Source organism: Streptomyces sp. NPDC033131 (assembly GCF_055578365.1).
Genome location: NZ_JBVIPA010000007.1, coordinates 55,060 through 110,877, shown reverse-complemented (window position 1 = coordinate 110,877; position 55,818 = coordinate 55,060). Strand labels below are relative to the sequence as shown.

Here is a 55,818-nt window from a genome sequence, read left to right as displayed (position 1 = left end):
GTGGAGGACGGTGATCAGCGCGGCCGTGCGCTCGTCGGGGTCCTGGCCCTCGGCGAGGACGGAGGTCAGCCGTCCGCGCAGCGCTGCCGGCTCCGACGGGTCTGTGACCGGGTGTTTCACCGATCCGAACACGCCGAGCACCCGCCGCCCCTGCTCCCGCACGAGCTCCTTCTCCAGGAGCCCCTGGTACGCCGCGTCGAGCGCCGCCTCCCGCACTGCCAGCAGCCACTCCCGGGGCGTCTCCTCGGGGTGGTTCCGCTTGTGCTCGTCCATGGCCGCAGCCGCCGGGCTCACCGGTGTTCCGGGAAGCTCCAGCTCCAGCAGGGCGGCGGCCGAGGCCGCCAGGGACACCCGCAGCGGCGCCTCGCGCAGCTCGCCGGTCTTTTCGTCCAGCGCGAGCAGCACGATCTGCTCGCCGATGGTCAGATTCGTGGTCATAGAATCCCCCGTTGCTTTTTCACATAGAGGTCGACGAAAGGAGTCAGAGGGAGTTCCCGATGGCAGAGGTAGGCATTTCGCCTTCCCTCCGCGGTGCCGTTCACACCCCTGGACTCACAGGTGGCGGCGGAGCCGAAGAAGCCCTCTCGGGCGAAGCCCTCGGGCGGCGCGGCGAAGGTCTGCGCGGCGGAAGCCTGCGGGGCGCCCAGGGCGAACGGGACAGCGAGCATCCCGCCCACCGCCGCCATCCGTATTGGTCTGTACATTTCAATCCCTCTGCCTTGTGACGCCAGGGCAGGATCACTGCGGCGTCATCGAGCGGGGAACTGGTCTTCCCTGACCGGTGAGTTTCACGACCCGACCGGCCACCCCACCGACACAAAAGCCCGGTGTGGGGCTGCCTGTGGGTGCTCGGCGGGGCGCTCAGGCGCCAAGTTACGCGCGTAGCGCTCCCATGGTCAACGCCCGCCGGCATGACACGGGCCACGATCAACAGGCCGTCAAGCGCCTTGCGCCACACTTTCCCGAATGACCACTCAGGGGCGTTTATGCAGGTCAAGGCTGTTATGCGGCTTACGTGAGTGTCCCACTTCGATGTAGTTCGCCTAGTCGTCGACACGGTGATCGAGGACGAGGTCACCGTCACCGGCCCGAACAAGGTCACGTCGTACGACTACGCGGGCGCCGCCTGGGCCTTCGACGACAGCGAGCTGGTCAAGACCAAGAAGAAGACCTGGAACCAGTGGCGCGGCTTCCGCTCGGTCACCATGAAGACGGGTGAGGCGGGCAGCAAGCAGCTCCGCACGGAGACCACCCACCTCCAGGGCATGGACGGCGACCGGGAGAAGGAGTCCGGCGGCACCAAGTCCGTGACGGTTACCGCCTCCGACGGCACGAAGACCCGTGACGACGCCCGCCACCAGGGCTTCGTCGTGGAACAGCGGAGCTTCAACGGCGGCGCCGAGGCGACCGGTTCGGTCAGCACGCCCTGGAAGTCCGAGCCCACGGCGACGGACGGTCACCGCCTGCCGGCCATCCTGCCGTGACCGTGTCACGGATGATTGTCCTGCTAGCCCTCTGGGCAGCTGGGTTTGCGCGCTCGGGGCGCTCTTTCTGGCGGCTCTTCAGCAATTCCGCTGGTGGACAGCCGGTGGACAGACGCCTTTGGACAGCGCATCACGGGGTCACACGGGTCAACTGCCGCATAGGCTCTGACCAGGAAAAGACGTCACCACGCAGCACGACGGAACACCACGCAACACGATTCCTCATGGTCTCGTAATGCGTAGGTCTCGGGTTCGAATCCCGAAGGCGGCTCTGTGGAAGCCTCAGGACTCACTCGCCGTGACCTGGGGCTTTTGCTTCTGGGGGATCTGGTGGTGCTCTTCTGCGGGTGCGTCGCGTTTTGGTCGTCACCTCACGACGCAGCTCATGGCCGCCCATAGCAGGGGCGAATGCTCGATGCGGTTGTTGGTGCGCCAGTGGTTCAGTTGTTCTCGTTGCCAGAGGCCCAGCCGGTGCACGGGGTCGTGGTGTTCGTGGGCGGTGTCGACGGCGATGATCGCCTCCGACAGGGGGCGTAGGGACTCGGCCAGGCCGGCCAGCCGGTGGTAGGCGAAGCTGGTGGGGAGTACCCAGCGGGTGGCGGTGACCAGTTCGGCGCCGTTGTGAATCATCGCTGACGCCAGGCCGAACGATTCGGTGAACCGGAGGTCGCCGCCGCTCTCGCAGGCGATCAACGCGACACGGCGCGGTGCGGGCCACAGGCGCGAACCCGGCACGCCGTCCGCCTCGAGGGTGAGGGTGCCGAGCAGGAGGTCCTTGGCCGACAGCGGCCGATGTGTGCGGACCGGCTCGGTGAAGCCGGTGGTCCCGGGGCCGCAGCACAGGTGGAGGGTCGCGTCCTCGCTCTGCCCGCTTTCGGCCGGTGCCCGGCTCACGTGCCCGACGTACATGAGCCGGCGTGCGCCTTCCCGGAGCACGCGGCTCAGCCAGTCGCGGTCCAGGTCGGTGCGGCGGAAGGCCTCGGCCGCGGTGGGGAGGGGCGGCGCGACGCGGCCCGTGTCGAGGTGGCGCTGTACCAGGGAGAGCAGTGCGGGGTCCGAGCCGGGCGGTCCCAGGACCGAACCGAGCGGGGAGTCGGCCCGGAATCCGGGGACCCGGGGGTCGAGGACGAGAACGACGGCTGCCCTGTCGGCGTCGGCGTCGGGTGCCGGGCGGGCTTCAGCGGCCGGCGGTCGTAGTGACACGGGTGCGGTGGTCACGACGTCCGCGAGGTCGACGAGCCGGGTGTCGTCGGCCTGGCCGTCGACCGCGAGCAGTTCCCAGGGGACCTGAGCGACCCGTGGCGACGGCTGGATCCGGACCAGCGGGCGGGCGCCGCCCGCGGACACGTGCCGGATCTGTTGGGTCAGACCCGTCGGCCACAACGCCTCGGCCAGTCGGCTCGCGAGATGGTGTTCGGTTCGGTGATCGGCCATCGCTCCCGATGTGAGCGCGCTTCGCATCCCCGCGCCGGGGCCGGTGCCGGTGCCGGGGCGGGTGCCGGTGTCGTCGCCGTCGCCGTCGCCAGCGCCCGGCAGCGCGGCGGTCAGCGCGCGGACCGCTTCGTCGACCTCGTTCCCGGGCGCGTGCCCGGTGCCGAAGCCCTGAGCTCCGCTCGTCCATCTCCAGGCCATGAACAGGTCGCCCGCGTCGGCCAGTCGGACCTGGACGACGGGACGGGGTGTCAGAGCGTCGGTCACCAGGACGGCACCCTTTCCTCGCTCACGACCCGTCGGTGGTAACGGGACTCGGCAGCTTCGACGTATTCCTGCAGTGCGGTGCGGTCGTGGTCCGGCGACATCAGCACCTTGGGGGGTCGGGTGACGCGGAGGTGGTCCCTGAGCCCGTACGTCTTCATCGCGGGATCCGGGAAGATCGCCGTACCGGAAACGGGAGCCGGAGCGGGAGCGGGAGCGGGAGCCGGGGGCGGGATGCGGTCCAGCGCCAATGGAGCGCCCGCGCAGCGGAATTCCACCAGTTCGAAGAGCAGCCCCTGGTCCTGGCGGCGTAGGGCGAGGCGGAAGGCCAACTGCATGGCCTCCCGAGCCAGTTCCAGCCACTGGCTGCGGGCGTGGCCGGTGGCGAAGTCGTATCGTGCCGCTTCCAGTGCCAGTGCGGCGGGAAGCGCGAGTGCGAGAGCGGCGTCGACCGCCGCCCTCTCGTGAGCCCCGTGATCCGACCGGATCAGGCGGTCCTCGATGCTCGACGCGACCATGAAGTCCGCCTGGGCGCAGCGCTCATAGACCTCTTGTGCCTCGTACACCTCGCGCGCGCCTTCGGTGAGCCGTTGCATCTCGGGGATGTCGCCCCGGATGTAGGCCTGTTGGGCGGCCAGCAGCATGGTGTCCGCGGCCGCGATCGACGCACCGGCCTGTTCGAAGCGGGCGAGGCTCGCCGTCATCAGGTCGTCCGCCCCGGCGGCGTCACCGCGCAGGGCGGCGAGAAAGCCACGGGCCTGCTCGCAGACCGCCAGATCGCCGAATTGCCGCTGTCGCTCGAAGACGGAGGATGCCTCGGCGTACATGCGCTCCGCGCGGTCGAGGTCGCCGCGGCGCATCGCAACGTACGCCCGCTGCGCGATCAGCTGCTGCTGTTCACCGGTTTCGCCCAGTGCCCGGAAGCCGTCATCGGCGCGGGCGAGGTAGTCCTCGGCGAGGCCGAACCGGCCGGTCGAGGCGCAGATCACTGCCAGGCCGGTGAGCAGGTGGGGCACGGTCGGTACGGTGACGGGCGTGGCGGACACCACGGCCGAGGCCAGCTCTTCGGCCCTGCCCCACTCGCTACGGGACATCAGCAACTGAACCCGGTTGTTGCCCAGTTCGGCGGCGCGGGTGCCGTCGCCGCCTTCGAATTCGGACATCCAGGCAGTCGCCTCGTCCAGGCAGGCCTGCGCCTGGTCCAGGTTCCCGGTGCGGCGCGACAGGTCGGCCTTGCCGATCAGTACTTTCAGCACGTCGTCCAGGAACAGTTGGCGACCGAGCGGTCCCATCGGCACGGATTCGATCTCGCGCAGCAGGTCGAGGGCCCGCTCCATGGCGGTCGCCGCCCCGGCCAGGTCCGTGGCCGTGAGCTGGACAATCCCGAGGTTGGCCAGCAGGTGTGCTCGCAGGAAACGCACGTCGGGGGAGTCCTCGAAGGACTCGGCCGCGGTGAGCAGTTGCTCGTAGGCTGCCTGCGCGCCGGCGTGATCCGCGATCCGCAGGCAGTGCTCGGCGGTGGCGAGGCCGGTGTCGAACGGTTCTCCGAACAGCGGGACCGCCGCTACCTCGTCCTCTCCCTCTCGTCGGCCTTCGTCTTCGTCCGGCATCGGCTAGAAGTCCTCTCCGGTGCTCGCGGAGGCGGCGATCTCGGCGAGGAACGGGCCGAACGAGCCCATGGGTGAGCTCCGCGGCGCGGGTTCAGTCCCGTTCGCCAGGCGCCGCCGGACCAGGGCGCGGATCGCGTCGCGGTCGGCGCGGCCGTCGGTGGGGACGTCGGCACCGGGGTCGAAGCCGGGGTCGAAACCGGGCAGCAGGACGTGTACGTCGATGTGCGGCTGCCCTGCGGCCGGTGCGTCCAGGTCCGCCCGGCCGGTCCATACGTCGTCCCGCCTGGCCAGCGGGATACGGTCCGCCGTGCCGTCGTCCACACGAACCTCCGCCACGAGGGGCACCCCGGCAGTGGGCGCCGCGGCGTCGGCGAGGACCTCGACCTCGATCTGGCGTCGCGCACCGACCGCCCGGGCGATCCAGGTCACCGCGGTCTCGGCCGCGTCGACGAGACCTGGCGGGTAGCGGCGCCAGTCGTTGACGCCTGCTCCCCGGGCGATGACCCGGCCGTTCGTGACGGGCGCGGTGCCTGCCGTGAGGGCGTAACCGCCTGGTCCGCCTGGTCCGCCTGCTCCTGCGAACAACGAACCCGGCTCGACCGGCGTGTCGGCCGGCCGGTCCTCGTCGAGGGTGGACCGGAGGCGGCGCAGTGCCGTCCCGTCCAGTCCGGCGTTGTCCGCCGCGGCGTCGATCAGACGCAGGACGCTCTCAAGGAACCGTGCGGTATCGCCGTGCGCCGGTAGCGCACGCCACCACTGGATCAGTGGGTCGAGTGCCGCCTGGTGTTCGACGATCAGCTGGGCCGTGCAGTCGTCGGGTTGATCGCCGGGCGAGTCGAACAACTGCTGGCACTGGTGGGTGAGTGCGGCCAGCTCCATCCCGAGCAGGTCCTGTTCGAGCGCGGGTATCCCGTCCGGATACGACGCCGGCCACCACCTGGCCGCCCAGTGCCCGAAGGCGAGCCGGGCGGCGCTGCCCGCGAGCGCGGTGGTGTTCACCGCCGCCCGGACGTGGTCCAACTGCCCCGTGGCACACGCCTGCACGGCGGTCGCGGTGCGCTCGCCGAAGACCGCCCACAGCCACTGCTGGGCGCGGCCCACGTCATGGACGTACGCCGTCGGCAGGCCCGGGTCGTCGGCGACCGGCCAGATGAGAACCGCGCCCGCGACGTCGAGCACGGCCTGGGCGAAGGCGGGGCGGTGTCCGCCGGGCGGCGCGGCGGCGATCCGGATCGCGCCGTCGTCGGACCGTGTGACGTCGACCTCGACCTCGACCTCGCCGTCGACGTTGGCTTCGCCCTCGCCCTCGCCCTCGACGTTGGCCTCGCCCTCGTCCCTCGCCATCACGCGCTCCTCGGCTCGGCCGTCTGCGGGCCGGCGTACGACGTGGCTTGGGAAGGCACCGCTGAGCCGGTGGCCGACAGTGCGCGCAGCGCCGACCGGACGCGGGCTCGGTGGTCCATCATCACCGAGCGGCTCACGCCGTCGAGCACGGCCCAGACGGACGCCACGTCGTCGAGCGGGGCGTCGCGGACGTCCCGCCCGTGCAGCCGCACCCACAGGCGCCGCATGTAGGCGGCCCACGGCGTACGGAGGTCGTCGGCGAGCGCGGCCAGCGGACCGCCGTCGGGGTCCGGAGAGGTCGTCATCCTGCGCGCGCGAAGGACCGACGCCTCTCGCTGCCAACGGCCGTTGACGGCGCGGTGCGCCGCTGTCTGCGGCAGCACGGACCCGCCGCTGCCCAGCGGGTCGAGACCGACGGCGAGCCGACCGCCGAGGACGACGGTGACGCGCAGGCTCTCGTCGGACAGGCCGAGCGGAGCGCAGCTGCGAGTGACCTCCCGCCGTACCAGTTCCGGCACCGCCGGCAGGTGTTCGCGCCGGGTCGACGCCTGCAGCACCACGAAGATCCGCTCGAACACCGTACGGTCCAGCGGAGCCGGGAGCGTGGCGGTCGATGCGCTACGGCCGACCGCCGGACGCGGTGGAACGTGGCGGGCGGTCAGGTTCAGGTGTGGAGGCAGCTCGTCGCGCCCCCAGATACCGCGGACCCCGCTCGGATACGCCCACAAGGCGCGGCCGATCAGGCTGCCGTACGCGCCGTCGACCATCGCCGCGAAGGCCGGCGACTCCCTCTCGGGGCCGGGACCGCAACAGGCGTCGAGAACTTCGGCCGCCGCGGTGAGCACCGCATCCGCTTCGCCGACGGGGGCCGGTCGACGGCTTCCCCAGGCCGAGGCCAGCTCGCCGTCGAGCCGTGCGTACCGGGCCGCGTCGGCGAGGTGGTCCTTCAGTGCTTCCACCGTGCGTCCGCGGGCCGCGTCCGCGACCTCCTCGAGTGCCGCCCTGGCCACTGCATCCGCATCCGCATTCGCATCGGCCGAGGGTGCTCCGTGCTCGGTGGCCAGTTCGAAGCAGAGCTGGAAGTACAGGTCCTGCGGGTTGCCCGCCACGATGCCCAGCGCGCGCCGGGTCTTCTTGAGCAGCGTGAACCACCGTGCCGTCGCCTCAAGTCCGGTGCCTGCTTCCCGGATCAGCGTCTCCAGGCGGGCGGCCTCGCGCGGGCCGAGGAAGTCCGCCGCGAGGTCCGGATGCAGCGACGGCCTGATCACCAGCGGCAGCACGATCAGCTTCACGGTCCGGGTCAGCGGCGCGCCACCCGGGCCGCTCAGCGATTCCAGACCCGGACCCAGGGCGCGCCAGGCCCGGTCGATGACCATGGCTCGCGGAGCCTGTCCGCCGGTCGGCCTGCTCGGAGACGGCATGCGCCCAAGATTACGGCGCCTCCAAATCGTGGGCTCCGTCGAGGGATTGGCCCGGATGAACCTGGGATCGGTAGGTGGCGGCTCCCGCCTAGCGTCCATCTCGGCGGGCGAGCCTGGCGTCCATGGCGTCGGGCCACCCCGCCGCCGCCGCTCCGGTCCGCCCGTTCGGGTCTGAGCAGGTCTGTCTGAGCACCACACCTCGTCAAAGGAGGAACGTCATGGGAATCTTCGGAAAGCGCAAGAGCCGTGAGGAGAAGGCCGCCGAGATCGCGAACCAGATCGCCGACGGCAAGGGTTTCTACGGCCGGGCCACGAGGGCGTTCGTCAGCCGTGAGGATTTCGACAGGATCCAGCAGTCGGTCGGCTCCTACCAGGCCGGCGTCACTGCCCAGCAGCTGCTCGCCATGGGGGCACCGACCACTCCCGCTGCCGTCGTGTCGATCAGCGACACCGGCAAGCTGGTCAATTTCGACCCCGTGGTGGACATGGTCGTGCAGCCGGCCGGGGTCACCGACCAGGTCACGCTCCAGACGGTCGTGTCGAAACTGCGGATCCCCCGGGCCGGCGACCAGGTGCTGCTGCTCTCCGACCCCGCGCGGCCGGGCGGTTACCTGTATGCCGGGATGGCGTGATGACGGGTTCCGCCCGGCCGGGACGGCGTACGCGGGGCGGCGACCGCTCCGGGGCGCCTCACATGCCGGCGTTCGGTGTCAGCCGGTTCGGCGGCCTCGCCGCAAAGGCTGGGGAAGGCCCTGCTCGACGGCCTTCGGCCGGTCTTGCGCGACGGCTTCCCGCCGGCCCTGCGCGACGGCCTCCCGCCGGCCGTCCGGACGGGAGACGATCACCCGCATGACGATCACCGAGAGCCCGCGGCCCACCCACGGTGGCCCGGTCGCCCTCGCGCGCGGGTTCCTGACCGGTGGCGTGAGCGGGGTGTCCATGGCCGCATTGGTGACCGGCATCGTCATGGAGAATGTGCCGCTGATCCTCGCGGGCCTGGGTCTGCCCGTGGTCTACGGAGTGCTCTTCTTCGTGGCCGGCGTGCCTCGGCGGGCCCGTGAGGCGGCCGTCGTGCCCCGCACGGCTCTCGCGATGATCGAGAACCTGCAGGCCACCGGCGCCGAACTCTCGGCCGACGTACCGATCCGGTTCGACCTCACGGTCGCACCGGAGGACGCGCCGGCGTACCGCGTCGACATCACCCAGGGCATCAACCTGGTCGACGTCCCCGCATACCGGGCGCGCGGCGTCCTGGTGGTCGAGTACCCGCCGGACCGGCCGTGGCAGGTACGGATCGTCGAGCGGCCGGCACCGGAATGGGAACGCCGGGCGGCAGAGGCCCGCCTCGACTCCGCGCCCGAGTCGGCCTCGGTCCAACCGCCGCCGGAGGGCCGCGCGTTCGGCGTCGCCGTCCTCGTCGGACTCGTCCTCGGCGTGGCCGCCGTGACCCTGCTGTTCCGCGCGGAACTGTTCAGCCCGGAGTCCGCCACGCGGCCGCCCGGCACCGCGAAGCCCTCCGTCTCGTCGACGTCGTCGACGTCGTCCACCACGGTCACGTCGTCTGCCGGGCTGGCCACGGTCGCCCTCGGCCCGGGCCAGTCGCTGCTCGACAAGGGGGAACTGGGCCGGTCCGTCGACGCCCTGACCCAGGGCAAGGACGCGCGTCCGGTGCTCTCCGTCGTCGTCCAGGAAAGCCTGCTGTCGGTGGTGTTCGCCCCCACCGGCACCCCGGTCCCCACGTTCGACCTGGCCTCGGTGCCGTACGAGCGCATCCCCGCGCTGGTCGAGGAGGCCAGGACCACTCTTGGTGTCCCCTCCCCGCAGTCCTGGCAGGTCACCGTCGACCACCTCACCGGCGCCCTTGTCGTCCGGGTCGCCGTGACCGGGCCCGACGGCATGGCCTCGCTCGACGCGGACGACAAGGGAAAGGTGATCCGGCGCAGCCCGGCACGCTGACCGAAGAGACGTTCCGGCGGCCGCGGAGTCATCCGGCCCACGAAGGCGGCAAGGCAGCAAGGCAGCAAGGCGGCAAGGCGGCAAAGGCGTTGAGCAGGGGGACCGCCCCCGTCTACCAGGGCCGCCTCGAAGCCCGTGTCAGGCCGCCCCGAAGCCCGTCAGGCGCCGATCCTGGCGGCGATGACGGGTGCGAGACGGTCGGCGATGACCCGGTGGCCCTGGTCGTTGGGTGCACCGAGTCGGTGAGGTGGCCCGAGCCCAGCCAGCCGGTGGTGTCGACGAACGAGACCCGCGAGTCGCCGCCCTGGACCGCCGCGCCGACAGCGGCCTCGGTCTGCGGGACGTACCGTCCGCGGAAGGTCTCTGTCGCGTGAAGGACTGGGGGCCGCGGCCGACGCCATTCGGCCCATTAAGCATTCCTATGCATTTCTCAATTTGTTCGTCGATTTCAGTGATATTACTCGCATGAACCGTAAATTGATTTCACGCTTGCGTAATGTGCCGACGACAGAAACAGGCGATTCCGTGCAAGCGAGAACCGCAGAATAGGCATCATCCCCTCACAGGAGTTGGCCCCTCGATGACGCTGAACATTCCTGATGCGCCGCTACGGCGCACCATGTCGGTGTGGATCACGGCGGTAGCGGCTGTGGTAATCGCTGCCGTCGTCCTCGTTCTGACGCCGACACGCGCAAATGCCATTGCCACCCCCGTGCCCATGGGCACGACGCTGGCCACTTACGGAGTACTGGGTGGTGCGACGGTCACCAACACCGGCCCCACGGTGGTCGAAGGTCTCAACGTCGGTGTGAGTCCCGGTACCGCCATCACCGGGTTCCCGCCCGGCATCGTGACCCCGCCCGGGACTCTGCACGCTGCCGATGCCCACGCGGGCCAGGCCAAGATCGAGCTGACCACCGCGTACAACCAGGCCGCCGGACAGGCGCTGACGGACGCGGTGTACAACGACGCTCCCCACGAGTTCGGTGGCCAGACGCTGACGCCGGGCCTCTACAGGGCGAACAGCAGCGCACAGATCACCGGCACACTCACCCTGGACGCCCAGGGCGACCCCAATGCCGTCTTCGTCTTCCAGATCGGTTCGACTCTGACGACGGCAGCCGACAACAGCACGGTGAGTCTCGTCAACGGCGCCTCGCCGTGCAATGTGTTCTGGCAGGTGGGCAGTTCGGCCACGCTCGGTACCAGCACCTCGTTCGTGGGCACCATCCTGGCCAACACATCGATCAGCGCCACCACGGGGGCGATCATCAACGGCCGACTGCTGGCCGACGCGGGCGGAACCGGTAACGGCGCCGTGACGCTGGACACGAACCGGATCTTCCTCGGACCGTGTGCGGCCGGGGGCACCGGTGGCACCACCGGTGGCCTGATCACGGGTGGCGTGATCGCCGGTGCCACCACGGGTGGCACCACAGGCACCACGGAGGGCACCACGGTGGGCGCCATCGGCGGCGTGCCGACGGGTGGCGGAACCAGCGGCGTCCTGGGTGGTCTTCTCGGCGGCGTCCTCACCACGGGCGGAACCACCGGAGGCGCCCCGGGCGGCCTGATCGCCGGTGCCACCACGGGTGGCGCCACGGGCCTCCCCACCGGTGGCGCGATCGGCGGTGCGAACGGGGGTGCGAACGGTGGCAACGGCCACGATCACGGCGGGAAGCCCGACGACCACGACCAGGGCGGGAAGCCCGACGACCACGATCACGGCGGGAAGCCCGACGACCACGATCACGGCGGGAAGCCCGGCGGGCAGGGCCATGGTGCAAAGCCCGACGGCCACGATCACGGCGGGAAGCCCGGCGGGCACGCCCAGGGCGAGAAGCCTGACGAGCACGGTCAGGGCGGGAACCCCGACGGGCACGACGGGAAGCCCGGCATGCCCGAGGGCTACAGCAGTGATCAGGAAGAGCACCACAAGCAGTCTGCCTAGCTCCATCTGAGTGAGCAGAACGAGCGGCGCGCGGCGGATCGATTGATGTCGATTCCGTCGCGCGCCGTTGGTGAAATCCCGGGAGAAGCGATGAGAGAAGCCAGGGTCAGCGCTGAGCCGACAGAACAAAGAGAGCCGGTTGAGGAAACCTCCGGGCATCAAGGGCTGCCTGAGAAGCCTTCGCCCCTTCTCCTGAAGGTGGGCATTCCCTTCAAGGCGGGCATTCTCCTGAAGACCGGAACGAGTGCCGCCGTGACCCTGTGCCTGGCGACGACCCTGGTCCATGTTCTCCTCGTGTTCTTGCACGTGGCGCCGGCCAATCCCCTTTCGCAGCAATACAGTCGGCAGGTCAATGCGTGGGTCTTCCCCCTGTTCGAGCAGAACTGGCGGCTCTTCGCGCCGGATCCCGAGTCGGTCAACCGGCAGGTGTCGGCGAGGACCTTGCACACCACCCCGGACGGCAGGGTGCGGGTGAGCGGCTGGTTCGATCTGAGCGCCGTAGACAACTCGGCGGTGGAACACCATGCCTTCCCGAGTCACACGGCACAGAACACGCTGCGGCGGGCGTGGAGTTCGTACCTCGAAACCCACGGTGCCGACGACCGGCCTCGCTCGGAGCGGGCGTTGATGATCCAGAAGTACCTGACCAACATCGCGGCAGATCGCATCGCCGCCCACCGGGGCGGAACCTTCGAGTCCGTCCAGTTGCGGGTGATCACGGTGCCCATCGCCGCGCCTGCCGGGCCGGCCGCGCCCGGCGGGGCAGGCCCGGCCGCCGCGCCGAAGCATGCCGAAACGCGGTATCTGCCCTGGTGGAAGGTGGCCTCCCATGGAAACTGAGCAGACGCGCGCACCACACCGGATCGGTGAGCTTCTCACCGTCCTGACGGAGCGGCCGGTCTCCCTCTACGCCGCGGCGGTCCTGCGCATCGGATACGGGCTTCTCTACCTCCTCTTCCTGTTGCGCGAGTTCCCGCACCGTGACGAGATCTGGGGCCCCGGGTCACCGTGGACGCCCGAACTGACCCGGCAGTTGTTCGACCAGACGGGGTGGGCCAGCATCCTGACCCTGTCCGAGAGCCGGGTGTACTTCGAGGCCTGTTACGTGCTGGCCCTCGTCACGTCCGCGCTGTTCATGCTGGGCTGGCGGACCAGAGCGGTGTCCGTGCTCTTCGCCGTCGTGGTGGCCTCGTTCCACGCCAGGGCGATCTTCATGACCGACGGAGGAGACAACCTCATCCTCCTCATGGCCCTGTACCTCGTCTTCACCGCGTGCGGCAGGCACTGGTCGCTGGACGCGCGCAGAGCCCGCCTCCGAGCCTCCGCGGACACCACGTCACGCACGCCGCCGGTTCAGGAGGCGAACGAACTCCGCCGGTCCCGACGGACGTTGACGGCGGTACTCCACAACTGCGCCATGTTCGTCATCGCGGCCCAGGTCTGCTTCCTCTACGGGTCCGCGGGTCTCTACAAGGTGCAGGGCGGCTCCTGGGGCAACGGGACCGCCCTCCACTACGTCCTGAACCTCGACCTGTTCCGGCCCTGGCCCGAGCTCTCCCTCATGGTGGACGAGCACGACGTACTGATCAGCATCGCCTGCTACCTGACCGTGCTGTTGCAGGTCGCCTTCCCGTTCGTCCTGTTCGGCCGGCTCAAGTACCCGGTCCTGACCATGCTGTTGGGCATGCACGTGGGAATCGCCGTCCTCATGGGCCTGCCCCTCTTCTCCGGCGCGATGATCATCGCGGACGCCGTGTTCCTGCCGGACCGCTTCTACCGGTTGCTGGGACGGCTGTTGCGGCGCACGATCGGGCGGGCGGACGTCGGGAAGGTGACCGGTCCGACCCGCGGAGGACCGGCACTCGTGCCATCGCAGATCGCGCCCGCACCGCGTGACGCGGACGTCACCGGACGTTGACGCGCCACAGCGCCGCACGGAAGGTCGACTCCGGCGCCTCAGCGCCGGAGTCGTCGTCGTGAATGGACCCGGTGCCGCGCGCGTACTTAAAAAGTCCCTACAGTGAACGGCTAGCATCGCGACCGCGATCGCGATGGGCGTGGCGGGATGGGGTGAGGGCGTGCGGGAACCGAGGATCGGTGTCGCCGTGGTGACCATGGGCAACCGGCCCGCCGACGTGGACGCGCTGCTGGAGTCCGTGGCCAAGCAGGATCTCGCACCGGCACGCATCGTGATCGTCGGCAACGGCTGCCGGCTGCCCGAGTTCGCCGCGCGGCTGTCCCTGCCCGGCGAGGTCACCACCATCGACGTCGAGGAGAACCTCGGCTGCCCCGGCGGACGGAACGTGGCGCTGGCGCGGCTGCGGGAGTCCGGGGACGTCGACGTCGTCGTGGAACTCGACGACGACGGACTCCTCGTCGACGCCGACGTGCTGCGCCGCGTGGCGCAACTGTTCGCCGCCGACCCGCGCCTCGGCATCGTCGGCTTCCGTATCGCCGACGAGAACGGGGAGACTCAGCAGCGGCACGTCCCCCGAGTCGGCTCCGCCGATCCGATGCGCGGCGGATACGTCACCGGGTTCCTCGGCGGCGGACACGCCTTCCGCATGGAGATGCTCGCGGAGATCGGCGACTGGCCCGCCGAGTTCTTCTTCGCCCACGAGGAGACCGACCTGGCCTGGCGGGCCGCTGACGGCGGCTGGCGGATCCTGTACGCCCCCGAGCTGCTGCTCCAGCACCCGAAGACCTCGCCCGCCCGGCACGCCATCTACTACCGGGTGAACGCCCGCAACCGCGTGTGGCTGGTCCGCCGCCGGCTGCCACTCGCGCTGATCCCCGTCCACCTGGGCGTGTGGACGCTGCTCACGCTGCTGCGGGTGCGGTCCGTGGCCGGACTGCGCGCCTGGTTCGGCGGCTTCGTGGAAGGCGTACGGGAACCCGCCGGCGAACGGCGGCCCATGCGCTGGCGTACGGTCTGGCAGCTCAGCCGACTGGGACGACCGCCGGTCATCTGACACGGACCGGACGCCGTCGCGGTTCGGGGCGCGACACGCGGCGCCGACCGAGGCCGGTCACCGCCTGATGCCGCGCTCGCCGAGCGCCACGACTGCCTGGGCCCGCGCTCGTCGAGGCTTGGCGCTGCCTGGGCCCGTCTTCCGCCGGGGCCGTCGCCGTCGAGGCCTGTCGCCTGGCCCCGCCTCCACCGAGACCGGGCGACCGCCAGGGCCCGTCGCCCCGCCTCCACCGAGACCGGGCGACCGCCAGGGCCCGTCTCCGCCTGAGCCCGCGACTGTCGAGTGCCGCGACGGTCGAGCGCCGAGCTGAGGCTCCGCCACCTTCTAGGCACGTCTCCGCACTGGGCCCGTCACCGCCGAGGCCCGGCGCCGCCTGGCCCGCGATCGCTGAGCGCCGCGACCACCGGGGCCCGTCACCGGCGGGGCCCGTCACCGGCGGGGCCCGTCGCTTGGGCCCGCCTCTACCGAGACCGGCGACCGCCACGGACCCGTCTCCGCCTGAGCCCGCCTCCACCGAGACCGGCGACCGCCAGGGCCCGTCTCCGCCTGTGCCCGCGACCGTCGCGACTGTCGAGCACCCCTGTGCCCGCGACCGTCGCGACTGTCGAGCGCCGAGCTCGCTGAGGCCCCGCCACTGGCCCCCGCCCCCACCAACACCCGCCGATCACTTCGCGTCCGCATAACACTCCACCACCGCCGTGGTGAACGGAAACCGCACCGGCGTTTCGCCGAAGGTCAGCCGACCTGCGAGGTCCGATGCCTCTCGGATCGCCGTCACGACCTTCTCGGCCTCGTCCTCGGGACAGTGCACGATGACCTCGTCGTGCTGGAAGAAGACCAGCTCGGCCGCCATGTTCGCGCAGGCCTGCCGCAGTGCGGCGAGCAGGAGCAGCGTCCAGTCGGCGGCGCTGCCCTGGACGACGAAGTTGCGGGCGAACCGGCCGCGGGCGCGGGCGTTGCTGGAGGCGTACCCGGGCACCCACTGCCGGTCCTCGGACTCGTCCTCGGCGAGGGGGATGCCGGCCTCTTCGGAGGCGTCGTCGCCCGTTCTGACCGCGGGTGGGCAGGTCCGGCCGAGCCAGGTGCGTACGAGCCGCCCCTCCTCGCCGGCGCGGGCGGCGTCGTCGACGTAGGCGACCGCGCGCGGGAAGCGTCGTCTGAGGGCGGCGAGGTTCTTGAGGCCGTCGCCGGAGGTCTGGCCGTAGACCGCGCCGAGCACGGCGAGTTTGGCCTGGGCGCGGTCGCCGGAGAAGGCGCGTTCGGAGACGGACTGGTACAGGTCGCTCTCCCGGCCGGCCACCTCCATCAGACCGGGGTCGCGGGAGATCGCCGCGAGGACGCGTGGCTCCATCTGGTCGGCGTCGGCGACGACGAGCCGCCAGCCGGGGTCGGCGACCACGGCCCGGCGGATGACCTTAGGGATCTGGAGCGCGCCCCCGCCGTTGGTCACCCAGCGGCCGGTGACCGTCCCGCCGGCCTGGAACTCGGGCCGGAAGCGGCCCTCGCGCACCCAGTCCTGCAGCCAGGACCAGCCGTGCGCGACCCAGATGCGGTACAGCTTCTTGTACTCGATCAGCGGTTTCACGGCCGGATGGTCGACCGTCTCGATCTCCCAGCGCCGGGTCGACTTCAGCTTGATGCCGTCCTGTGCGAACGCCTTGACGACGTCGGCGGGCAGGTCGGGGCGGACCCGGCGCCCGAAGGCGGCGGACACCTCGTCGGCGAGTTCGGCCAGGTGGCGGGGCTCACCACCGCCCGCGTACCGGTCGCCGAGCAGTTCGTGCAGCACCCGGCGGTGCACCTCGGCGCTCCAGGGCAGTCCGGCCCGGTTCATCTCGGTGGCCACCAGCATCCCCGCCGACTCGGCCGCCGTCAGCAGCCGCATCCGGTCCGGGTGCGCGGTGGCGTCGTGCCGGCGCTGCTGGTCGGCGTACACCTCGACGAGCTCCGTGAGAGGCAGGTGCACGGACTGCGGCTCGAAGAGGGGCGACTGGGAGCCCGGTTCGGCGGACCGCTGCGGTGGATCCGGCGGGACCGGCCCGCCGCGCAGCCGGGCCAGGGCGGCGGCCGCCGAGCGCGGCTCGCCGGAGCGCCCCTCGTGGCCGAGCAGCAGCGTCTCGGCGTCCTCGACGTCGTAGCACCGCTCCACTCGCACCCCCGTGGCGAGCAGACGCGGATACGTCTCGGCCGTCGACCGCCACACCCAGCGCGGGACGTCCGGCAGGCCCCGTACCGCCTCGGCGGGGTCCGCCGCCCGTCGCACCGGCCCGGCGAGCAGCCCGCCCGGGCCGAGGGGGGCGATCTCCACGCCACCGTCCTCGGCCGGTGCGAGAGCCCACCGGTCGGTCATGACTGCGAGTGTGGCAGCAGGGTCTGACAACGGCCTCCGACCTGCTCGGATCCCGTCCGCCCCTGCTCAGTCACCGCGTCCGACCCGGCTCATTCCTCCCCGCCGGGCTTCGCCGTGATGTTGGCGAGTGCGGCGGTGATGTTCTCCTCCACCGCCGCCTTGGTGATGCCGAGGCCGGACAGCACGCCCCGGCCGTTCTCGAACTCCAGCAGGGCCAGCAGGATGTGCTCGGTGCCGATGTAGTTGTGGCCGAGGCGGAGGGCCTCGCGGAAGGTGAGCTCCAGGACCTTCTTGGCGTCGGAGCCGTACGGGACGAGTTCCGGGACCTCCTCGGCCGCGGGCGGGAGTGCGGCGGTGGCGGCCTGGCGTACGGCGTCCAGGAGGACGTCCTGCGCGGTGATCGCCTTGGCGGCCAGGCCCTCCGGTTCGGCGAGCAGGCCGAGGATCAGGTGCTCGGGGCGGCCCTCGGCGTTGCGGGCCGCGAGGGCCTCGTTGTGGGCGGCCATCACCACGTTGCGGGCCCGTGGGGTGTAGCGGCCGAAGCCCTGGCTGGGATCGAGGTCCGCCGTCTCCTTGGGCACGAACCGCTTCTGAGCCGCCTGCCGGGTCACCCCCATGCTCTTGCCGATGTCCGTCCAGGACGCGCCCGAGCGCCGGGCCTGGTCCACGAAGTGGCCGATCAGGTGGTCGGCCACCTCGCCGAGGTGGTCGGCGGCGATCACCGCGTCCTGGAGCTGGTCGAGCGCGTCCGTGTGGACCTTCTTGATGGCCGCGATCAGGTCGTCGAGGCGTACGGATGACGTGATGTCGGGGTTCGTCGTCATGTGTCAACCGTAGGTTGACAGTGGAGGGGTGTCAACCTCGGGTTGACACTATCTCGGTGTCGCCACGAGCCGGACCGCCAGCCCCGCGAAGACCGTCCCGGAGAGGACGTTCAGCCCTCGGTTCAGCCGCGCGCTGCGGCGCAAGGCCGAGGCCAGTCGCCCCGAGAGCAGGCCCACGAAGCCGTCCCACAGGAAGCCCATCACCACGATCGTGCAGCCGAGCAGCAGGAACTGGCCCTGGACGTGCCCCAGCGACGGATCCACGAACTGCGGCAGGAACGCCACGTTGAAGAGGATCACCTTGGGGTTGAGCAGATTGGTCACCGCGCCCTGCCAGAAGGCCCGCCGCAGCCCCGCACCGGCCCCGGCGGCGACCCCCTCCGCGCCCGGCACCGACCGGTCCCGGAACGCCTTCACCGCCAGGTGGAGCAGGTAGGCCGCGCCCACCCAGCGCAGCACGTGGTAGAGCGTCGGCAACGTCAGGAAGAGCGCCGACAGACCGAGCGCCGCGGCCACCGTGTGCACGAGCATGGCGCATGCCACGCCGAACGCGGCCATCACCCCGGCCGCGGGTCCGCCCCGGCCGCCCATCGCCACGATGAACATCATGTCGGGACCGGGCGTCACGCAGAGCGCGAACGCGGCGACCAGGAAGGCCGCGTAGAGAGACATGTCCACCATGCGGCCATGCTCGAAGCCCGGACGCACGGCGGCGATCGAGTTTCGGGGGGTGAGACGATCGCCCGGTGACCAGCACAGTCGAACGCGCCTTCCAGGCCGCCCTCTACTCCGACTCCGACTCCGCCCTCGACACCGGCGCCTCCCTCCTCGCGGCCGACCCCGCGGCGGACGCCGAACTCGACCGGCGGGGCCAGGAGTTCGCGGCGACGGCCTGGCGGCGCGGCTGGCAGCCCGCCGACGTCGTACGGATCGTGCGGCGCGAGCTGGGCGACGTGCACGCGCGCGTGCTGTCCGCGCTGATCCGCTCCCAGGCGTCGTACGACCGCCCCCGCGGCCCTCGCTGGAGCGCCCAGCTCGACGAACTGGCCGCCGAGGCCGCCGAGGCGCCGTCCCGCACGGACCGCTTCTCCTACGCCACCACCGTCCTGGAGCTGTACCGCCTCCTGCTGAGCCTGCCCGGCATCGAGCCCCTGGAGGAGCCCGCCGCCCGGCACCACCCCACATCCGACTCCCGCATGCTCACCCGTATCCGCGCCCTCCTCGCCAAGGCGGAGGCGACCGGCTTCCCGGAGGAGGCCGAAGCGCTCAGCGCCAAGGCGCAGGAGCTGATGGCCCGGCACAGCGTGGACGAGGCGCTGCTCGCGGCCGGGGCGCCCGCGGCCGACGCGCCGGGCGCCTGCCGGATCGGTGTCGAGCCGCCGTACGAGCAGGCCAAGGCGGTGCTGCTGGACGCGGTCGCCGCGGCCAACCACTGCCGGGCCGTGTGGAACGAACCCCTCGGCTTCTCCACCGTCGTCGGCTTCGAACCGGACCTGGAGGTGACCGAACTGCTCTACACCTCGCTGCTGGTCCAGGCCCAGTCCGCCATGGCGAAGGCGGAGGCGGCACAGCGCGCGGGCGGCCGCAGGCGGACCAAGACCTTCCGGCAGTCCTTCCTCGCGGCCTACGCCCACCGCGTCGGCACCCGCCTGGCCGCGGCGGCCGAGACGCAGGTGAGCGACGACCTGCTCCCGGTCCTCGCCACCCGCGAGATAGCGGTCACCGGCCGCCTCGACCGGATGTTCCCGGAGACCACCACCACCCGGCTGCGCGGCGTCAGCGACGAGGCGGGCTGGACGGAGGGCTCGCAGGCGGCCGACCGGGCGCAGGTGCGGGCGCGCCGGCCGCTCGGCTGAGCCGGCCGCGCGCCCGCTGACCTGGTCAGTCGCCGACCTGCTGGAACCCGCTCACCGAGGCGTCGAGCTCGCCCCCGTCGCTCTTGAACGCGACATCCCCGTACGACCAGGGGAAGCCGTGCGTGGCCGTGGTCCCGGGCAGGCTGAACTTCCCGGTCTTCGCGGCCAGGCTCTTCGCCCCGCCCGACCCGGCCCGGACGTAGGTGATGGTGAAGGACAGGGCCTGGTCCTTCGCGAGGGTCAGCTTCTGGGAGGCGTCGGCGGCCGGGTCCGCGGGGACCTTCGTCGAGGTGTCACCCGCGGAGAGGTCGACGGCGGGGAGGCCGTCGAGGGTGCACTCGGCGCCGCTGTTGGTGATCGTGACGGGAACGCTGCCGGTGTCCCCGGCGGCGGGGGCGGCGTTGGCGGGCCCGACCTCGACGGCCACTTCGTCGATCGTGCAGGCGGTTTTGCCCTGGGTGGTCTTCGTGTCGTCGTCGCTGCCGCTGCCGCTGCCGCCGTCGTCGCTGCAGGCGGTGAGGAGGAGGGCGGCGGCGAGGGCGGTGGCGGCGAGGGCGGGGGCGGTGCGCATGAGGGTCCTCTGGGGAGTGTGATGCCGATGGTCCGGTGCATGGATCATCACGCATGAGAACCGTGGCACGGTTGCCCGCCCCTCCGGACGGCGGCGGTCAGGACCCCAGGCTCGCCGTCGGCAGGCCGCTCGGCAGCTGTCCGCCCTCCGACCTGGTGTACGTCTCCTTGCCGAGACCGCTCTTCCAGGTCACCTCAAGCGTCGACTCACCGACGGAGTCCACCGTCCCCTCGGCCCGGTCCTTGCTGCCGTCCGAGCACGTGAGGCGGATCGTTTCCGCGCCCGACTCCTTGTCGGCGGTGCCGCTGCAAACGACACCCCCGGTGGCGAAGAGCCCGGCCTTGGCGCCGGTGACGATCAGGGCCACGGCGTCGCCGTCGGTGGTGGCGAGCCAGCTGCCCTCCAGGCCGTCGGACGTGGCCGTGGCGCCTTCGCTGCCACCGCTCGTGCCGCCGGTGTCCGCGCTCGCGCTCGCGGACGTGCCGGGGCCGGCGGAGGTGTCCTCGTCGGAGCCGCCGTCACCGCTGCATGCGGTCAGCATGAGGACTCCGGCCAGGGCCGCGGCCGCCGCCGCGCTCCGCACCCGCCGCCGCGCCGTCGTACGCGAGAAGGTCGCAGAAGTCACTGGAAGCTCCCAAGCTGTGGCCGGTCGCCCCGCCGGCCGGGACGGCCGGACGGACCGCAGCAAGCTACCAGGGCGTAACCGGACCTACCAGGAGGACTTGCGAACGCCCGGCAGGTACCCGGCGTGCGCCTGCTGACGCAGACCCACCCGGGACAGCCCGAAGGCGCGGTAGTAGCCGCGGGGGCGCCCGTCGACCTGGTCGCGGTTGCGGACCCGCGTGGCGCTGGCGTCCCGCGGCTGCCGGCGCAACTCCCGCTGCGCGTCGAGCCGTTCCGCCTCCGTCGAGGACGGCCGCCGGATGATCTCCTTCAGCTCGGCCCGGCGAGCGGCGTACCGCGCGACGATCTCCTGCCGCCGGTCGTTCCTCGCGATCTTGCTCTTCTTCGCCATCAGACCCTCACTCCTCGTGCCCGGATCCGGGCCACGGCCGCTTCGACGCCGATCGTGTCGACGGTCTTGATCCCCTTGGTGCTCAGCCGCAGCCGGACGTGCCGGCCTTCGCTCGGCAGCCAGTAGCGCTTGGACTGGATGTTCGGGTCGAAGCGCCGCGAGGTGCGCCGGTGGGAGTGGGAGATGCGGTTGCCGAAGCCGGGCTGGGCGCCGGTCAGCATGCAGTGGGCGGACACGGGTGATGCACCTCTCTCGAAGTCGAGATGTAAATGGAATTCATTTTCAGTAAGATACCAGCATGGCTCGCAACGAACTCCGCCCGGTCATCAAGCTCCGGTCCACCGCCGGGACCGGTTTCACCTACGTGACCCGCAAGAACCGCCGCAACGACCCGGACCGCATGACCCTGCGCAAGTACGACCCGGTCGCCCGCCGCCACGTCGACTTCCGAGAGGAGCGCTGACCACCGCCATGCGCAACGGAATCCACCCCCAGTACGGCCCCGTCGTCTTCCGCGACCGGGCCGCGAAGTACGCCTTCCTCACCCGCTCGACGATGACCAGCGAGAAGACGGTCGAGTGGGAGGACGGCAACACCTACCCGGTCGTCGACGTCGAGATCTCGAACGTCAGCCACCCCTTCTACACGGGCACCGCCCGCGTCCTGGACACCGCCGGACGCGTCGAGCGCTTCGAACGCCGGTACGGAAAGCAGGGTTAGCAAGGTGCCTGTGCCCTCTGCGCTCCCCGTCGTGATCATCGGCGGGCTGCACACCGACGCCCGCAAGGCGGCCGTCGAGCAGCTGCTCGCCGACGTGCCCGGCAGCGTCGTACTCCACCACGACCTGGCCACCGCGGCGGCCGGCACGGTCGTACGGACCATCCGCGACACCAGCGGCATCCTGTCCGCCGGCGAGGCGCCGCTCGTCAACGACTGCGCGTGCTGTGCGCTCCGGGAAGACCTGGTGCCGGAGCTGCGCCGGCTCGCGGAGGCAGGCCTGACGCGCCTCGCGGTCGTCGAGCTGTGGGACTCCGTCGAGCCCAAGGCCATGGCCGAGGTGGTCGCGTCCGGCGGGCTCACCGTCACCGGCGTGATCACCGCCGTCGACCCGGCGCTCGTCCTGCCGTACCTCGCCAATGGCGACGACCTGGCCGAGCGTGGCCTCGCCGCCGCGGCCACCGACCAGCGGACGGTCGCCGACACGTTCGCCCGGCAGCTGGAATACGCCCCCGTCCTCGCCCTCGCCGACTCGGCGGAGGCCGACGACGAGGACCGGGAGCTGCTGGCCCAGCTCCATCCGACGGCGCGTCAGGTCGTGCTCGGCCACGGCGACCGGGCGGGCGCTCACGGGGAGCTCGCCCGCGCCGCGCTGGCCGGGTTCGACGTGGAGGCCGCCGCGGCCGCCCAGCACCCCGCGTGCGCCCTGCTCCCGGCCGAGGCCGACGCGCACGGTGTCGCCACCCTCGTCTGGCACCGGCGCCGTCCCTTCCATCCGGAGCGGCTGTACGACGCCCTGGAGGACATCACCTGCGCCGCCGCCCGCAGTCGCGGCCGGTTCTGGCTCGCCGACCGGCCGGACTCGCTGCTGCACTGGGACGCGGCCGGCGGGGCGCTGTGCGTGGAGAGCGCGGGCCCCTGGCTCGCGTCCCTGCCGGACGCGGCCTGGGAGATGGTCCCGCCGGTGCGCCGCGCCGCCGCCGCGCTGGACTGGCACCCCGAGCACGGCGACTGCTGCCAGCACCTCGTCTTCACGTCCCCGGGCCTCGACCGCCACGGACTCGAGGCGCTGCTGGAATCCTGCCTGCTGACCGACGCCGAGTACGCCGCCGGGCGCGACGCCTGGAAGCGCCTGCCACCCGCCTTCGACACCTTCCTGGAGGTCTGACCCCGCCATGCCGCCCCGCAGGACCGAGCGCAAGCCCGCCAAGAACCGGCCGAATCCACTCGACCAGGCCGACATCACGTACATCGACTACAAGGACACCGATCTGCTGCGGAAGTTCCTCTCCGACCGCGGCAAGATCCGCAGCCGCAGGGTCACCCGCGTCACCGCCCAGCAGCAGCGACGGCTGGCCCGCGCGATCAAGAACGCGCGGGAGATGGCACTCCTGCCGTACTCCAGCCGCTGACGGCTGCTTCCCGGCACCGCTGTGCGAGCCGCGGCCGGGCGACGGCCCATTCCGGCCAACGCCCGGCCGATGGAACACGAATGCCGCGCGATGCGTCTCTTCCTAAGGCAAGCCTCGGCGCACGGTCCGAGGCAGGCATCGGCGCACGCGGCATCGGGGGAACGTCCACAGAGCTGTAATCGCAGGAACACCCCGCGTGCACGTGCATCTGCAGATGCATCCGCCCATGCGTCTGCACATGAACAGGGCTATGATCCGGGTCAAGTTGACCACTGCATCAATGGCCTCACCAGCCAGTGCACCACCGGGGAGCGACCTGTGGACCACGACGTGTACGACGTTGAAGACGCGTCCGGCGTGTACAACGGCATGCCGGCCCCCCGACTGGACGGCGTGGCCTGGCAGAAGAGCCGGCACAGCAACTCGCAGGGCTCCTGCGTGGAGTTCGCCCGCCTCCCCGGGGGCGAGGTGGCCGTACGCAACTCCCGCTTCCCCGAAGGCCCGGCGCTCGTCTACACGCGCGCCGAGATCGAGGCGATGCTGCTAGGCATCAAGGACGGCGAGTTCGACCACCTGATAGCGAGCTGAAGCGGGCCGCGCCGGACCGTAATGTCTTGGTTGCACCCCGTAACGCGCGTAGACACCCGGCGTCAGAAAACGCCGTGGTGCGTCACTCGTGAGGCGGCGACTGGGGCAGCCGGAACAGCGCCCAGACCACCTTGCCGCCGAGCGTGCCCGCCAGCGGGTGCCAGCCCCAGCTGTCGCTGAAGGAGTCGACGAGGAACAGTCCGCGGCCCGACTCCGCCGAGAAGTCGTCGGTCTCGCGGGCTATGGGACTGTCCTGGCTGGGGTCGCGCACCGCGCACACCAGTCGCTCGGTCCACCGCATGAGGTGCAGCCGCACGGGCGGACTCTGCTCCGGTACGCGCGGGGTGTTGGCCGGCAGCGCGTGCCGCAGCGCGTTGGTCACCAGTTCGGAGACGACCAGACAGACATCGTCGAAACGCTCGCCCAGCTCCCACCCGTCCAGCGTTCTGCGAGTGAACTTCCGTGCCTCGCGCACCGCTTCGTAACGAGCGGGCAGAGCGCAGGAGGCGGCGCTGGACACGGCCGCGGGGTCCAGCGGCGGAAGGCCCTGCCGTAACGGCTCGAGCATGGTCGATCCATTCATCCCCATGCGAGGCACTCCCGGGAGTTCGCGGTCGTTGCGATGCAGCGGTTGCGCGAGACCATGGTTTCGGATGCGTACAGCAGATGCAAGGGCAGATGCACGTGCAGGTGACCGAATTGGACCCTCCCGTACCGCTTGTTGGCCAATTTTTCCGCCATCTTCTCCCCGTCTTCTTGCCGACTCCTTCCCAGAACCTGTCCATCTCCTGTGCGGATGAAGTGACTTCTTTCCATCTCTGTAATCGGACGAGTACTGCTCGAAGTGTTTTAGTGGCAGACTTCGGCCCCTGAAGACGGTTGGGGAGGCTGACGAACGTGAGCGCGGGAGAGCCCGGATCGGTGGTGCGGCGGATGCTGCTCGGCTCGCAACTCAGGCGACTGCGTGAGGCACGCGGGATCACGCGTGAGGCGGCGGGGTACTCGATCCGCGCCTCCGAGTCGAAGATCAGCCGGATGGAGCTGGGCCGGGTGAGCTTCAAGACACGGGACGTGGAGGACCTGCTGACGCTGTACGGCATCACGGACGAGGCGGAACGCAACTCGCTGCTCTCCCTCGCCAAGGAGGCCAACGTCGCGGGCTGGTGGCACAGTTACTCGGACGTGCTGCCGAGCTGGTTCCCCACCTACGTCGGCCTGGAGGGCGCGGCGTCCCTCATCCGCGCGTACGAAGTCCAGTTCGTGCACGGCCTGCTGCAGACCGAGGAGTACGCGCGCGCGGTCGTCCGGCGCGGCATGAAGGGCGCGAGCGCGGAGGACGTCGAGCGGCGCGTGGCGCTGCGTCTGGAGCGGCAGAAGTACCTCCTGGAGGACGCCGCCCCCGAGTACCACATCGTCCTGGACGAGGCCGCCCTGCGCCGCCCGTACGGCGACCGTGAGGTGATGCGTGGCCAGTTCCAGCACCTGATCGAGATCTCCGAGCGCCCCAACGTGCGGCTGCAGATAATGCCGTTCGGCTTCGGCGGGCACTCCGGCGAGAGTGGCGCGTTCACGATCCTCTCCTTCCCGGAGTCCGACCTGTCCGACGTCGTGTACCTGGAGCAGCTCACCAGCGCGCTGTACCTGGACAAGCACGAGGACGTCGCCCAGTACGAGAAGGCGCTGAAGGAGCTCCAGCAGGACAGTCCGGGCCCGGACGAGAGCCGGGATCTTCTGCGAGGTCTCCTCCAGCTCTCCTAGGGCTCCGCGGCGGCTTTTCCCGGGCTTCTCCGCCGACTTTCCCCGAGTTCTCCCCAGAAGATTGCTCTCTGTCCCCAACTCGCCTGCGGCGCACGTACGATGACGTGTGATCAGACCGTGACGTTGATCGTGTGTCTGCTAGTGATTTGGGGATCACATGTCGTCCTACTTCACCGACCTGGCTCAGCAGTACATCGACGGTGAGTGGCGCCCGGGCACCGGTTCCTGGGACATCATCGACTTCAATCCGTTCGACGACGAGAAGCTGGCGTCGATCACCATAGCCACGGTCGACGAGGTCGACGAGGCGTACCAGGCGGCCGCTCGTGCCCAGAAGGAATGGGCGGCGACCAACCCGTACGCCCGTCGCGGGGTCTTCGAGAAGGCGCTGCGGCTCATCGAGGAGCGCGAGCAGGAGATCGCCGAGGTGATCATCGCCGAGCTCGGCGGCACCCGGCTGAAGGCCGGCTTCGAACTGCACCTCGCCAAGGAGTTCCTGCGCGAGTCGATCAACCTGGCACTGCGTCCCGAGGGCCGGATCCTCCCGTCGCCGGTCGACGGCAAGGAGAACCGCCTCTACCGCGTCCCGGTCGGCGTCGTGGGTGTGATCAGCCCGTTCAACTTCCCGTTCCTGCTGTCGCTCAAGTCGGTCGCCCCGGCGCTCGCCCTCGGCAACGCCGTGGTCCTCAAGCCGCACCAGAACACGCCGATCGTCGGCGGCTCCCTGGTCGCGAAGATCTTCGAGGACGCAGGACTCCCCGGCGGTCTGCTCAACGTCGTCATCACGGACATCGCGGAGATCGGCGACGCCTTCATCGAGCACCCGGTCCCGAAGGTCATCTCCTTCACCGGCTCCGACAAGGTCGGCCGCCACGTCGCCACCGTCTGCGCCGCCAATTTCAAGCGCTCGGTCCTCGAACTGGGCGGCAACAGCGCGCTGGTGGTCCTCGACGACGCCGACATCGACTACGCGGTCGACGCGGCCGTGTTCAGCCGGTACGTCCACCAGGGCCAGGTCTGCATGGCCGCGAACCGGGTCCTCGTGGACCGTTCGGTCGCCGAGGAGTTCACCGAGAAGTTCGTCGCCAAGGTCAGGAGCCTCAAGGTCGGCGACCCGCGCGACCCCGAGACGATCATCGGCCCGGTCATCAACTCCTCCCAGGCGGACGCTCTTTCGGCCGTCGTCGAGCAGGCGATCGCCGAGGGCGCCACGGCGCTCGTGCACGGCACCACGACCGACAACCTGGTCGAGCCGTCCGTTCTCACCGGCCTCCCCGCCGACTCCGCCCTGCTCCGCCAGGAGGTCTTCGGCCCGGTCGCCTTCCTCATCCCCTTCGAGGGCGAGGAGGAGGCCGTACGCATCGTCAACGACACCCCGTACGGCCTGAGCGGCGCCGTCCACACCGGTGACATCGAGCGCGGTGTGAACTTCGCCAAGCAGATCGACACCGGCATGTTCCACGTGAACGACGGCACCGTCCACGACGAGCCGCTCGTCCCCTTCGGCGGCGAGAAGCACTCCGGCATCGGCCGCCTGAACGGCGACACGACGGCGGACGCGTTCACCACGCTGAAGTGGATCTCGGTGCAGCACGGGCGCAGCGGGTTCCCGTTCTAGCCGGTCCCCTTCCGGCTCTTGCCTCGGATGTGACGGCTTCGACGGGCCCTTGCGGACAGTAGGTGTCCGCAAGGGCCCGTAGCTTCGTCGGTGTCAGGGGGACACCCCCACACGACCCGATCTCGACGAAAGGCGGCCGGTCATGGTCACTCACGTTCGCGCGGAAGCCCAGGGCGACGAACGCGGCGCGCTGCTCTCCTTCCTGGCCGAGCAGCGCGGCGGCATCAGGCGGGCGCTGCTCGGGCTGACGGACGAGCAGGCCTCCTCGCGCCCCAGTGCCAGCGAACTGACCCTGGCCGGCCTGCTCAAGCACGTCGCCGAGGTCGAGCAGGGCTGGGTGGCCCGTGCCAAGGGCGAGGCGCCGGCGGTGAAGCGCGACGAGTCGAACTGGGACGAGTGCTTCCGGTTGGCGGGTGACGAGACCGTCGAGTCGCAACTCGCGTACTGGGAGCAGGTCGCCGCCGGCACGGAGGCGTACGTCCGCGCGGTCCCGAGCCTCGACGACACCTTCCCGCTCCCGAACGAGCCCTGGTTCCCGCCGGACGAGTCGGTCTCCGTGCGCTGGCTGGTCCTGCACCTGATCCGCGAGACGGCCCGGCACGCCGGCCACGCCGACATCATCCGCGAGTCCCTGGACGGTGCGAGTGCCTGGGACCTGGTGGCCAAGGAGCAGGGCGCCTCCTGGGAGTGACCTGGGCGCGGCCTAATCTGGACCGCATGTCAGCGATCCGCCTCCTCGTGCTCGGCGCGGTGCGCCAGCACGGCCGGGCCCACGGCTACCAGGTGCGCAACGACCTGGAGTACTGGGGCGCACACGAGTGGTCCAACGCCAAGCCCGGCTCTATCTACCACGCCCTGAAACAGATGGCGAAGCAAGGGCTGCTGCACGCGCACGAGATCGCGCCGTCCACCGCCGGCGGCCCGCCACGCACGGAGTACGAGATCACCGAGGCCGGCACCGAGGAGTGCTTGAGGCTGGTGCGCGAGGCGCTGACCTCGTACGACCAGAAGATGGACGTCAAGTCGGCGGCCATCGGCTTCATGGTCGAGCTGCCGCGCGCCGAGGCCGTGGCGCTTCTGAAGGAGCGGATCCGGCGCATCGAGGAGTGGCGCTCCGCCGTCACCGAGCACTATGTGCCCGAGGACGGCCCGGAGCAGCTCGGCCACATCGGCGAGATCATGAACCTCTGGATCCACACGGCCGACGCGGAGGCCCAGTGGACCCAGGGGCTGATCGCCCGCATCGAGGGCGGCGCCTACACCTTCGCCGGTGAGGGCGAGCCCTTCGTCGGCATCCTGACGGAGGGCCAGGAGAACCCGTACGCGACCGGGGAACGGCATCCGGGAGACGCGAGCTAATCAAGTTTGACCAATCCGGTTCCGGGCACTACCTTCGCCGGGTAATCAAGTTTGATTAGTGAGGGAGTGGGCCAGTGGCCGACACGGCGATCACCGTCGAAGGCGCACACAAGAGGTACCGCGACAAGAAGGCACTGGACGGACTCGACCTGCTGGTCGGGCGAGGCACGGTGCACGGCGTGCTCGGTCCGAACGGCGCGGGCAAGACGACCCTGGTCAGGATCCTGTCCACCCTGCTGCGGCCCGACGCGGGCCGCATCGAGGTGGTGGGGCACGACCTCGTCACCCAGCCCCAGGAGGTCCGGTTCCGTATCGGCCTGCTCGGTCAGCACGCGGCCCTCGACGAGGAGTTGTCCGGCCGCCAGAACCTGGAGATGTTCAGCCGCCTGTACCACCTGGGCGCCCGGCACGCGCGCGTGCGTGCCGCCGAACTCCTGGAGCGCTTCGGCCTCGCCGACACCGGCCGCAAGCCCGTCCGTGCCTACAGCGGCGGCATGCGGCGCCGCCTCGACCTGGCGGCATCCCTCATCACCGAACCGGAGGTCCTGTTCCTGGACGAACCCACGACCGGCCTCGACCCGCGCGGCCGCGCCGAGGTGTGGGAAGCGGTCCGCTCCCTTGCCGGTGCCGGTACGACGGTCCTGCTGACCACGCAGTACCTGGAGGAGGCCGACCAGCTCGCCGACCGCATCTCGGTCGTCGACCGGGGCCGGGTCATCGCGGACGGCACGGCGGACGAACTGAAGGCGATGACCGGGGGCGACCGTATCGACGTGGTCCTGCGCGACGCGGGCCAACTGGGCGCGGCCGTCGCCCTGCTGCCGCTCGCCGGCTCCGGCGTGTCCGTCGACACCGACCGACGGCTGATCAGCGCCCCGGTCACCGACCGCATGGCGGCCCTGTCCGGTGTCGTACGCGCGCTGGAGGAGGCCGGGATCGAGGCGGAGGACGTGGCACTGCGCCGCCCGACGCTGGACGAGGTGTTCCTGCACCTCACCGGCGACGAGCCAGTGGGTGACCGACGAGTGAAGGAGGCCGCGTGACCACCTACGCGCTGACCGATTCCTGGACCATGACCCGGCGCGAACTCGCCCACTGGGCACGGCAGCCGGTTCAGGTCGTGGTCAACCTGGTCTTCCCCGTGATGCTGTTGCTGATGTTCGGCTACCTCATCGGCGGCGGGCGGGAGGTCGAAGGGGGCTACGTCGACTACTTGATCCCCGGCATGCTCGCGCTCACCATGGCCTTCGGCCTGGAGGGCACGATGCTCGCCGTGACGCAGGACCTCAACAAAGGCGTGATCGACCGCTTCCGGTCCATGCCGATGGCCAGCGGGGCCGTGCTGGTGGGCCGTTCGGTCGCCGACATGCTCCAGTCGGTGCTGAGCCTGACGGTGATGATCGGCGTCGGCCACGCCATCGGCTGGCGGACGCACGGCGGGGTCGCCGGCTTCCTCGGAGCCGTCGGGCTGCTCCTGCTGTTCCGTTTCGCCATGCTGTGGATCGGCATCCACCTGGCGATGGTGGCCGGGAAGCCGGAGCTGGTGCAGGCCGTGCAGATCCTGGTCTGGCCGATCGGCTTCCTCTCCAACGCCATCGCGACCCCCGAGTCCATGCCGGGGTGGCTGGGCACGCTGGTCGAGTGGAACCCCATGTCCCAGACGGCGACGGCGGTACGGGACCTGTTCGGCGGGCCGGGCGGGGAGCCGGGGCATGTGTGGGCGGCGGTGCTGTGGCCGTTGGTGCTGCTGGGGGTGTTCCTTCCGTTGGCGGTACGGAGGTTCGGGGCGTTGAGCAAGTAGGGCGGGGCGGCTCGGCGAAGTCGTCGCGCGGAAAGTCGCGGGGAAGTGGGAACCCGGGCGCGGTGAGCGGTGTACCAGAAATGACAGTGCATCGCGGCCGGACGGATCCGGTGGATCGGGGGGTTCCCATGGGCTGGAGCTGGAGCTGGAGCTGGAGCTGGAGCAGGAGCAGGAGCAGGAGCAGGGCGGTGGTGGCCGCCGTGGCGGGCGTGCTGGTGCTGGTGCTGGCGACGGCGTGCGGGGACGCGGGGGCGGGCGGGCGTACGCCCGGAAGTACGGAGGCCGGGGCTCCCCGTGTCCCGTCGGCGCCGGACCTTCCCGGCTTCGTGGCCGGCATCGGCTTCGCGTCGGACGGGAGCGGGTTCGCGCTGCTCGCGGAGTGCGGCAGGACGCGGTGCCGACAGAGAGTCGCCGTGCTCGACCGGGGCGCCCAAGCGTGGCGGCTCGGGCGTTCCCCGCTGCCGGACGTGACGGGCGACCTCGGGATCACAGCGGGACTGGTCGTCCTGGGGCCCGGCCGGGCGCTTCTCACGGACGGCACCTGGCCGCCCCCGGACGGGACCTGGTTCACGGGGGACGCAGGCCGCAGCTGGCGGCGGGGCTCCAGCGAGTCCTCCGGGCCGACTCCTCTCGTGCCCGAAGGCGGTGCGCTGGTCGAGGACTGCCTGCGGATGGACCGGGAGGGCAGCGGCTGCGAACGGTCCCGCCTGGTCGCCGTCCTGCCGGACACGGGGGAGTACAAGGCCCTGGCCACCCAGCCTCCGCTGGAGGGCGCGGTGCGGCCGGCGGGGGAGTCCGTGCCGGAAGCGGGGAGCGGCCTGGTGGGCGCGCCCGCCGAGGAGTTGCTGTTCGCCTCCGGCAGTGACCCCGGCTCCGGCCGGCCCGCCCTCGCCGTCAGCGAGGACCGGGGGCGCAGCTGGCGGCTCTCGCCGCTGCCGGGGACGGCGGAGCACGGCTGGGGCGCGCGCGTGGTCGGTGCCGCCCGGTCCGCGACGCTGTACGCGGTCCAGCCGGGCATCCCGCCCGACGAGGACGACGTGAAGAACGGCCTGCTCGCCCTGTACCGCAGCACCGACGGCGCCCACACCTGGGAGCGGGTCTGGAAACACCACAAGGGCGTCGAACCGCGCTCGTCACTCGGCATCCCGATCGCCGCCGCCGACGGCAGCCTGACGGTTCACGGTGAGGCGGGCGTCTGGCGCAGTGTCGACGGCGGCCGTTCCTTCACGGGATCCGGCTCCCGGGGACTGGCGGGCTCGGTCACCCGGACGCCGCTCGGCTACCTGTGGAACGACAGCTTCGGCGCCGGGAGCTTCCGCATATCCGCCGACGGGGTCCACTGGACGTCCTTCGAGCTGGGCGAGGGGAACTGAGGGGGGAGCCGACGGGGCGGGACGTACGGGGGGAACGTATGGGGGAACATACGGGAGCACACCGCACAGCCGGCTCAGTGATGGAACCCGGTGACCGCCCCCTTGTCCCGGGTCAACGGTTCCGACTGCTCGCGCAGTTCGGGCAGCAGCCGTCCCAGGTCCTCCACGAACAGATCGGCGAGGTCGGCAGAGAAGCCGTTGCGGCACACGACCCGCAGGACGGACAGGTCCTCCCGGTTCGGCGGGAAGGTGTACGCCGGCACCAGCCAGCCCCGCTCGCGCAGCCGCCGGGACACGTCGAAGACGTCGTACGCGTCCACGCCGGGCGCGGTCGTGAAGGCGAACACCGGCAGCTCGTCACCCCGGGTCAGCAGCCGGAAATCACCGAGCGCCTCCACACGTTCGGAGATGCTGAGGGCCACGTCCCGGGTGGACTGCTGCACGGCCCGGTAGCCCTCGCGGCCCAGCCGCAGGAACGTGTAGTACTGCGCGACGACCTGGGCGCCCGGCCGGGAGAAGTTGAGGGCGAAGGTCGGCATGTCGCCGCCCAGGTAGTTGACACGGAAGACGAGTTCCTCGGGCAGTGCCTCCTTGTCACGCCACAGCGCCCAGCCGACGCCGGGGTAGACGAGCCCGTACTTGTGGCCGGAGGTGTTGATGGAGGCGACCCTCGGCAGCCGGAAGTCCCACACCAGGTCCTCGTCGAGGAAGGGAGCCACCATCGCGCCGGACGCCCCGTCGACGTGCACGGGGATGTCGAGGCCGGTCCGTTCCCGCAGGGCGTCGAGGGCGGCGCACAGTTCGGCGATCGGCTCGTAGGAGCCGTCGAAGGTGGAGCCGAGGACGCCCACGACACCGATGGTGTTCTCGTCGCACAGTTCGGCGGCGGCCTGCGGGTCGAGGTGGAAGCGGTCGCCCTGCATGGGTACCTGACGGGCCTCCACCTCCCAGAAGGTGCAGAACTTGTCCCAGCAGACCTGGACGTTGACGCCCATGACGAGATTCGGGCGGACCTCGCGGCCCGGGTACCGGTCGGCGTTCCGCTGCGCCCAGCGCCGCTTGAGCGCCATGCCGGCGAGCATGCACGCCTCGCTCGACCCGGTCGTCGAACAGCCCACGGCGGCCGCCGGGTCGGGCGCGTTCCACAGGTCGGCGAGCATGGCCACACAGCGCCGCTCCAGCTCGGCGGTGCGCGGGTACTCGTCCTTGTCGATCATGTTCTTGTCCCGGCACTCGCTCATCAGGACCCCGGCCTGCGGCTCCATCCAGGTGGTGACGAAGGTGGCGAGGTTCAGCCGGGAGTTGCCGTCCAGCATCAGCTCGTCGTGCACGAGCTGATAGGCGGTCGTGGGCGGCAGGGGAGTGTCCGGGAGGCGGTGCTTGGGCGGGGCCTCGGACATCCCGCCGACCGGATTCGCCTCGCCGTAGAAGGGGTTGAAGGACAGGGGGCGCTCGTCGGGCTTGTCGGTGCCTTCGTGGAGTGGCATGGGCGGGTCTCCTCAGGTGATGAGCGGGTTCGTCGGTGGGGTCAGATGACCGGGGTTCCGTCCTTGCGCAGCTGCATCTGCGGCCGTCCCGTCACCAGGAGCCAGGCCGGCAGGGAGGCGATGCAGAGCAGGGCGAGGATGGTGGGGGAGGCCACCAGCACGGCGGCCGTGAACAGGCTGATCCAGCCCTGCCGGGTGATGGCGAGGAGCATTCCGAGGACGCCCGCGGCGACACCGAGCGCCGGATGGACGGCGGGCACCAGGGCATGGGCGCCCAGCCCGAAGGCGGTGCCGACGAACACGGCCGGGAAGATCCGCCCGCCCCGGAAGCCGCAGGACGCGGCGACGAGCAGTGCGGCCAGCTTCACCACGGTCATCGTCGCGAACTGCCCCGCCGACCAGCCCTCGGGGTCGCGGGCCAGCTCGCCGATCTCGTCCAGCCCCTTGAAGAGCGTCAGATGGCCGCCCAGCGCCGCCAGCAGGCCCAGCACCAGCCCGCCGGCCGGAAGGGTCAGCATCGGGTGCCCGAGCCGGGCGAAGGCGCCGTGGACGTACGGGAAGGCGTACACGGCGGTCATGCCGAGCAGCGCCGCCGCCGAGGCGACCACCAGCGCCGCCAGCAGATCGCCCCAGCCGGGCGGCCCCAGGGCGGGCAGATGCAGGTCGAAGGACGGATGGGCCACCAGGTCGATCGTCAGAGCGCCGGCCGCGGCGGCGACCAGCGGTGCGAAGACGTTGTCCCACAGCGCCCCCTTCAGCTGCTTCCCGGCCAGCGCCTCGGAGATGACCAGCGCCGCCGCCACCGGCGTGCCGAACAGCGCGCCGATCGTCGCCGCCTCCGCCAGCGCCGGCCACAAGCTGCCCGGAACCCGGGGGAGCAGCCGGCTGCCCAGCCAGAAGGTGAGCGCCACGTTCACGGCGATGATCGGGTTCTCGGGACCGAGACTCGGCCCGCCCGCGAGCATGAGCCCGGTCGCGAGCACCAGCCCCGGCAGTACGGCGAGCGGGAGGACGGGTGCGTCGAGACCGGTGGTGGCCGGGTCGGGTCCGGCGTGCCCGGGCACCTTCCACACCACCAGCCCGACCGCCACGCCCGTCGCGGTGAGCACGACGAGCATCCAGAGGACGGAGTACCGGCCGATCCCCAGCGCGTCCGGCAGGTTCCGCCACAGCACGTCCTGGAGTTCCCCGGCCGCCGCGCTCACCCCGACGAAGATCAGACTCGCTGCCACACCCACCACGAGAGCGGGGAGGACCAACGGCAGCAGTAAGCGCGCCGGGGTCGCCGGGGCGGGGGATGCCTGCTGCGCGGTGTCCTGGGCCACGGGCTCACGATAAAGGGGCAAAACGGACTCGACATCCGGAGGGATCCGGCCGGGGGCCGTCGCATCGGGCGCTCGCCGGACATCCGGCTTGCACCTCACGTCGCGTGAGGACCCACCGTGGAGGGCGTACCGGGAAGGGAGCGGACGAAGTGAGCTATTCCGTGGGACAGGTCGCCGGGTTCGCCGGAGTGACGGTGCGCACACTGCACCACTACGACGACATCGGCCTGCTCGTCCCGAGCGAGCGCAGCCACGCGGGCCACCGGCGTTACAGCGACGCCGACCTCGACCGGCTGCAGCAGATCCTGTTCTACCGAGAGCTCGGCTTCCCGCTCGACGAGGTCGCCGCCCTGCTCGACGACCCGGCCGCGGACCCGCGCGCGCACCTGCGCCGCCAGCACGAACTGCTGACCGCCCGGATCGAGAAGCTGCAGAAGATGGCCGCGGCCGTGGAGAACGCCATGGAGGCACGCACGATGGGCATCAACCTCACGCCGGAGGAGAAGTTCGAGGTCTTCGGCGACAAGGATCCCGAGCAGTACGCCGAGGAGGCGGAACAGCGCTGGGGCGGCACGGAGACGTACGCCGAGTCACAGCGCCGTGCCGCCGGCTACACCAAGGACGACTGGCAGCGCATGCAGGCCGAGGTCAACGACTGGAGCGAGCGCTACACCGCCCTGATGGCCGACGGTGAACCGCCGACCGGCGAGGCGGCGATGAACATGGCCGAGGAACACCGGCAGCACATCAGCACGTGGTTCTACGAGTGCCCGTACGAACCCCACCAGAGCCTCGGCGAGATGTACTTCTCCGACGAGCGCTTCAAGGCGTTCTACGACGCCATGCGCCCGGGCCTCGCCGAACACCTGAGGGACGCGATCAAGGCGAACGCGAGCCGTCACACCTCGTGAAACCCCGGCCCGGGAGCTTCACTCCCGGGCCAGGACCACCGCCGTTCCGTAGGCGCACACCTCGGTGCCCACGTCCGCGGCCTCCGACACGTCGAAGCGGAACATCAGCACGGCATTGGCCCCGCGCGTGCGTGCCTGTTCCACCAGCCGCTCCATGGCCTGGTTCCGGGTCTCCACCAGCGTCTTGGTGAGCCCTTTGAGCTCACCGCCGATCATCGACTTCAGACCCGCGCCGATCTGACTCCCGAGGTGCCGGGACCGCACGGTCAACCCGAACACCTCTCCGAGGACCTCCTGGACCCGGTGGCCGGGAACGTCGTTCGTGGTCACCACGAGCACGTCCGGCCGGGGTCCCTGACCACCGCCGAAATCTTCGATACCCATGGTCCACAGCTTTGTCCCAGACGGGCCACAGTGCATCCTGGGGGCGCCCATGGAACCTGGGCCACGACGGCTGCGTTGATACTTTTGGCAGCCAGCCCAGCCCATCCCCCACACGCAGGAGCCACAAACCCGTGACGACCACGCTCGCGCTCGGCCCCGAGTGGCTCAGCCCCGACTATCTGATCGAGACCTTCAGCCTGCCCGGCATCCTGCTGATCGTCTTCGCGGAATCCGGGCTCTTCGCGTTCCTGCCGGGTGACTCGCTGCTGTTCACGGCGGGCCTGTTCGTGGCCGAGGGGAACTACATCACCCAGCCCTTGTGGCTGGTCTGCACGCTGATCGTGCTCGCCGCGGTGATCGGCGACCAAGTGGGCTACATGATCGGCAAGTTCTTCGGCCCCAAGCTCTTCAGCCGCCCCAACTCCAAGCTCTTCAAGCAGGAGAACCTGGAGAAGGCCCACGAGTTCATGGAGAAGTACGGCCCGAAGGCGATCGTCCTCGCCCGCTTCGTGCCGATCGTGCGCACCTTCGCCCCCATCGTGGCGGGCGCCGGCCGTATGCAGTACCGCACGTTCCTCACGTACAACATCATCGGCGGCGTGCTGTGGGGCACCGGCGTCACCCTCGCGGGCTACTGGCTCGGGCAGATCGACATCATCAAGAAGAACGTCGAGCCGATCCTCGTCCTGATCGTGGTCGTCTCCGTGGTGCCGATCGCCATCGAGTACCTCCGCGAACGCAAGAAGAAGCGCGCCGCGGCCCAGGCCCCGGCCGCCGCCTACCAGCCCCCGGCCATGGACGACGCGACGACCCAACTCCGCCGCATCCCGCCGACCGACGACCAGTACGGCAACCAGGGCAACCAGGGCAACCAGAACCAGCAGGGTCAGCAGGGCCAGCAGCAGTACGGCTACGACCAGCACTACGGTCAGCCCCAGCAGCAGCCCCAGCCCCAGCCCCAGCCCCAGCAGCCGTACGCCCAGCAGTACCCGCAGGGCTACAACCAGGACCAGTACGGCCCGCAGCAGGGCAACAACAACCAGCAGAACCCGTACAACCAGGGTTACTGAAACACCGCCAAGGGGCGCGGGGAACTGCGCGAGCGACCACGACGAACCTGAGGTCGCCGTCGGTCAGAACCCCCTCGTACGCTTCGCGGCCCTGCGCCCCGCCGCACTCCCCGCCCCCGGCAACCGCAGGAACAGACGCGAGATCTCCGACCCGAGATTGACCCCGATGGCGATGGCCATCGCCAGGGCGGCCGCCTTCGACAGCGACACCAACCCCTCGTCGACCTGGTTCTGAGCGATCGACAACAGCCCGAAGTACGTCGCGGAACCGGGCAGCAGGGGCCCGATCGCCGCCGTGGTGTAGGGCAGCGCGGACGCGAACCGGTACCGGGACAGCATCTGGCCGAACAGCCCCACCAGCCCCGCCGCCACTGCGGTGGAGGCCACCGGTGAGAGGTCGCCCGCGTAGTACATCGCGCCGTACACCGACCACGCGACACCACCGTTCAGGGTCACCGCCAGGACGGTGGATCGTTCCTGCTGGAGCAGCACCGCGAAGGTCAGCGACAGCAGCATCGACGCGCCGATCTGCCACAGCGGCCGCTCGGAGTCGCCCAGTCCGGCGTCCGCATTGAGGTGGGCGCCCAGTTGCACACCCACGTAGAGCATGATCAGCACCCCGACGACGATGCCGACGAAGAAGTACATGACTTCCAGCAGGCGCGCGGACGCGGTGATGTAGAAGCCGGTCAGACCGTCCTGCACGCCCGCCACGAGCGCCCGCCCGGGCAGCAGGGCGAACAGTCCACCGGTGACGACCGCGGCCGCCTGCACGTGCACATGCGCGAGAGTCAGCGCGATCCCGATCGCGGCCGGGGGCATCGCGGCGACGGTGAACTGGTAGAACTCCGGCAGGCCGCGTCCCGCGCACAGCCACGCCAGCCGGTCGCCGAGCATCGCGCCCAGCGCGGCCGCGATGAAGACGATGTAGTCACCGCCGACGAGCACGGAGGCCGAACCCGCCAGCAGCCCGCTCGCGGTGGTCAGCACCCAGCCGGGATACGGGTGCCGGTTGCGCCGGATCTCGGCGAGCCGCCGGTAGGCCTCCTCGAGGGAGATCGCCGTGTCGGGGTCGCTGAGGTCGTCGACCAGCCGGAACACGGCCGCCAGACGCGTGTAGTCGGTGCCGCGGCGGCGGACCGTCCGGGACGCGGTCACCGGATCCTCGACCAGCGACGGCTGGTACGAGATCGACAGCAGGGTGAAGGTGACGTTGGGCTCGCAGCGGTCCAGGCCGTAGGACCGGCAGACGGCGAACATCGCCGCCTCCACGTCCTCGGCACCCTCACCGCCGGCCAGCAGCAGCTCGCCGATACGCAGCGTCAGGTCGAGCACGCGCGGAACGGCCGGGCCTTCCTCCTCGACCTTCTGCAAGGGCTCCGGCGCGGGCCGCTCGGCCACCGGCATCCGGAGCATCGTGCGCATCCGGTCCTGCCAGGGCGCGTTCTTGGTGAGGCTGATCACCGGGATGCCGGTCGCCGGGGTGAACGCCGGCGGGGCGTCCTTGGCGCTGTAGGTGCGCGGTGTGCTGAACGCCGACCCCTCGGACTCCGCCGGCGGCGTCTGCGAGACGTCCAGCCCCTTGGGGACGGCGAACTCGGACGTGGCCTCGGACTCCGTGCCGACGCCTCTGGGAACGGCCAGCCCCTGCGGAATCGCGAACTCCGACGTCGTGGAGGAATCAACCGAATCCCCGACGACCGCGGTGGGGGCCGTGAACCGGCTCCTTGCCTCGTCCGACCGCGGCTTGCGGTCCTCCGCGTCCCTCACTCCGTAGCGCTCCCTGTACGACACGTTCAGCAAGCCTCAGTATGCGCACACATACGCGAGGGGGCCGCACGCGCATGCGTGCGGCCCCCTCGCAACAGCAGGATCAGTGACCGCCCTGGTCCTTGAAGCGCTTGTACGACCGCTCGATCTCGATCTCGGCGTCCGTACGGCCCACCCAGTCGGCGCCTTCGACCGACTTGCCGGGCTCGAGGTCCTTGTAGACCTCGAAGAAGTGCTGGATCTCCAGGCGGTCGAACTCCGACACGTGGTGGATGTCGCGCAGGTGCTCGACACGCGGGTCGGTCGCCGGGACGCACAGCAGCTTGTCGTCGCCGCCGGCCTCGTCCGTCATCCGGAACATGCCGATCGCACGGCACTTGATGAGGCAGCCCGGGAACGTGGGCTCGTCAAGGATGACCAGCGCGTCCAGCGGGTCGCCGTCCTCGCCGAGGGTGTTCTCGACGAAGCCGTAGTCGGTCGGGTAGGCGGTCGAGGTGAAGAGTCGACGGTCCAGGCGGATCCGACCGGTCTCGTGGTCCACCTCGTACTTGTTCCGCGAACCCTTCGGGATCTCGATCGTGACGTCGAACTCCACCGGTGACTCCTCCATGATCAACACATAGTTCTGGTGGTTAAGTGTCCCTCACGCAGGTGTGTGATCGCGAAAGGGGCTGTTGGTCGTGCCAGAGCTGAGGCCTTGGCGAGCCGCGAGACCGCGTGTGACGCGGGTCGCGAACGCCGTACGACCGCGTCTCGCGCGCGCCACGGCGGCCGCGAAACCGCGGATCACACGGATCGCGCGGGCCGCGAAGCCGCGGGTCGCGCGGATCACGAGGCCGAAGACCTGGCAGTACACCGCGGGCGCCGCCACCGCCGGACTGGCGCTGGCCGGCGCAGTGGTGACCGCCGCCGGTCCTTGGGACTCCAGCGGTCAGCGTACGGCGGAGCGGGACCGGGCGGTTGCCCAGGAGCGCACGGGTGGCGCAGATCACGATGGCTCGGCCGGCACGGCCTCCGGCAGGGCGGGAGACGCGCCCCGGCCGGCGCCCAGCGCCGCCTCCGTCCTCGCCGGCCTCGGCGGCGCCACGAACAGGGCCAAGGCGGCCCCGACCGGACCGGCCCTCGCCGAGGTCCTCGGCCCGCTCCTGAAGGACGCGGCGCTCGGCTCCCGCCGCACGGCGGCGGTCGTCGACGTGGCCACCGGCAGGCGGCTCTACGGCACGGGCGCCGACGAGGCCCTGACCCCCGCCTCCACCACGAAGATCGCCACCGCGGTCGCCGCCCTCTCCGCCCTCGGCGCCGACCACCGCCTCACCACCCGCACCGCTCTCGAACCCGACACCAACGAACTCGTCCTCGTCGGCGGGGGAGACCCCACCCTCACCGCGCACGAGGACGCCGAGGACCGGGCGAGCCTGCGCACCCTCGCCGACGGCACGGCCGCCGCCCTGAAGAAGCGCGCCATCAGCGAGGTCACGCTCTCGTACGACACGACCCTGTACGCCGGTCCCGAACTTCACCCGATCGGCGTCAACGACAACCTCGCCCCCGTCAGCGCCCTGATGGCCGACGAGGCGCGCACGGACGACTCCGCGAGCGGGCCCGCGCCGCGCGTGCCGGACCCGGCGGCGGACGCGTCCCGCACGTTCGCCGGCCTCCTCAAGGAGCACGGCATCAAGACCACGGCCCCGGGCCCCTCCAAGGCCACCGGCCGTGCCGAGTTCCTCGCGACCGTCTCCTCGCCCCCGCTCTCCGCACTCGTCGAACGCATGCTCACCAACAGCGACAACGACATCGCCGAGGCCCTCGCCCGCCAGACGGCCGTCGCGACCGGCGCCCGCGCCGACTTCGGCGGCGCGGGCCGGGCGATCGGCGCCCAGTTGAAGAAGCTCGGACTGCCCGTGGCGGGCGCCGGCTTCAAGGACGGCAGTGGCCTCAACCGCGACGACAGGCTCACCGCACACCTGCTGACGTCCCTCCTGGCGAAGGCGGGCGACCCCGCCCACCCGGAACTGCGCCCTGCTCTCACCGGCCTTCCGGTGGCCGGCTTCACGGGCACCCTGACCAGCCGCTACACGGACGGCGCGGCAGGAATCGTACGAGCCAAGACGGGCACCCTGACGGGAGTGAACACGCTGGCGGGAACGGTGGTGGACCAGAGCGGCCGCCTGCTGGCCTTCGCCTTCCTGGCGTCGGACACGACGGACCCGGCGGCGGCACAGTCGGCGCTGGACAGGACGGCGACGGCCCTGGCGGCGTGCGGCTGCAGGTAACCAGGCCCCGTCAACCTCGCGCGGCCCTGCCCCAAGTGGTGGCGCTCACGTACGGTTGACGCATGACGAGCATCGGTGGTGCCGAGATGGTCGACTGGAATCTCGCGGTGGCGACCGCGACCCGACTGGCGCGGCCGGGCCCCGAGGTGAGCCGTGACGAGGCCCGGGCCGTCGTCGCGGAACTGCGCCGACATGCCAAGGCCTCGGAGGGACACGTCCGGGGCTTCACTCGTCTGGGGACGGAAGACACCCACGACACCCCGGTCCTCGTCGTCGACCGTCCCGGCTGGGTCCGGGCGAACGTCGCGGGCTTCCGGGAACTCCTCAAGCCCCTGCTCGAGAAGATGCAGGAGCGGCGCGGCAGCACCCCCGGCGGGGCGGTCCTCGGCGCCGTCGGCGGCAAGGTGACGGGCGTCGAGCTGGGGATGCTGCTGTCGTTCCTGTCCTCGCGCGTCCTCGGGCAGTACGAGACGTTCGCGCCCGCCACCCGCGACCTTCCCGCGGGCGAGAACGGCGGCGGCCGGCTGCTTCTGGTCGCCCCGAACATCGTGCACGTGGAGCGCGAACTCGACGTGCAGCCCCACGACTTCCGCCTGTGGGTGTGCCTGCACGAGGAGACGCACCGCACGCAGTTCACCGCCGTGCCCTGGTTGCGGGATCACCTCGAGGGTGAAATCCAGTCGTTCCTGGGGGAGACCGAGGTCGACCCCATGACCGTCCTGGAACGCGTCCGGGAAGCCGCCCAGTCCCTCGCCGGCGGGCGCCCCGAGGGCGAGGAGGATGAGGGCGGCAGGTCCCTCGTGGAGATCGTGCAGACGCCCGCCCAGCGGGAGATCCTCGGCCGCCTCACCGCCGTGATGTCCCTCCTGGAGGGCCACGCCGACTTCGTGATGGACGGGGTCGGTCCGGACGTCGTGCCGAGCGTCGCCGAGATCCGCGAGAAGTTCCAGCAGCGTCGCGCCAAGGGGGCCTCCCGACTGGACATGGCGCTGCGCAAGCTGCTGGGTCTGGACGCCAAACTCCGGCAGTACCGGGACGGCGAACGCTTCGTACGGGCCGTCGTCGACGAGGTCGGCATGGACGGCTTCAACCGCGTGTGGACGTCCCCGAACACCCTCCCCACCAAGACGGAGATCGCCAAACCGGCGGACTGGGTCGCGCGGGTGCACCGCAAGCCCGAGTCGTGAACCGGGCGCCGGGGTCGTGCAGCGGATCCGGCCGACGGCAGGCGAACGCCCCTCCAATCACCCGTCCGAGGGACCGTGAGCGATGGGTAGGCGTGCAATGCTCGGGGAACGGCCCGGTTCTGTCACCATCTACACACTCTGAGTGACCGAGCTCGGGCTCACCCCCGACAATTTCATGAAGGGAACCGGACATGGGTCCCCATCCTGCGGTCGCGGCGATACGCCTGGCGGTCCGCCGCGTCCTCCACGACATCCTCACCGACCACAGCCGTACGACCGAGGAGCCCGGCGCCTCGGACGGCCCCGCGCACGAGCGCCCGCCGTCGCCGCTCGTCCTCGTGGCGTGCTCCGGCGGAGCCGACTCCATGGCCCTCGCCTCGGCCCTCGCCTTCGAGGCCCCCAAGCTCGGCATCCGCGCCGGCGGCGTCACCGTCGACCACGGCCTGCAGCCCGGCTCCGGCCTGCGCGCCGACGAAGTCGTCCAGCGCCTGCGGGAACTGGGCCTCGACCCGGTCGAGGCCACCGCCGTGACCGTCGGCCGCGAAGGCGGACCCGAGGCAGCCGCCCGCGACGCCCGTTACGCCGCGCTGGACGCCGCCGCCGAACGCCATGGCGCCCTCGCCGTCCTGCTCGGCCACACCCGCGACGACCAGGCGGAAACCGTCCTGCTGGGCCTCGCCCGCGGTTCGGGCATCCGCTCCCTGTCCGGAATGGCCGCGGTTTCCGGAGGGCCGGGTGCCGCCCGCCGTTACCGCCGCCCCTTCCTCCAGCTCGACCGGCAGACCGCCCGCAAGGCCTGCATGGTCCAGTCGCTGCCGGTCTGGGACGACCCGCACAACGCGGACCCGGCGTACACCCGCTCCCGGCTGCGCCACGAGGGTCTGCCCGCCCTGGAGAAGGCGCTCGGCAAAGGCGTCGTGGAAGCCCTCGCCCGTACGGCCCAGCTCTCCCGCGACGACGCCGACGCCCTGGACGCCTGGGCCGGTCAGGCCGCGGCCTCCGTCAAGGACGCGGCCGGTCTCCTGGAGTGCGCCAAGCTCTACGCCCTGCCGCCCGCCGTGCGCCGCCGCGTCCTGCGCCGCGCCGCCATCGACGCCGGCGCTCCGGCGGGCTCGCTGTTCGCCCGGCACATCGAGGAAGTCGACCGGCTGATCACCGGTTGGCGCGGCCAGGGGGCCATCAATCTCCCGGGCAAAGTCGTCGCCCAGCGGCAGGGTGGCAGACTGGTGATTCGGCAAGGCTGAATCCGGAACCCGCCATCGGATCGCTGACGCGGCTCGTGGGCGGTCCGAACGGCTGGTGGGACGACCGAAAGTGATGCGGGTGGACGCGAACGACATGGGTGCCGATCTCAAGACGGTACTCATCACCAAGGAAGAGATCGACGCGAAGCTGGTCGAACTGGCCGCGAAGATCGACGCGGAGTACGCGGGCAAGGACCTGCTGATCGTCGGCGTCCTCAAGGGCGCGGTGATGGTCATGGCCGACCTCGCCCGGGCGCTGTCCACCCCCGTCACCATGGACTGGATGGCGGTGTCCTCGTACGGGGCGGGCACCCAGTCCTCCGGTGTGGTGCGGATCCTCAAGGACCTCGACACGGACATCAAGGGCAAGCACGTCCTCATCGTCGAGGACATCATCGACTCCGGCCTGACCCTGTCCTGGCTGATCTCGAACCTCGGCTCGCGCGAGCCCGCATCCCTCAAGGTGTGCACCCTGCTGCGCAAGCCCGAGGCCGCCAAGGTCGCCATCGACGTCGAGTGGGTCGGCTTCGACATCCCGAACGAGTTCGTCGTCGGTTACGGCCTCGACTACGCAGAGAAGTACCGGAATCTCCCGTTCGTCGGTACGCTCGCGCCCCACGTCTACGGTGGCTGAGGTCCAAACGGCCCAAGCCCCGTAAGACGGTCGGGAACCCCAGCGGGTTTCGCGCCGTTGGAGCATGCAGACGGGTTCGCCAGTCCTCCCGTGCGGCTTCGGCCCACAATGCTGGGGTACCGTCAGAAGAACTGTCTTATCAAACTCACTATGGCAGGAGGGACGGGGCGTCTTCGCTCCGTATGGATGGACGTGAAGCGATACTTCCGTGGGCCGGTCATGTGGATCGTGCTGGCCGTCCTTGCCGTGGTCGTGTTGATGCAGGTCGTCGGCTCGTCCGGTGGCTACAAGACGGTGGACACCGGCCAGGTGATCCAGGCGATCAATGACAACAAGGTCGAACAGGCCAAGCTGACCACCGGCGACGAGTCGACCATCAAGGTCCAGCTCAAGGACGGCGAAAAGGTCGAAGGCAGCTCGAAGATCCAGGCGAGCTACATCGGCGACCAGGGCGTGACCATCGCCGGCACGCTGCAGACCAAGTACCAGGACAAGCAGATCCCGGACGGTTACACCGTCTCGCCGACGAAGCAGAACGCCTTCGTCGGGATCCTGCTCTCCCTGCTCCCCTTCGTCCTCATCGTGGTCGTCTTCCTGTTCCTGATGAATCAGATGCAGGGCGGCGGCTCCCGAGTCATGCAGTTCGGGAAGTCCAAGGCGAAGCTCATCACCAAGGACACTCCGAAGACGACGTTCTCGGACGTCGCAGGCTCGGACGAGGCCGTCGAGGAGCTCCACGAGATCAAGGAGTTCCTGCAGGAACCGGCGAAGTTCCAGGCTGTCGGGGCGAAAATCCCCAAGGGCGTACTGCTGTACGGCCCTCCCGGCACCGGCAAGACCCTGCTCGCGCGTGCTGTCGCGGGCGAGGCCGGCGTGCCGTTCTACTCGATCTCCGGTTCCGACTTCGTCGAGATGTTCGTCGGTGTCGGTGCCTCCCGAGTGCGTGACCTGTTCGAGCAGGCCAAGGCGAACGCTCCGGCGATCGTCTTCGTCGACGAGATCGACGCGGTCGGCCGCCATCGCGGCGCCGGCCTCGGCGGTGGTCACGACGAGCGCGAGCAGACGCTGAACCAGCTGCTCGTCGAGATGGACGGTTTCGACGTCAAGGGCGGTGTGATTCTCATCGCCGCGACGAACCGGCCGGACATCCTCGACCCGGCTCTTCTGCGGCCCGGCCGTTTCGACCGCCAGATCGCGGTCGACCGTCCGGACATGCAGGGCCGTCTGGAGATCCTCAAGGTTCACCAGAAGGGCAAGCCGGTCGCACCGGACGTCGACCTGTCGGCCGTCGCCCGCCGCACCCCGGGCTTCACCGGCGCGGACCTGTCGAACGTGCTGAACGAAGCGGCGCTCCTGACGGCGCGCAGCGACAAGAAGCTCATCGACAACCACTCGCTGGACGAGGCGATCGACCGCGTCGTGGCGGGCCCGCAGAAGCGGACCCGGATCATGTCGGACAAGGAAAAGAAGATCACCGCGTACCACGAGGGCGGACACGCCCTGGTCGCGGCGGCCTCCCCGAACTCCGACCCGGTCCACAAGATCACGATCCTCTCGAGAGGCCGTGCTCTGGGCTACACGATGGTGCTGCCGGACGAGGACAAGTACTCGACCACGCGCAACGAGATGCTGGACCAGCTGGCTTACATGCTGGGCGGCCGCGCGGCCGAGGAACTGGTCTTCCACGACCCGACCACCGGCGCTGCGAACGACATCGAGAAGGCCACCGCAACGGCCCGCGCGATGGTCACGCAGTACGGCATGACCGAGCGACTCGGCGCCATCAAGTTCGGTGGCGACAACACCGAGCCGTTCCTGGGCCGGGAGATGTCGCACCCGCGTGACTACTCGGAAGAGGTCGCCGCGCTGGTCGACGAAGAGGTCAAGAAGCTGATCGAGACGGCGCACAACGAGGCCTGGGAGATCCTGGTCGAGAACCGCGACGTCCTCGACCAGCTGGTCCTCCAGCTGCTGGAGAAGGAGACGCTGAACAAGGAGCAGATCGCCGAGATCTTCGCTCCCATCGTCAAGCGTCCCCCGCGGCCGGCCTGGACCGGCTCCTCCCGCCGTACGCCGTCCACCCGTCCGCCGGTGCTCTCCCCCAGGGAGCTCGCACTGACGAACGGTGCCAACGGCGCCACGCCGGCGATCTCCACGGCGAAGTCCACCGCGGCGGAGCCCGCCCCGGTGACCGAGCCCGCACCCGAGGAGCGTCCGGAGAGCTGACTCCTCGGACACCTCGGGCCCCCGGTGACCTCACCAGGCCCGGAATGGATGCCGCGCCCCCCAGGTTCTAGCCTGGGGGGCGCGGCATTTTGCATGCCGGCAGTGCGGCGCGCGGCCCACACGCGCGAAAGGCTAAGGAACGAGGCACCAGATGACCGACCCCGTGACGCTGGACGGCGAGGGCTACATCGGCGAGTTCGATGAGAAGCGGGCCGAGAACGCCGTACGTGAACTGCTGATCGCGGTCGGCGAGGATCCGGACCGAGAGGGCCTCAGGGAGACTCCGGCGCGGGTCGCGCGGGCGTACAAGGAGATATTCGCGGGGCTGTGGCAGCGCCCGGAGGACGTGCTGACGACGACGTTCGACATGGGGCACGACGAGATGGTGCTCGTGAAGGACATCGAGGTGTACTCGACGTGTGAGCACCATCTCGTGCCGTTCAGGGGCGTCGCCCACGTCGGTTACATCCCGGCCACCACCGGAAAGATCACCGGTCTGTCCAAGCTGGCCCGCCTGGTGGACGTCTACGCCCGGCGCCCGCAGGTGCAGGAACGACTCACCACGCAGATCGCGGACTCCCTGATGGAGATGCTGGAGCCGCGGGGTGTCATCGTGGTCGTGGAGTGCGAGCACATGTGCATGTCGATGCGGGGCATCCGCAAGCCCGGCGCCAAGACCCTCACCTCGGCCGTGCGCGGGCAGCTGCGGGACGCGGCGACGCGGAACGAGGCCATGAGCCTCATCATGGCCCGCTGAGGGCCACCGGCGTCACGCCGCCGAAGCCGCCCCCGTGCTGTGGTCGTCGTCCTCCGGGAGCCTGCACACGCGCTCCAGGAAGATCGCGGCCGCTATGACGGCGATGCCCGCGAGGACCGAGAAGCCGGCGTAGATGGCCTGGTCCCGGCGGGCCGGGATGTCGAGGGACTCCAGCAGGAAGACGCCGGTGCCGCCGTACATCCCGGAGACGAGAGCGGCGACCAGGGCGCTCGACTGGCCGAAGACGACCGCGCGGGCCGCCATGAGCGGGTCGACGCCCTTGGCCTCGGGGCGGCGCTCACGCTGGGCCTTGAGGCGGGCGCGGATGGAGAGCGCCGTGGACAGCAGGACCGCGGCGATCAGCGTGAGGACGATGGGGGCGGCCAGAGGGACGCTGGGGAGGGTCCCGACCGAGTTCCAGAGGCGGGCGCCCGCCCAGGACAGGATCCCGGCGATGGCGAAGACGCCGGCCAGCAGCCTGATGCGCAGCTCTCTCACGGTGTCCCTTCAGGTCCCCGGCCGTGGTCCCGGACGGTGGTCGTGATGACCCGTCCGGTCCGGCCGTCATGTCCGGCCGCCCCAGGGTCGTCTTGACCTTAACGGCTACTCGGGCAGCCGGAGTTCCAGGTCCTTGCGGGGTTCTACGCCGTGGCGGGTGAGGGTGTCGAGGAGGGCGGCGACCGCACCGCGTCCGGGCAGCTGGGCCTCGGGTTCGACGTCGTGCCAGGGGGCGAGCACGAAGGCGCGTTCGTGGGCGCGCGGGTGGGGGAGGGTCAGGTGCGGGTCGTCGGTGACGACGTCGGCGTACGTGACGATGTCGACGTCGAGGGTGCGCGGGCCCCAGTGCTCGTCCCGCACCCGGTTGAAGGCCTCCTCGACGGCGTGCGCCCGCTCCAGGAGGGAGGACGGGGGCAGGGTGGTCTTCAGGACCACGACCGCGTTGAAGTAGGACGGCTGGCTGCCGGGCTCGACGCCCCACGGCTCCGTCTCGTACACGGGGGAGACGGACTTGACGCGGACGCCGGGGGTGTCCTCCAGGGCGTCGATGGCGCCCTGGAGTGTCTCCAGGCGGTTGCCCAGGTTGGAGCCGAGGGAGATCACGGCTCGTTTCGGGTTGTGCAGGGTGGTGTCGGCGGCGTCGACCTTCTCGACGACGGAGGCGGGTACCGGCTGTACGGTCGGGTCGCTCTGACCTCCGGTGAAGAACGCGGTCATACTCGGCTCCGGGTGATGGTGACGGTCACGTCGTCGAAGGGGACGGTGATCGGTGCGTCCGGTTTGTGGACGGTGACCTCGACCTCCTGGACGCCTTCGTGCTTCAGACAGGCCTGGGTGATGCGCTCGGCGAGCGTCTCGATGAGGTTGACGGGCTCGCCCTCGACGACGGCCACGACCTCCTCCGCCACGATGCCGTAGTGCACGGTCTTCGCCAGGTCGTCGTCGGCGGCGGCCGGCCGGGTGTCCAGACCCAGGACTAGGTCCACGATGAAGGTCTGGCCTTCCTCGCGCTCCTTGGGGAACACGCCGTGGTGCCCGCGGGCCTTGAGGCCGCGCAGCGCGACACGATCCACGCGAATCACTCCTGCAATCGTCGGTGACGGCCGGTTCGTACCGCGTGCGGGCGGTACACCGGCCTCGAACGAATCTACCTGCGAGCACTGACAGGGCCGGGCCACGGGGTCGCGGCCCGGGCCGGGTTCAGGAGGTTTCACCGTGCGTTTCCCCTGGAGAACCCGGCGGCTCACGGGCTGGTAGCCGCCCCTACCCAGGGTCGGCGATTCCAACCACTTCTTGGTCCTTGCGGGCGGTCCCGGGGGCTGGCGGGAGCTCCGGGGGCCGGGGCCGCTGTCCTGCGGGGCCTGTGGGCTTTGTGGCCCCGTGGCCCCCTGTGGCCCTGTAAATCCGCCTACCCGCTCAGGCGGGGGTCTCGTCGCTTTCGTCCTCGTCGTTCTCGGCCAGAACCGGAGAGGCGTGGTGGGACCAGATCTTCCAGCCGTCGGGGGTGCGGCGGAACACGTTCGTGGCGACGACCAGCTGGCCGACGAGCGGGCCGAGCTCCTCGCCGCCCTCGGGGGCCGGACCGCCGCTGAGGATGTTCTCCGTGCAGGTCACCAGGGCGGTGTCGCCGGTGACGGACACGTGCACGTCGGTGAGGAAGAACTGGATGTAGTCCGTGTTCGCCATGATCAGGGCGTACGACCTGAGGACCTCGCCGCGGCCGGTCAGGACGGGCCAGCCGGGATGTACGCAGGAGACCACGCCGACGTCGGCCGGGTCGTGGTATTCCTCGTCGACGCCGAGGTCGGTCGGGGTGAGCCAGAGCGACTCCAGCGCTTCGAAGTCCCCGCGCTCCAGGGCCTCGTAGAAGGCGGTGTTGGCGAGTTCGACCGCTTCGACGTCGGTGTGGGGGGCGCTCACCTGTCTCCTTCTGCGCCGTTGCCCGCGGCGCGTGCGCCTTCCGCGGAGCGCGCGCTCTCCACGGCGCGCGCGACCCGTACCGCGTCGGCCGTCGCGCGCACCTCGTGCACGCGCACCGCCCATGCGCCGGCGTGCGCCGCGAGGGCGGAGACGGCGGCCGTCGCTGCGTCGCGCTCGCGTGCGGGCGGGGGAGCGCCTTGCGGCCCCGCGAGGACGCGGCCGAGGAACCGCTTGCGGGAGGCGGCGACGAGCAGCGGGTGGCCGAGGTCGAGAAGGCGGTCGAGGTGGGCGAGGAGGGTGAGGTCGTGTCCGGCGTCCTTGGAGAAGCCGAGGCCGGGGTCGACGACGATGCGCTCGGGGGAGATGCCGCCCGCCAGAACGGCCTCCACGCGTGCGTGCAGTTCGTCGACGACTTCGGCGACCACGTCGTCGTACACGCCCTTGACGTTGCCGCCCTCCAGGAAGCCGCGCCAGTGCATGACGACGAAGGGGGCGCCCGCGGCGGCCACCGCAGGGACCATCGCGGGGTCGGCGAGGCCGCCGCTGACGTCGTTGACCAGGGCCGCGCCGGCCGCCAGGGCCCGTTCGGCGACGGAGGCGCGCATGGTGTCGACGGAGACGGTCACGCCCTCCGAGGTGAGGCCGCGGACGACCGGGACGACCCGCTTGAGCTCCTCGGCCTCGTCGACCCGGGTGGCGCCGGGGCGGGTGGACTCGCCGCCCACGTCGACGAGGTCGGCGCCCTCGGTGACCAGGTCGAGACCGTGTTTGACGGCGGCCGTCGTATCGAAGAAGCGGCCACCGTCGGAGAAGGAATCCGGGGTGACGTTCACGACTCCCATGACCGCGCAGCGGCCCCATTCCGGAAGGCCCGCGACCCGCCCACGTCCGCTCTGCTTGCTCATACGTTCAGCGTAGGCCCAGGGGCGGGGCCGTAAGGCCCGAGGCCCGTCTGTCGCGACGGGCGCACACGTGCGGCCCGAGCGGAAGCCTCCGGACCGGAGGAGGGTGCGGGGCTTCCGCTCGGGCCTGTCCTGGTGGCCGCGGTCCGTGCCGGCCGCTCGTCGCCGCGGTCCGTTCCGTCACGCCGCGCGGACGTCCCGTTCCGCGACGGCGTGCGCGCACGCGCGCGGGCCGGGCGGACGGCGGCGGAGAAGGCGTGGCAGGGGGAGGGCCAGGTTGACGAAGCCCTCGGCCTGCATGGCGGCGAATCCGATGCGGGGCAGGTCCCCGGAGGCGCGGTAGACGACGAAGCGGGGCTCCCAGCGGGGCTGGAACTTCGCGTTGAACTTGTACAGGGACTCGATCTGGAACCACCGGGACAGGAAGACCAGCAGGCCACGCCAGGCGCGCAGCACCGGACCCGCGCCGATCTTCTCGCCGCGTGCCAGGGCCGAGCGGAACATCGCGAAGTTCAGGGAGACGCGTTCGATGCCGAGTCTCGGTGCCGCCTGCAGCGCCGCCACGATCAGCAGTTCGTTCATGCCCGGGTCCGCCGAGCGGTCCCGCCGCATCAGGTCCAGGGACGCTCCGTTGGTGCCCCACGGCACGAAGTGGAGGATCGCCTTCAGGTCGCCGTACTGCCCCGGCCGGTCGTCGGCCTTGTGGGCCGTGGCGATGAGGCAGTCGCCGTCCGCCGCGTCGCCGATGCGGCCCAGCGCCATGGAGAAGCCGCGTTCGGTGTCGGTGCCGCGCCAGTCCTCGGCGGCGCGGCGGATGCGGTCCAGCTCGGCGTCGCCGAGGTCACGGACGCGTCGTACCCGGGTCTGGTAACCGGCGCGCTCGATGCGTTTGACCATCTGGCGCACATTGCGCATCGCGCGGCCGGCGAGGGAGAAATCCGCGACGTCCATCACCGCCTCGTCGCCCAGTTCGAGGGCGTCGAGGCCGGTCTCGCGGGTCCAGACCTCGCCGCCGGTCTCGGAGCAGCCCATCACGGCGGGGGTCCAGGAGTGGGCCCGGGCCTCGTCCATGAAGCGCTCGATGGCGCCCGGCCAGGCCTCGACGTCGCCGATCGGGTCGCCGCTGGCGAGCATCACACCGGAGACGACGCGGTAGGTGACGGCCGCCTTGCCGCTGGGCGAGAAGACGACGGCCTTGTCGCGGCGCAGCGCGAAGTGGCCGAGGGAGTCGCGGCCGCCGTGCTTGGCCAGCAGGACGCGCAGGCGGGTCTCGTCCTCCTCGGTGAGGCGGGCGGCCGGGTGCTCGGGCCGCAGGGCGAGGTAGATCGTCGTGACGGCGGTGAGCAGGCCGAGGGCGCCCAGGGACATGGCCACCGTCCAGGACGTGTCGCCCTGGTAGTCGACCGGCCCCTCGAAGCCGAACAGGCCGTACAGGACGTGCGCGATGCGGTCGGCCAGGCTGGGGTCGCCCACCATGCGGTTGGGGTGGACGCTGACGATGACCAGCCCGAGGGCGAGCGAACCGGCGCTCATCAGGACGAAGTTGGCGAGCGCCCGCCACCGGCTGCGTGGGTCGGGCAGGGCGGCGAACTGGTCGCGGTGGCGCAGCAGGGGTGCGAGCAGCGCGAGTGAGATGAGCACGCCCACAAGGGAGTGCCGGTACGTGAACTGCGCCACCGCGCCCGCCGGGAGCAGCACCACGGCCGCCCGCCAGGCCCGGCGCTTGTGGCGCTTGAGTCCGTGGGCGAGCAGCAGCAACAGGACGCCGGCGCTGATCGAGAGCGCGGCGGCGAAGGGTCCGAGCGCACCGGGCAGCACCTCGGCCATCGTGTGCATCCGGCTGTGCCTGAAGCGCGGGAAGACGCCCGCGGCGATGTCCACGAGGCCCACGAGCGCGCACGCTCTGCCGACGAGGGCCGGGACGGCCTCGGGGCGCGGACCACTCAGGACGCGCCGCACCCGGTGTGAACCGGTCGGAACCTCGCCCGACATTTCCTCATCTGTCCTGACAGACATCGCATCCCGTTGTTCTGCGAGAGAGCTTGGATCCGGGCCCGATTCGGGCATCCGGCGACATTGCGCCCTCTAGGACGGTGTCTCAGGGGGCGAGGTTCATTCGACTCGTCCCAAGCCGGTCCAAAGCCCCGGGCAAGTCCCGGGCAAGCCCTCACGAAGGAACCCATGGGTCTCACGAGCAACAAGACGCTGGTGGTGTCGGTGCTCTTCGCGGTGCTGCTGTTCGTCGGCACCGTGTGGCTGTGGCCACGGCTGGCGCGGCGGAACTGGCGGGCCGTCGGCGGGCGCGTGGGCATGCTGTTCGCCACGCAGCTGGCGCTCTTCGTGTCGGTGGGCCTCGCCGCGAACCAGGCCTTCGGTTTCTACGCCTCCTGGGCGGACCTGTTCGGGCGGGAGACGGGCCAGGGCGTGGTCGTCGACCACACCGAGGGCCTCGGGTCCGGCGGTCCTCTCGAGGTGGTCGACACACGGCGGGTGTACGAGACGGGCGGTCTGAGGCCGCAGGCCGGCGGGCAGATCCAGAAGGTCGCCATTGCCGGCCCTGCGACGCGTATTCACACGCCCGCGTACGTGTATCTGCCGCCGGAGTACTTCCAGCCGCGGTACCGCACGCGGACGTTTCCCGCGGCCGTCGTCCTCACCGGATATCCGGGTACGGCTCAGGCGCTGGTGAACAAACTCCACTTTCCGCGCACGGCCTGGAACCTCGCCAGGAACGGGCGTATGCAGCCGATGATCCTGGTGATGCTGCGGCCGACGGTGGCGCCGCCGCGGGACACCGAGTGCGTGGACGTGCCGGGAGGCCCGCAGACCGAGTCGTTCTTCGCCAGGGATCTGCCCGACGCCGTACGGGCCCACTACAGGGTCGGCGAAAAGCCGGGCAGCTGGGGGATCATCGGCGACTCCACGGGCGGCTACTGCGCGCTGAAGCTCGCGATGCACCACCCCGAGGTGTACGCCGCCGGGGCGGGACTGTCGCCGTACTACGACGCGCCGAGCGACCCGACCACGGGCGACCTCTTCCACGGCGACAAGGCACTGCGCGACCGCGCGAACCTGTTCTGGTACCTCGAGCACATGCCCGCACCGGACACTTCACTGCTCGTCACCAGCAGCAAGGTCGGTGAGGCGAACTACAAGGACACGCTGAAGTTCATCGAGCGGGTGAAGGACACCGGGCGGACGCGGATCTCCTCGATCATCCTCGAAAGCGGCGGCCACAACTTCAACACCTGGCGGCGGGAGATACCGGCGACGATGCAGTGGATCAGCGGACGGTTGGACGACCACTGAAAATGATCTTGCGGTTCTCGGCGGCCTTGTCGTCCCCGTCTTGCCAATCCTGCCGAATTCGGTGACCGATCTGATTCCTGATGACGTGTGAAGGCATCGGGATGGCTGTGTTTTTACGGGCTGGGGCACCATCATTCGCCTACGCGCGGTAAGTTTCTGGCCATGCCACGTGGACGTCACCGCCATTCCCCGCCCTTGCACAGGATGCTGCCCCCGTCGGCGATCGCAGGCGTCTCACTCGTCTGTGCGCTCGGCCCCTGGGTGTTCACGGAGCAGATGGTGCTCCGTGGTCTGGCCGCGGCCGCCGCGGCGACGGCGGTCGTCGGTGCGGTCGTCATGCGTCACTGGGACACGCAGGCGGGCAAACAGGTCGCCGACCTCACGCGCGCGCGTGCGAGCGACGAGTGGCGCTTCGAGGAGCGGGTCGCCGAACTGGAGACCGACCTCGACGAGTCGCGCGAACTGCGCGTCAAGCTGGAGCAGCGGCTGCGGGCCAAGCGCGCGGAACTCGCGGGGCTGCGCAACGAACACGCGGCCCTGCTGCGGCGGTACGCCACGGCGGAGACCGAGCGTGCGAGCGCCCTGGAGGGCCGCCGCCTGCTGGAGATAGAGGCGTCCGGTCCGACCACCCGAGAGCTGTTGCCGGCGCAGGCCGCGCCCGTGGCCGAGGCCGACGCGGGGGGCGTGGCTGCCCCAGCCGGCCAGGAGATGGACGAGGCCGCCGAAACCGTACCCGCGGCGGAAGGCGAGCCCGAGGCTCCGGCGATCTTCACTCCTGAGGGTTCCCGGCTGTTCCTGCGGGCGAAGGGGGCGCTGGCGCGCCTCGCCGACGCCGACGCCGACGCCGCCGACGGCGCGGCGGTCAAGGACGAGCGCGAGGACGAGGACGAGGACGAGCTGAAGGGCGACCTCGAGGACGCGACCAAGGGCGAGTCGAAGGGCGATCCCAAGGACGCGCCGAAGAGCGGGCGCAAGGGCGTGACCAAGGCCGCCCCCAAGGACTCCGTGAACGACGAGCAGGTGAAGGTGGGTTCGGCCGGGGAGACGGTGGCCGAGGCGGCCGGCGGCGCCGAGGCGGAGGCCGCGCAGGAGGACGAGGTGCGGGGGAAGCCCGTGGCGGCCGACGAGCATGAGCGCGCGGCCGCCACCACCACGGCGAGGACCGCCCAGCCGGGCCGGCAGCCCTCCGGACACTTCGTCGCGCCGACCGCGGTGGCGGTCGCACCGGCGACGCCCGCGCGGCGCCCGCTGGTGGAGGGCGGCTTCGACTTCTTCGGTATGCAGAAGGGCGCGGCCCCGGCGGCGCTGGCCGCCGTCCAGAACGAGGACCTCGCCGACGTCGTCGGCCAGGAGGCGCTCGCTCTCCACAAGGCCGAGTCCGAGGCGGAGTTCAAGCCGGCGGACGAGGAGTCCCGTGGCGTCGGCCAGGTCATCGACCTGACCGCACACGACGAGACGGAGCAGATCGACGTACAGGGGCTGCGGAGCGCGGTCTCGTAACGTCCGTGCGCCGGCAGGGCTCTGCTTTTCAGGACGCCATCCAGCGGTCCGGTTTTCAGGACGCCATCCAGCGGTCCGGTCGCGCGACCTTCCGTCCCGTCCGGGACCGCTCGGCCTGCCCCCGCAGCAGCTCGGCAGCCTCCTGAGCGTCCCTCAGCCGGGCTGTGACCGTCTTGTTGGCCCCCGTGTCCACGTGGACGTCGGCGACGCGCCACAGGCGCTGCCAGGGCCCCTGCGCGAGCCGTACGCTCTGCACCTTCGCGTGCGGGACGAGCGACAGACTCCGCCGCAGCAGGCCGCGCCGGGCCGCGAACACCGCGTCGGTGACGACGAGTCCGTAGCCGCGCCACCACCATGGCACGCACCGCGCGGCCCGCCGCGGCGGACGGGACAGCGCCGACACGGGCGGCACGGTCACGCCGGGCAGCACGCGCGCGACGACCGACTCGGCGACCTCCCGCGGAGCGACCGGCACCAGCACGGAGTTGGACGAGCCGGCCACGTCCAGCTCCACCCGCACCCAGCCGCGCCGCCGCCACAGCAACGGCTCCACGATCCGTACGGTCTGCACGCGCCCGGGAGGCACCGTCTCGTGCGTACGGTCCAGCAGCCCGTGGTCGATCCGCAGCCCGTCCGGCGACTCGCCCACCGTCCAGTCGTACTCGGCGACGAACCGCCCCACACTGCTCGCGCCCGCCGCGCCCAGCAGCGGCAGCGCGGTCGCGAGAACCGTCCACACGCTGTGG

55 protein-coding genes (2 of these 55 cut by a window edge) are annotated in these 55,818 nt (G+C 70.8%); 30 read left to right on the top strand and 25 right to left on the bottom strand.

The window, feature by feature from the left end; all coding sequences use genetic code 11:
- Positions 1–438, bottom strand: partial view of a GOLPH3/VPS74 family protein gene (locus ACZ5XS_RS12340; RefSeq protein ID WP_468650372.1) — the 5' portion only. 156 nt of this gene lie to the left of the window's left edge; the window shows 438 of its 594 coding nt (coding positions 1–438); it begins with the start codon at positions 436–438; its stop codon lies beyond the left edge, outside the window.
- 620 nt (positions 439–1,058) lie between these two features.
- Between ACZ5XS_RS12340 and ACZ5XS_RS12335 the strand changes: the two genes are divergently transcribed.
- The gene (locus ACZ5XS_RS12335) at positions 1,059–1,484 is read left to right on the top strand and encodes a hypothetical protein (RefSeq protein ID WP_468650370.1); all 426 of its coding nucleotides are present in this window, start codon (positions 1,059–1,061) and stop codon (positions 1,482–1,484) included.
- A 366-nt stretch (positions 1,485–1,850) separates the two neighbouring features.
- On the opposite strand, the gene ACZ5XS_RS12330 is transcribed toward ACZ5XS_RS12335, so the two are convergent.
- Genes ACZ5XS_RS12330 through ACZ5XS_RS12315 form a run of 4 tightly spaced genes read right to left on the bottom strand, consistent with a single transcriptional unit; the run spans position 1,851 to position 7,554 of the window.
- Positions 1,851–3,182 (bottom strand): CHAT domain-containing protein, encoded by a 1,332-nt coding sequence (locus ACZ5XS_RS12330; RefSeq protein ID WP_468650368.1) that lies wholly within the window; start codon positions 3,180–3,182, stop codon positions 1,851–1,853.
- Complete coding sequence (locus tag ACZ5XS_RS12325) at positions 3,179–4,789, bottom strand: hypothetical protein (RefSeq protein WP_468650366.1); 1,611 nt, start codon at positions 4,787–4,789, stop codon at positions 3,179–3,181. The genes ACZ5XS_RS12330 and ACZ5XS_RS12325 overlap by 4 nt, the downstream gene beginning before the upstream one ends.
- Positions 4,790–4,792: 3 nt before the next feature.
- Positions 4,793–6,133, bottom strand: a complete 1,341-nt coding sequence (locus ACZ5XS_RS12320; RefSeq protein WP_468650364.1) for a hypothetical protein — start codon at positions 6,131–6,133, stop codon at positions 4,793–4,795.
- A complete protein-coding gene (locus ACZ5XS_RS12315; protein ID WP_468650362.1) occupies positions 6,133–7,554 on the bottom strand; it encodes a hypothetical protein in 1,422 nt (473 codons plus the stop codon). Before ACZ5XS_RS12315 ends, ACZ5XS_RS12320 begins: the two co-directional genes overlap by 1 nt.
- Before the next feature lie 218 nt (positions 7,555–7,772).
- Between ACZ5XS_RS12315 and ACZ5XS_RS12310 the strand changes: the two genes are divergently transcribed.
- The 6 genes from ACZ5XS_RS12310 (at position 7,773) to ACZ5XS_RS12285 (ending at position 14,433) form a co-directional block, all read left to right on the top strand.
- Positions 7,773–8,186 (top strand): hypothetical protein, encoded by a 414-nt coding sequence (locus ACZ5XS_RS12310; protein WP_468650360.1) that lies wholly within the window; start codon positions 7,773–7,775, stop codon positions 8,184–8,186.
- A 217-nt stretch (positions 8,187–8,403) separates the two neighbouring features.
- On the top strand, positions 8,404–9,510 hold the full coding sequence (locus tag ACZ5XS_RS12305; RefSeq protein WP_468650358.1) for a hypothetical protein: 1,107 nt from the start codon (positions 8,404–8,406) through the stop codon (positions 9,508–9,510).
- A gap of 718 nt (positions 9,511–10,228) precedes the next feature.
- Complete coding sequence (locus tag ACZ5XS_RS12300; protein ID WP_468650356.1) at positions 10,229–11,461, top strand: ice-binding family protein; 1,233 nt, start codon at positions 10,229–10,231, stop codon at positions 11,459–11,461.
- A 45-nt stretch (positions 11,462–11,506) separates the two neighbouring features.
- Complete coding sequence (locus ACZ5XS_RS12295; protein ID WP_468650354.1) at positions 11,507–12,301, top strand: DUF5819 family protein; 795 nt, start codon at positions 11,507–11,509, stop codon at positions 12,299–12,301.
- The gene (locus ACZ5XS_RS12290) at positions 12,291–13,379 is read left to right on the top strand and encodes an HTTM domain-containing protein (protein WP_468650352.1); all 1,089 of its coding nucleotides are present in this window, start codon (positions 12,291–12,293) and stop codon (positions 13,377–13,379) included. The genes ACZ5XS_RS12295 and ACZ5XS_RS12290 overlap by 11 nt, the downstream gene beginning before the upstream one ends.
- A gap of 160 nt (positions 13,380–13,539) precedes the next feature.
- Entirely contained in the window at positions 13,540–14,433 is an 894-nt protein-coding gene (locus tag ACZ5XS_RS12285; RefSeq protein ID WP_468650350.1) for a glycosyltransferase family 2 protein, read from the top strand.
- 664 nt (positions 14,434–15,097) lie between these two features.
- On the opposite strand, the gene ACZ5XS_RS12280 is transcribed toward ACZ5XS_RS12285, so the two are convergent.
- The 3 genes from ACZ5XS_RS12280 to ACZ5XS_RS12270 form a co-directional block, all read right to left on the bottom strand.
- Positions 15,098–16,783: a bifunctional 3'-5' exonuclease/DNA polymerase gene (locus tag ACZ5XS_RS12280; protein ID WP_468650348.1), complete on the bottom strand. Its 1,686-nt coding sequence runs from the start codon at positions 16,781–16,783 to the stop codon at positions 15,098–15,100.
- A gap of 89 nt (positions 16,784–16,872) precedes the next feature.
- A complete protein-coding gene (locus tag ACZ5XS_RS12275; RefSeq protein WP_468650346.1) occupies positions 16,873–17,607 on the bottom strand; it encodes a Clp protease N-terminal domain-containing protein in 735 nt (244 codons plus the stop codon).
- A gap of 48 nt (positions 17,608–17,655) precedes the next feature.
- Entirely contained in the window at positions 17,656–18,288 is a 633-nt protein-coding gene (locus tag ACZ5XS_RS12270) for a LysE family translocator (RefSeq protein WP_468650344.1), read from the bottom strand.
- Between the two features lie 65 nt (positions 18,289–18,353).
- On the opposite strand from ACZ5XS_RS12270, the gene ACZ5XS_RS12265 reads away from it, so the two are divergent.
- A complete protein-coding gene (locus ACZ5XS_RS12265) occupies positions 18,354–19,463 on the top strand; it encodes a DUF2786 domain-containing protein (protein ID WP_468650342.1) in 1,110 nt (369 codons plus the stop codon).
- 25 nt (positions 19,464–19,488) lie between these two features.
- On the opposite strand, the gene ACZ5XS_RS12260 is transcribed toward ACZ5XS_RS12265, so the two are convergent.
- From ACZ5XS_RS12260 to rpmB, 4 genes are all read right to left on the bottom strand, one after another.
- Entirely contained in the window at positions 19,489–20,034 is a 546-nt protein-coding gene (locus ACZ5XS_RS12260; protein WP_468650340.1) for a DUF4232 domain-containing protein, read from the bottom strand.
- Between the two features lie 97 nt (positions 20,035–20,131).
- Positions 20,132–20,659: a hypothetical protein gene (locus ACZ5XS_RS12255; RefSeq protein WP_468650338.1), complete on the bottom strand. Its 528-nt coding sequence runs from the start codon at positions 20,657–20,659 to the stop codon at positions 20,132–20,134.
- A gap of 84 nt (positions 20,660–20,743) precedes the next feature.
- Complete coding sequence (gene rpsN / locus ACZ5XS_RS12250) at positions 20,744–21,049, bottom strand: 30S ribosomal protein S14 (RefSeq protein ID WP_468650336.1); 306 nt, start codon at positions 21,047–21,049, stop codon at positions 20,744–20,746.
- Positions 21,049–21,285 (bottom strand): 50S ribosomal protein L28, encoded by a 237-nt coding sequence (gene rpmB / locus ACZ5XS_RS12245; RefSeq protein ID WP_030599719.1) that lies wholly within the window; start codon positions 21,283–21,285, stop codon positions 21,049–21,051. Before rpmB ends, rpsN begins: the two co-directional genes overlap by 1 nt.
- A 62-nt stretch (positions 21,286–21,347) precedes the next feature.
- Here rpmB and rpmG point away from each other — a divergent pair, with 62 nt between their 5' ends.
- From rpmG to ACZ5XS_RS12220, 5 genes are all read left to right on the top strand, one after another.
- Positions 21,348–21,512, top strand: a complete 165-nt coding sequence (rpmG, locus tag ACZ5XS_RS12240; protein WP_046260352.1) for a 50S ribosomal protein L33 — start codon at positions 21,348–21,350, stop codon at positions 21,510–21,512.
- Between the two features lie 8 nt (positions 21,513–21,520).
- On the top strand, positions 21,521–21,769 hold the full coding sequence (locus ACZ5XS_RS12235) for a type B 50S ribosomal protein L31 (RefSeq protein ID WP_217239989.1): 249 nt from the start codon (positions 21,521–21,523) through the stop codon (positions 21,767–21,769).
- 10 nt (positions 21,770–21,779) lie between these two features.
- Entirely contained in the window at positions 21,780–22,934 is a 1,155-nt protein-coding gene (locus ACZ5XS_RS12230) for a CobW family GTP-binding protein (protein ID WP_468650334.1), read from the top strand.
- Between the two features lie 7 nt (positions 22,935–22,941).
- Positions 22,942–23,178, top strand: coding sequence for a 30S ribosomal protein S18 (gene rpsR / locus ACZ5XS_RS12225; RefSeq protein WP_468650332.1), 237 nt, complete (start codon positions 22,942–22,944; stop codon positions 23,176–23,178).
- A gap of 318 nt (positions 23,179–23,496) precedes the next feature.
- Positions 23,497–23,766 (top strand): DUF397 domain-containing protein, encoded by a 270-nt coding sequence (locus tag ACZ5XS_RS12220; protein ID WP_217239991.1) that lies wholly within the window; start codon positions 23,497–23,499, stop codon positions 23,764–23,766.
- Positions 23,767–23,848: 82 nt separating this feature from the next.
- Here the strand turns inward: ACZ5XS_RS12220 and ACZ5XS_RS12215 are convergent, their stop codons facing one another.
- Positions 23,849–24,334, bottom strand: coding sequence for an ATP-binding protein (locus tag ACZ5XS_RS12215; RefSeq protein ID WP_468650330.1), 486 nt, complete (start codon positions 24,332–24,334; stop codon positions 23,849–23,851).
- A 365-nt stretch (positions 24,335–24,699) separates the two neighbouring features.
- Here ACZ5XS_RS12215 and ACZ5XS_RS12210 point away from each other — a divergent pair, with 365 nt between their 5' ends.
- The 7 genes from ACZ5XS_RS12210 to ACZ5XS_RS12180 all read left to right on the top strand — a co-directional run bounded on the left by ACZ5XS_RS12210 (position 24,700) and on the right by ACZ5XS_RS12180 (position 31,675).
- A complete protein-coding gene (locus ACZ5XS_RS12210) occupies positions 24,700–25,524 on the top strand; it encodes a helix-turn-helix domain-containing protein (RefSeq protein ID WP_468650597.1) in 825 nt (274 codons plus the stop codon).
- A 157-nt stretch (positions 25,525–25,681) separates the two neighbouring features.
- Positions 25,682–27,142 carry an aldehyde dehydrogenase family protein gene (locus ACZ5XS_RS12205; RefSeq protein ID WP_468650328.1) on the top strand — a complete coding sequence of 487 codons (1,461 nt, stop codon included), beginning with the start codon at positions 25,682–25,684 and terminating at the stop codon, positions 27,140–27,142.
- A gap of 142 nt (positions 27,143–27,284) precedes the next feature.
- The gene (locus ACZ5XS_RS12200) at positions 27,285–27,833 is read left to right on the top strand and encodes a DinB family protein (protein ID WP_468650326.1); all 549 of its coding nucleotides are present in this window, start codon (positions 27,285–27,287) and stop codon (positions 27,831–27,833) included.
- Positions 27,834–27,859: 26 nt separating this feature from the next.
- Positions 27,860–28,501 carry a PadR family transcriptional regulator gene (locus tag ACZ5XS_RS12195; RefSeq protein ID WP_468650324.1) on the top strand — a complete coding sequence of 214 codons (642 nt, stop codon included), beginning with the start codon at positions 27,860–27,862 and terminating at the stop codon, positions 28,499–28,501.
- 74 nt (positions 28,502–28,575) lie between these two features.
- Complete coding sequence (locus ACZ5XS_RS12190; RefSeq protein ID WP_468650322.1) at positions 28,576–29,544, top strand: ATP-binding cassette domain-containing protein; 969 nt, start codon at positions 28,576–28,578, stop codon at positions 29,542–29,544.
- A complete protein-coding gene (locus ACZ5XS_RS12185; RefSeq protein ID WP_468650320.1) occupies positions 29,541–30,302 on the top strand; it encodes an ABC transporter permease in 762 nt (253 codons plus the stop codon). The genes ACZ5XS_RS12190 and ACZ5XS_RS12185 overlap by 4 nt, the downstream gene beginning before the upstream one ends.
- A gap of 188 nt (positions 30,303–30,490) precedes the next feature.
- Entirely contained in the window at positions 30,491–31,675 is a 1,185-nt protein-coding gene (locus ACZ5XS_RS12180) for a beta propeller repeat protein (RefSeq protein ID WP_468650318.1), read from the top strand.
- A gap of 74 nt (positions 31,676–31,749) precedes the next feature.
- Here the strand turns inward: ACZ5XS_RS12180 and ACZ5XS_RS12175 are convergent, their stop codons facing one another.
- Both ACZ5XS_RS12175 and ACZ5XS_RS12170 read right to left on the bottom strand, forming a co-directional pair.
- Complete coding sequence (locus tag ACZ5XS_RS12175) at positions 31,750–33,162, bottom strand: glutamate decarboxylase (RefSeq protein WP_468650316.1); 1,413 nt, start codon at positions 33,160–33,162, stop codon at positions 31,750–31,752.
- A 41-nt stretch (positions 33,163–33,203) separates the two neighbouring features.
- Positions 33,204–34,487, bottom strand: coding sequence for an ion channel protein (locus tag ACZ5XS_RS12170; RefSeq protein ID WP_468650314.1), 1,284 nt, complete (start codon positions 34,485–34,487; stop codon positions 33,204–33,206).
- A 149-nt stretch (positions 34,488–34,636) separates the two neighbouring features.
- Here ACZ5XS_RS12170 and ACZ5XS_RS12165 point away from each other — a divergent pair, with 149 nt between their 5' ends.
- Entirely contained in the window at positions 34,637–35,398 is a 762-nt protein-coding gene (locus ACZ5XS_RS12165) for a MerR family transcriptional regulator (RefSeq protein WP_468650312.1), read from the top strand.
- Positions 35,399–35,416: 18 nt separating this feature from the next.
- Here ACZ5XS_RS12165 and ACZ5XS_RS12160 read toward each other — a convergent pair whose 3' ends face one another.
- Positions 35,417–35,782: a YbjQ family protein gene (locus tag ACZ5XS_RS12160; protein ID WP_468650310.1), complete on the bottom strand. Its 366-nt coding sequence runs from the start codon at positions 35,780–35,782 to the stop codon at positions 35,417–35,419.
- Between the two features lie 131 nt (positions 35,783–35,913).
- On the opposite strand from ACZ5XS_RS12160, the gene ACZ5XS_RS12155 reads away from it, so the two are divergent.
- Positions 35,914–36,852: a DedA family protein gene (locus ACZ5XS_RS12155; RefSeq protein ID WP_468650308.1), complete on the top strand. Its 939-nt coding sequence runs from the start codon at positions 35,914–35,916 to the stop codon at positions 36,850–36,852.
- Positions 36,853–36,915: 63 nt separating this feature from the next.
- Here the strand turns inward: ACZ5XS_RS12155 and ACZ5XS_RS12150 are convergent, their stop codons facing one another.
- Together ACZ5XS_RS12150 and ACZ5XS_RS12145 are read right to left on the bottom strand one after the other, a co-directional pair.
- Entirely contained in the window at positions 36,916–38,622 is a 1,707-nt protein-coding gene (locus ACZ5XS_RS12150) for a threonine/serine exporter family protein (protein ID WP_468650306.1), read from the bottom strand.
- A gap of 103 nt (positions 38,623–38,725) precedes the next feature.
- On the bottom strand, positions 38,726–39,217 hold the full coding sequence (locus ACZ5XS_RS12145) for an inorganic diphosphatase (RefSeq protein ID WP_217234996.1): 492 nt from the start codon (positions 39,215–39,217) through the stop codon (positions 38,726–38,728).
- Positions 39,218–39,296: 79 nt separating this feature from the next.
- On the opposite strand from ACZ5XS_RS12145, the gene dacB reads away from it, so the two are divergent.
- From dacB to folE, 6 genes are all read left to right on the top strand, one after another.
- The gene (gene dacB / locus ACZ5XS_RS12140) at positions 39,297–40,895 is read left to right on the top strand and encodes a D-alanyl-D-alanine carboxypeptidase/D-alanyl-D-alanine endopeptidase (RefSeq protein ID WP_468650304.1); all 1,599 of its coding nucleotides are present in this window, start codon (positions 39,297–39,299) and stop codon (positions 40,893–40,895) included.
- Positions 40,896–40,957: 62 nt separating this feature from the next.
- Entirely contained in the window at positions 40,958–42,082 is a 1,125-nt protein-coding gene (locus tag ACZ5XS_RS12135) for a zinc-dependent metalloprotease (RefSeq protein ID WP_217234998.1), read from the top strand.
- 191 nt (positions 42,083–42,273) lie between these two features.
- Positions 42,274–43,326 carry a tRNA lysidine(34) synthetase TilS gene (gene tilS, locus ACZ5XS_RS12130; protein WP_468650302.1) on the top strand — a complete coding sequence of 351 codons (1,053 nt, stop codon included), beginning with the start codon at positions 42,274–42,276 and terminating at the stop codon, positions 43,324–43,326.
- A 73-nt stretch (positions 43,327–43,399) separates the two neighbouring features.
- A complete protein-coding gene (hpt, locus tag ACZ5XS_RS12125; protein WP_217235056.1) occupies positions 43,400–43,960 on the top strand; it encodes a hypoxanthine phosphoribosyltransferase in 561 nt (186 codons plus the stop codon).
- Between the two features lie 186 nt (positions 43,961–44,146).
- The gene (ftsH, locus tag ACZ5XS_RS12120; protein ID WP_217235000.1) at positions 44,147–46,186 is read left to right on the top strand and encodes an ATP-dependent zinc metalloprotease FtsH; all 2,040 of its coding nucleotides are present in this window, start codon (positions 44,147–44,149) and stop codon (positions 46,184–46,186) included.
- A gap of 151 nt (positions 46,187–46,337) precedes the next feature.
- Positions 46,338–46,943 carry a GTP cyclohydrolase I FolE gene (gene folE / locus ACZ5XS_RS12115; RefSeq protein ID WP_468650300.1) on the top strand — a complete coding sequence of 202 codons (606 nt, stop codon included), beginning with the start codon at positions 46,338–46,340 and terminating at the stop codon, positions 46,941–46,943.
- 12 nt (positions 46,944–46,955) lie between these two features.
- On the opposite strand, the gene ACZ5XS_RS12110 is transcribed toward folE, so the two are convergent.
- From ACZ5XS_RS12110 to ACZ5XS_RS12085, 6 genes are all read right to left on the bottom strand, one after another.
- Entirely contained in the window at positions 46,956–47,441 is a 486-nt protein-coding gene (locus tag ACZ5XS_RS12110; protein ID WP_468650298.1) for a DUF3180 domain-containing protein, read from the bottom strand.
- 105 nt (positions 47,442–47,546) lie between these two features.
- Positions 47,547–48,158 (bottom strand): 2-amino-4-hydroxy-6-hydroxymethyldihydropteridine diphosphokinase, encoded by a 612-nt coding sequence (folK, locus tag ACZ5XS_RS12105; RefSeq protein ID WP_468650296.1) that lies wholly within the window; start codon positions 48,156–48,158, stop codon positions 47,547–47,549.
- A complete protein-coding gene (folB, locus tag ACZ5XS_RS12100; RefSeq protein ID WP_217235004.1) occupies positions 48,155–48,514 on the bottom strand; it encodes a dihydroneopterin aldolase in 360 nt (119 codons plus the stop codon). The genes folK and folB overlap by 4 nt, the downstream gene beginning before the upstream one ends.
- Positions 48,515–48,857: 343 nt before the next feature.
- Positions 48,858–49,361, bottom strand: coding sequence for a nuclear transport factor 2 family protein (locus tag ACZ5XS_RS12095; protein ID WP_217235005.1), 504 nt, complete (start codon positions 49,359–49,361; stop codon positions 48,858–48,860).
- The gene (folP, locus tag ACZ5XS_RS12090) at positions 49,358–50,266 is read right to left on the bottom strand and encodes a dihydropteroate synthase (protein ID WP_468650293.1); all 909 of its coding nucleotides are present in this window, start codon (positions 50,264–50,266) and stop codon (positions 49,358–49,360) included. Before folP ends, ACZ5XS_RS12095 begins: the two co-directional genes overlap by 4 nt.
- A 177-nt stretch (positions 50,267–50,443) precedes the next feature.
- Entirely contained in the window at positions 50,444–52,255 is a 1,812-nt protein-coding gene (locus tag ACZ5XS_RS12085; protein WP_468650291.1) for a phosphatidylglycerol lysyltransferase domain-containing protein, read from the bottom strand.
- A 189-nt stretch (positions 52,256–52,444) separates the two neighbouring features.
- On the opposite strand from ACZ5XS_RS12085, the gene ACZ5XS_RS12080 reads away from it, so the two are divergent.
- Both ACZ5XS_RS12080 and ACZ5XS_RS12075 read left to right on the top strand, forming a co-directional pair.
- On the top strand, positions 52,445–53,572 hold the full coding sequence (locus ACZ5XS_RS12080; protein ID WP_468650290.1) for an alpha/beta hydrolase: 1,128 nt from the start codon (positions 52,445–52,447) through the stop codon (positions 53,570–53,572).
- A 162-nt stretch (positions 53,573–53,734) separates the two neighbouring features.
- Positions 53,735–55,072, top strand: a complete 1,338-nt coding sequence (locus tag ACZ5XS_RS12075; RefSeq protein ID WP_468650288.1) for a hypothetical protein — start codon at positions 53,735–53,737, stop codon at positions 55,070–55,072.
- 55 nt (positions 55,073–55,127) lie between these two features.
- On the opposite strand, the gene ACZ5XS_RS12070 is transcribed toward ACZ5XS_RS12075, so the two are convergent.
- Positions 55,128–55,818, bottom strand: the 3' portion of a protein-coding gene (locus ACZ5XS_RS12070) for a PH domain-containing protein (RefSeq protein ID WP_468650286.1). It continues 647 nt past the right edge of the window; only the last 691 of its 1,338 coding nucleotides appear in the window; its start codon lies beyond the right edge, outside the window — the gene reads right to left on this strand; it ends in the stop codon at positions 55,128–55,130.

Coding starts and splice junctions, on each gene's coding strand:
- ACZ5XS_RS12325 (WP_468650366.1), bottom strand. CDS start 4,789: ATGCCGGACGAAGACGAAGGCCGACGAGAGGGAGAGGACGAGGTAGCG.
- ACZ5XS_RS12320 (WP_468650364.1), bottom strand. CDS start 6,133: ATGGCGAGGGACGAGGGCGAGGCCAACGTCGAGGGCGAGGGCGAGGGC.
- ACZ5XS_RS12315 (WP_468650362.1), bottom strand. CDS start 7,554: ATGCCGTCTCCGAGCAGGCCGACCGGCGGACAGGCTCCGCGAGCCATG.
- ACZ5XS_RS12310 (WP_468650360.1), top strand. CDS start 7,773: ATGGGAATCTTCGGAAAGCGCAAGAGCCGTGAGGAGAAGGCCGCCGAG.
- ACZ5XS_RS12305 (WP_468650358.1), top strand. CDS start 8,404: ATGACGATCACCGAGAGCCCGCGGCCCACCCACGGTGGCCCGGTCGCC.
- ACZ5XS_RS12300 (WP_468650356.1), top strand. CDS start 10,229: ATGGGCACGACGCTGGCCACTTACGGAGTACTGGGTGGTGCGACGGTC.
- ACZ5XS_RS12295 (WP_468650354.1), top strand. CDS start 11,507: ATGTCGATTCCGTCGCGCGCCGTTGGTGAAATCCCGGGAGAAGCGATG.
- ACZ5XS_RS12290 (WP_468650352.1), top strand. CDS start 12,291: ATGGAAACTGAGCAGACGCGCGCACCACACCGGATCGGTGAGCTTCTC.
- ACZ5XS_RS12280 (WP_468650348.1), bottom strand. CDS start 16,783: ATGACCGACCGGTGGGCTCTCGCACCGGCCGAGGACGGTGGCGTGGAG.
- ACZ5XS_RS12275 (WP_468650346.1), bottom strand. CDS start 17,607: ATGACGACGAACCCCGACATCACGTCATCCGTACGCCTCGACGACCTG.
- ACZ5XS_RS12270 (WP_468650344.1), bottom strand. CDS start 18,288: ATGGTGGACATGTCTCTCTACGCGGCCTTCCTGGTCGCCGCGTTCGCG.
- ACZ5XS_RS12260 (WP_468650340.1), bottom strand. CDS start 20,034: ATGCGCACCGCCCCCGCCCTCGCCGCCACCGCCCTCGCCGCCGCCCTC.
- rpsN (WP_468650336.1), bottom strand. CDS start 21,049: ATGGCGAAGAAGAGCAAGATCGCGAGGAACGACCGGCGGCAGGAGATC.
- rpmG (WP_046260352.1), top strand. CDS start 21,348: ATGGCTCGCAACGAACTCCGCCCGGTCATCAAGCTCCGGTCCACCGCC.
- ACZ5XS_RS12235 (WP_217239989.1), top strand. CDS start 21,521: ATGCGCAACGGAATCCACCCCCAGTACGGCCCCGTCGTCTTCCGCGAC.
- rpsR (WP_468650332.1), top strand. CDS start 22,942: ATGCCGCCCCGCAGGACCGAGCGCAAGCCCGCCAAGAACCGGCCGAAT.
- ACZ5XS_RS12215 (WP_468650330.1), bottom strand. CDS start 24,334: ATGCTCGAGCCGTTACGGCAGGGCCTTCCGCCGCTGGACCCCGCGGCC.
- ACZ5XS_RS12210 (WP_468650597.1), top strand. CDS start 24,700: ATGCTGCTCGGCTCGCAACTCAGGCGACTGCGTGAGGCACGCGGGATC.
- ACZ5XS_RS12205 (WP_468650328.1), top strand. CDS start 25,682: ATGTCGTCCTACTTCACCGACCTGGCTCAGCAGTACATCGACGGTGAG.
- ACZ5XS_RS12200 (WP_468650326.1), top strand. CDS start 27,285: ATGGTCACTCACGTTCGCGCGGAAGCCCAGGGCGACGAACGCGGCGCG.
- ACZ5XS_RS12195 (WP_468650324.1), top strand. CDS start 27,860: ATGTCAGCGATCCGCCTCCTCGTGCTCGGCGCGGTGCGCCAGCACGGC.
- ACZ5XS_RS12175 (WP_468650316.1), bottom strand. CDS start 33,162: ATGCCACTCCACGAAGGCACCGACAAGCCCGACGAGCGCCCCCTGTCC.
- ACZ5XS_RS12160 (WP_468650310.1), bottom strand. CDS start 35,782: ATGGGTATCGAAGATTTCGGCGGTGGTCAGGGACCCCGGCCGGACGTG.
- ACZ5XS_RS12135 (WP_217234998.1), top strand. CDS start 40,958: ATGACGAGCATCGGTGGTGCCGAGATGGTCGACTGGAATCTCGCGGTG.
- tilS (WP_468650302.1), top strand. CDS start 42,274: ATGGGTCCCCATCCTGCGGTCGCGGCGATACGCCTGGCGGTCCGCCGC.
- hpt (WP_217235056.1), top strand. CDS start 43,400: ATGCGGGTGGACGCGAACGACATGGGTGCCGATCTCAAGACGGTACTC.
- ftsH (WP_217235000.1), top strand. CDS start 44,147: ATGGACGTGAAGCGATACTTCCGTGGGCCGGTCATGTGGATCGTGCTG.
- folE (WP_468650300.1), top strand. CDS start 46,338: ATGACCGACCCCGTGACGCTGGACGGCGAGGGCTACATCGGCGAGTTC.
- folK (WP_468650296.1), bottom strand. CDS start 48,158: ATGACCGCGTTCTTCACCGGAGGTCAGAGCGACCCGACCGTACAGCCG.
- folP (WP_468650293.1), bottom strand. CDS start 50,266: ATGAGCAAGCAGAGCGGACGTGGGCGGGTCGCGGGCCTTCCGGAATGG.
- ACZ5XS_RS12085 (WP_468650291.1), bottom strand. CDS start 52,255: ATGTCGGGCGAGGTTCCGACCGGTTCACACCGGGTGCGGCGCGTCCTG.
- ACZ5XS_RS12080 (WP_468650290.1), top strand. CDS start 52,445: ATGGGTCTCACGAGCAACAAGACGCTGGTGGTGTCGGTGCTCTTCGCG.
- ACZ5XS_RS12075 (WP_468650288.1), top strand. CDS start 53,735: ATGCCACGTGGACGTCACCGCCATTCCCCGCCCTTGCACAGGATGCTG.